Genomic DNA, 57,671 nt, shown 5'->3' with positions numbered 1-57,671 from the left:
GTCATCTTCACGTACCGGACGGGCGTCAAAGACCCGATCAACCGCTGTCACGTCGACACGCTCCCGGGCAAGTTCGCCAAATACGCCGGCATCGAGATCGACGAGTACGAGAGCCTGCAGGCGGTCCAGTCGAACCGAGTTAAACTTGGTGATTATGTGTCGGATGCGAACATCTGGTGTGACTTGATCACCCCGAAAGGAGCCGATGTGCTCGCGACGTATGAGCAGGCGTTCTATAAAGGGACGGCCGCCGTCACGCGCCACACGTATAAGGGTGATGTGACGTATATCGGCTCATCGGTCGACGATACGATGCTCGATGTGATTTACAACGAGGCGCTCACACGCGCCGGCATCGACGCCGACCGTCTTCCGGACGACGTCGAGAAGGTTGACCGTCACGGCGACGGCTACGTCATCCGCTTCTATTTGAACCATTCGACGGATGTGACGTCCTCGGTCGACGTATCAGGTGACTGGAAGACGCTCGACGGGGAAGTCGTCTCAGGCACGCTCACGTTGAACCCGCTCGACGTCGTCATCTTGAAGCAGGAGGTAGGGGTATGATCCATCAGTTCGATAATCGTTTTGTGATCGAAGGGACAAGCCTCGCCTACGTGTTCGATATCGACGCACGCGGACGGCTCGTCCATCAATATCTTGGCGGTCGGCTCCATGAGTCAGATTATGCCGAGTTGCCGGATGCACGGATTCTCCATTCGTCGTTCGAGACACCAGAAGGCGTCGCCGCCTACGAGTTCGCCTCGTTCGGCGACCTCGTCTACACGGAGCCGACGTTGAAGAGCCACACGGTGCGTGAACGGCTGCATGCCTTCACACTCCAAGATGCGCGCATCGATGGCGACACGCTCGAGCTCGACTTAGTCGACTCGATTCAACAGTTGACGGTGACGCTTCATTTCACGGTGTATGCGGCGTACGACATCATCGAACGCAAGATGACACTCAAAGCCGGGGAGACGGTGACGCTCGAGAGCGCGCAGTCGTTCAGCCTCGGCTTGACCGAGCGTAAGTTGCGTCTCAGTCATTTCAGCGGGGCGTGGACGAGCGAGTTCCAGCTCCAGCAAGGCGACTTGCTCCCGGGCAAGAAGACGATTGAGAGCCGCCGCGGCTTGACGAGCCATCAAAGCAATCCGTGGTTTGCGCTCGACCAGTCGGCGACGGAAGAAAACGGTGAGGTCATCTACGGTTTCCTCGGTCATTCCGGCAACTGGGCGATCCACTTCGAACGCGACCAGTTCGGCTTCACGCAAGTGACCGCCGGGCTCAACCCGTTCGACTTCGCGAAGACTCTCCAAGCGGGCGAGTCGTTCACGACACCGACCGGCTATATCGGTTACACCCAGCAAGGGTTCGGCGGCATGAGCCGGAACGCGCACGATTTCGAGCGCGACGTCATCATGCCGGAACGGACGCGCGAGACGCTCCGACCGGTCTTGTATAACTCATGGGAGGCGACGTACTTCGACGTCAGTGAGGAAGGCCAGAAACACCTCGTCGATGAGGCCGCCGCCATCGGCTGCGAGCTGTTCGTCGTCGACGATGGCTGGTTCGGGGAACGGAACTCGGACGCGGCCGGTCTCGGTGACTGGCACGTCAACAAAACAAAATTCCCGAACGGCCTCGAGCCGCTCATCCGCTACGTCGAGGACAAGGGTCTTCAGTTCGGCCTCTGGGTCGAGCCCGAGATGGTCAACCCGGATTCGGACTTGTACCGGATGCACCCTGATTGGATTTACCACACGGACGGCCGCCCGTCGACGACGTCGCGCAATCAGTTCGTGTTGAACTTGGCGCTCCCGGAAGTCGAGGCGCACGTGACCGGTCTGTTGGACGAACTGCTGTCGAAGCATGCGATCCGCTATATCAAGTGGGACATGAACCGCGCCTTCTCAGAGCCGGACAGTCCGCAATTACGCGACGCGAAAGAGCTGTGGCTCCGCCACACGGAAGCCGTCTATCGCATTCTCGATACGCTCCGGGCCAAACATCCGGACGTTGCCTTCGAGTCATGTGCCGGCGGCGGAGGACGGATCGACCTCGGTGTGCTCACACGCGTCGAACAGGTTTGGACGAGCGATAACACCGACGCGCTCGACCGGCTCGAGATTCAAGAAGGCTTCTCCTACGCCTATAACGCCAAGATGATGAGCTGCTGGGTGACGGACGCGCCGAACTGGCTGAACGGCCGCTCGCTCCCGCTCGGCTATCGCTTCGTCAGCGCCATGCAGGGCACGCTCGGCATCGGCGGCAACCTGCTCGAATGGAGCCAAGACGAATTGGCGGAAGCGAAACAGTGGATTGAGACGTACAAGGCCATCCGCCCGCTCGTCCAGCACGGCACGAGCTATCGCCTCGCCTCGCTCAAGACGGACGGCGTGCACGCGATGGGCTATACGGACGGTGAGGACTATGTCGTCCTCGTGAACGCCGACCGCCGCCATTACGGCAAGAATCGATTGCGCGTCAAACTCGCCGGGCTCGACCCGGAGCGCACTTATGTATATGAAGGAAGACGTTTGAGCGGACGCTATTTGATGGAACAAGGCCTCACACTCACACAACAACAGGACTATGACGCGTATTGCCTGGTCATCCGCCCGGCATGAGCAAAGAAAGGGATGGAGTCGTATGCTTTCATTTGATTCAGCACACCTGAACGAACAGTTCGAGACCGTGTTCTCGGCAAGCCCCGAGCGAAGCTTCTTTGCACCGGGCCGCATCAACTTGATCGGCGAACACACCGATTACAACGGAGGCCACGTCTTCCCATGTGCCATCACGTTCGGCACGTACGGGCTCGTCAAAAAACGTGAGGACGAGATGATTCGCGTCTACTCGCTCAACTTCAAGGACGTAGGTATCGTCACGTTCCCGGTGACGGAAGACACGTATGACGCGCAGCATGACTGGGCGAACTACGTCAAAGGCGTCGTCGCGCTCCTGCGCGCGGACGGACATGCGGTCGGAGGATTCGATTTCCTCCTCGCCGGCAATATCCCGAACGGCGCCGGCCTGTCGTCATCGGCCTCGCTCGAACTCGTGACGGCGCTCATGATCAATGACGTGTACGGCCTCAATCTCGACCGCATCGACCTCGTCAAACTCGGCCAACGCGTCGAGAACGACTTCATCGGTGTCAACTCCGGCATCATGGACCAGTTCGCCATCGGAATGGGGAAAGCGGACCACGCCATCCTGCTCGATTGCGACACGCTCCATCACGATTATGCGCCGATCAAACTCGACGGCTATGACATCTTGATTATGAACACGAACAAACGCCGCGAACTGGCCGACTCGAAATATAATGAGCGCCGCACCGAGTGCGATACGGCACTTGGCCTGTTGCAGCAACATTTCGATGTCGCCTCGCTCGGCCAACTGTCGGTCGCGACGTTCGAGACGGTCGCGGACGAACTCCCGGAGACGCTCCGCAAGCGGGCGCGCCACGCCATCTCGGAGAACGAGCGGACGAAGCTCGCATTCACCGCGCTAGAGGATGGACAGCTCGACGCGTTCGGTGAACTGATGAACGCCTCGCACGCCTCGCTCCGCGACGACTATGAAGTGACGGGCCGCGAGCTTGACACGCTCGTCGCCGCGACACAGAACTGTGACGGCGTCATCGGTGCCCGCATGACCGGGGCTGGCTTCGGAGGTTGCGCCATCGCCCTCGTCGACAAGGCGTCGACCGAAGAAGTGATGCGGACCGTCTCGCACGTATATGAGACAGAGATCGGCTATGCGCCGACATTTTATATCGCGTCCGTCGGGGACGGCGCACGTGAACTTGTAGAGGAGGAAGTGAAATGAGTGTACTCGTCGTCGGAGGGGCCGGTTATATCGGCTCCCATGCAGTCCGCGCCTTGCTTGCGCGCGGGGAAGACGTCATCGTGATCGACAACCTTCAGACCGGCCATATCGAGTCGGTACCGAACCAGGCCCGGTTCTATGAAGGGGATATCCGCGACCGTGCCTTCATGGACCAGACGTTCGCGAACGAGTCAATCACCGAGGTGCTCCATTTCGCCGCCAACTCGCTCGTCGGCGAGTCGATGGATGAGCCTTTGAAGTATTACGACAACAACGTCTTCGGGACACAAGTGTTGCTTGAGACGATGCGGAAACACTCCGTGAGCCGGATCGTGTTCTCCTCGACGGCCGCGACGTATGGCGACCAGGACGAAATGCCGATTCGCGAGACGGCCAAGACGAACCCGACGAACACGTACGGGGCGACGAAGCTCGCCATGGAGACGATGATGAAGTGGTGTGACCGCGCCTTCGGCATCCGTTTCGTCGCGCTCCGCTACTTCAACGTCGCAGGGGCCGACCCGACCGGTGAAATCGGTGAGGACCATATGCCGGAGACGCACCTCATCCCGCTCGTGCTCGAAGTTGCGAATGGGAAGCGGGACGCGATCACCGTGTTCGGTGACGATTATCCGACCGCGGACGGCACATGTATCCGCGATTACATCCACGTGCAAGACCTCGTCGACGCCCACGTGCGCGCGCTTGACTATTTGAAGCAAGGCGGCGAGAGCGATGTGTTCAATCTCGGCACAGAGACCGGATTGTCGGTGCTCGAAATCATCGAGGCGGCACGTCGCGTGACGAATCATGCCATCCCGGTTCAGATGGGTGTCCGTCGTGCCGGTGACCCGGCGATGTTGATTGCGTCACCGGACAAGGCGAAGGACGTGCTCGGCTGGAAACCATCACGGTCGACGGTCGATGTCATTCTCGCTGACGCCTGGAATTGGCACAAGCATCATCCAGAAGGCTATAAACATGTCGAAGGGGTGAGACGATGATCGAATCAACGATTGAAGCGCTCGTCGAGGCGGCGATTCGGGAGGAACTGATCACGGAGCAAGATCGCGTCTATTCTCGTAACCGTGTCCTCGCCCGAATCAATCAGCTCGATTTCACGAAACCGACGTTCGTCCCACAAGACTCGATCCCGAACTTGCTCGAGACGTTGACGGACCATGCGGTCGCAAACGGGCTCGTCGAGGATTTGTTGGAAGAGAAGGACCGGTTCATGGCCGAGGTCATGGACGTGTTCGTCTCGAAACCTTCCGAGGTGACGCGGACGTTCAATGCGCTTCGCGCCACGGACGTCGAAGCGGCGACCGATTTTTTCTATAAGATGAGCCAGGCGTCGAACTATATCCAGACGAAACGAATCGCTAACAACATCACGTACAAGGCGCCGACGCGTTACGGCACGCTCGACATCACGATCAACCTGTCGAAGCCGGAGAAGGACCCGCGCGAGATTGCGCGCGCCCGCCTGCAACCGGCTCCTGAGACGAACTATCCGAAAGGGTTGCTCGCGATCGAGAATGAAGGCTACGGCGGTCATTTGAAACACCCGGCCCGGGCCAACCATCGAATCATCCCGCTCACGCTCGGCGGACAGAACTGGTCGTTCCAATACTCGCCGTACCTGTACTACAACGAGCACTCGATTTTGTTATCGAATGAAGTGCGGGACATGGTCATCGACCGCGGTGCGTTCGAGCGTCTGCTCGATTTCGTGTCGCAGTTCCCGCATTACTTCGCTGGGTCGAACGCGGACTTGCCGATCGTCGGCGGCTCGATTTTGACGCACGACCATTATCAGGCCGGCCGCTACCGGTTTGCGATGGACGATGCCAAAGTCGTGTCGACGTATCGCTCGGACCGTTACGACCAAGTCGAGATTGAGACGCTCTATTGGCCGCTCTCGGTTGTCCGGCTTCGTTCCCGTCAGAAAGAGCAGCTCGTCATGTTGGCGAATCAGTTGCTCGGCCATTGGAAGCAGTATGAAGAAGGGGACATCGTCCCGTATACAGGGGACGTGCGCCATAACACGGTGACGCCAATCGCGCGCCGTCGTGACGGACGCTATGAGCTCGACCTCGTCCTCCGCAACAATCGGACGAGCGATGAGCATCCGGACGGCATCTTCCATCCTCACGCCGACGTCCATCACATCAAGCGCGAGAATATCGGTTTGATTGAAGTGATGGGACTCGCCGTCTTACCGGCCCGACTCAAGACCGAACTCGAACAAGTCGTCCGTTTTGTCGCGGGTGAGGATGTCGAAGTCGCGGATATGCACCGGGCTTGGGCGGACGAGTTAAAGGCGAAGCCAGGCGATGCGAAGTCAATCGTCGACCAGGCTGTCGTCGACAAGTTCGTCAAAGGGCTCGAGGACGCAGGCGTGTTCAAACAGACGGTGGAAGGACAGGAACGTTTCACCGCGTTCATGAACGGATTCCTGAGCTACGTCGATAAAGTGGAGTACGGGGCGACGACTACGGGAATGAACAGGTAAACGAATCGAAGTAGGTGAGCCAGTTGAGAGAAGCAACGATTGAAAACAAGAATGGCATGCGGCTGTCGGCCATTTCATACAGTTGTGCCATGACCGAATTGACGGCACCGGACCGTGACGGCAACATGGACTCTGTCATCTTGAAGTACGGCAGTCCCGAGCAATATCTCGAGAATCCGGTCTATCTCGGTTCCGTCGTCGGACGGATTGCCGGACGAATCCGCAACGCGGAGATTGATGGGGTGGCCTTGACCCCAAGCGAGGCCCCGCATCATATCCATGGCGGAGACGAAGGCATCACGGCCCGGCATTGGGACATGGATGTCGAAGGACAAGCGATCACGTTCACATATGTCAGTCCAGACGGGGAGGAAGGCTATCCCGGCAACGTCACGTTCAAAGTCTTGTATGAGCTGACGGACGACAATGAGCTCGTCGTCACGATGACGGCTGCGACGGATAAACGGACGTGGGTCAACTTGAACCATCACAACTATTTCAATCTCGGCGGACGGCCGACGATTCATGATCATGTGTTGACGTTGCCTGCAGAGCATGTCGCCAAGCTCGACGATGAGTCGTTGCCGACAGGCGAATTGCTTGAAGTGGAGGCGACACCGTTCGACTTCCGCGACGGGAAGCGAGTCGGGGAGGCAATTACGTCGAATGACGAAGCAATCTCCAAAGCTGGCGGATTGGATCATCCGTTCATCTTGAAGGATGGGACGACCCGATTGCATGATCCAGTGAGCGGACGCGTCATGGACGTCGAGACAAATCAACCGGTCATGGTTGTCTATACGGCCAACTTCCTCAGTGAAGAGACGCCGGTGACGCTCGAAGGACGGCAGAAGCATAGCGCCATCTGTCTAGAAGCTCAAGCGTTCCCGGACGCACCGAATCACCCAGACATCGCCACATCGATTGAACTGAAACCGGAGGAGTTGTATCACTCAAGGACGGTGTATCGGTTTGGGGTGGAGTAGAAAAAAAGCAGGCCTGACAGCGCATTAAGCGCCGTCAGGCCTTTGTTTACATCACATGCAGTTTTTAAAAGTGTCTTAATCCAAATGCTCTTACATATCCATTCGAGTCATAATCTACCCAAAATGTCGTCTTTTTTGTTGGTTTGTATTCAATGGTTCCAGCAAGTTCATAACTCATTACTGATTTGTTGTTTCTGGAATACACTTTATTGTACCGATCATAGATAGAATATTTATTGTGTGATTTTGGTTTACCAAGTGCACTCGTCACTTCCGTCCACTTTATTTTACGATTATCGATAGATGGCATCGTCATGATGTCACCGACATGATTCGGATACTTTTCATCGTATCCAATCGTTCCATAAAGAAAAGGTCCTTTTTCTTTTCCAAACACACAACAACCAGTGGCGTAGAATCCGTAAGATGCATTTTTCCCTGTTATTTTCATGCGATCATACAATTTCGCCTCTGCTTTATACATCGTACCTTTTTTAGCAGCTGCGTAATGTTGTTTCAAATAAGTAGCATTACTCGTTTTGAAGACAGTGACGGTAATTGTCTTTAGCTTGCTCTTATTTTTCGCAGCATCAACAGCATAGAGTGAAAACTTGGTCCCGCTTGTTTGTGTCTTGAATGTAAATTTGAAAAGACCTTTTGAGTCAGCTTTCGTACTAGCAACCTTTGTTTTTCCTTTATAGAGGTACACCAATGCCTTGGCTTCCGTTTTTCCGGTCAGGCTCGTGCTTTTCGTATTTACACTACTAGATGTTGGTGTAGGAGGTGCCGTTTTGTCTGTTACTTTAACAAGTACCGACTTACTCTTGTTTTTCGCGGCATCTACTGCATAAACCGTCAATGTGGATCCTGCTTTTTGTTTAGCTAGTTTCACTGAAAATTTTCCGGAAACAGATGTCGCTTGACCCACTTTTTTGCTTCCGTTCATAACGATGACCGTGCTTTTACTCTCAGCTGTTCCAGTAAGTACCGTCATCGCATCAGAGAACGCTGAGACTTTTGGCGCGATCGGAGCCGTTTTATCGATGACTTTAAACGTTGTCACGGAGCTTCTGTTCTTTTGGTTGTCTTCTACTGCTACATAGAGAGTGGAGCCGCCTGTTTGTTTTGGAACTGGAATTGTAAACTTACCTTTGAGACTTTGTTTGAGTTGGCCAATGACCTTATTTGAAGCATTGTATACGTAAATAGTGCCCCCTGGGACGTCGTATGGAAGTTGTCCCGTCACTTGCATCGCTTGATCTGTAAAAGTGTCCACGACAACTGGACCGTACATTGACGTATTGACGGCTGCTGACGCATTGACGCGACCGTATCCGTAATCGTCATCTTTTCCTCGTGCTCCGAGATCATCTGCCGTATCAATCAAGCGTTTAACGATTTGATCGCCTGTTAAAGAAGGGGAGTTCGCTTTAATTAGTGCTGCAACACCTGCGACGACAGGAGATGCCATGGAAGTTCCACTCATCACGCCGTAGCTATCATAGGGTAATGTCGAGTAAATAGAGCTACCTGGGGCTGAAATATCAATTGTCGATCCATAGTTTGAGAAATAAGACGGTGAATCCCATGATGTCGTTGAGGCAACGGATACCACATGTTCGTAAGCAGCAGGATACCATGGATCGTCTGTCGCATCGTTTCCTGCTGCTGCAATGATCACTACTCCAGCATCATGTGCGTATTCAATAGCTTCTTGATTTAACCAGCTGTAATAGTAACTACCTAAACTCATATTAATGATATCAGCGCCATTGTCTACAGCATGATAAATAGCTTTGATGACATCTGAAGAGTAAGCACCGTCCCCTTCAAATACATTGATAGGCATGATTTTTGTTTTTGGAGCAACTCCTGCTCCTCCTGTGTAGTTATCAATTTGACCAGCGATGATTCCCGCAACGTGTGTTCCGTGTTCGCCCACTGGAATTGTCTCATCCCAACCTTCAACCATGTCAAAGGGATGAATGATGTTATTTTCTAAATCCTCATGATATAAATCAATTCCATCATCAATCACAGCAACAATGACGTTTGCCGATCCCTTTGTTCTATTCCAAGCCTCTTGTGTCTCAATATTTTCGTGATGTGATTGAAGAAATAAATCCGAATCATTTGGTGTATAAGCATGTTGTAAAAGATAATCAGGTTCTACTCTTAAGACTTCTGGTTGGGACTTTAACTCACTAATATATTCACTCAACGTTTTCTCTGTCGGTACGTCTACTGTATAAATTGCTGAAGAATTACTTGTTTTCTTTACAAGCATTTCTTCTGATGTGTTTGTCACATTATTTCCTTTAACTTGAACAATGACTCGATCAATTTGTTCTTTAGTACCTTCCGCACTCGTTACATCTGACCAACCTAGAGCCCCGGATATAAAAACAAGACCAATTACCCATTTCGCCCACATCATTCCTCATCCTCCTACAATCATTGGTTCTTATAAAAATACCACAAAAAGGTAATATTTACTTTTTGAATAAATGATAATACTTTTAATTACATTTTTTATGGCGAATAGAGTGGTTTGGTATATCATGCTTTGATGATATACAAATTAGCGAACACGTCGGTCACCATTTTGCTGAACGAACGGAACGATGAGTCGTCAATCAGTGACGTCATTGCCTCTTTCACGACAACTGCGTTCGTCCAATCAGAAACCTCGATTGTCTCGGTATAAATGCGAGTGAACTTCTTGCCTTCTTGTTTGCCAGACTTCCAAAACGAGATGTTCTTCGCTTCGAGTGCTTCTAAAAGCGGGAGACGTTCGGCATAATCAATCGGTCCGACTTCCACATAAAGTTTGAGACGTTTGCTGCCTTTACGTTCGAACCAGATAATCAGTCCGTAGTTGAGCCAATAGCGGTTCAACCGGTCCATCTGTTCCAAGTACGGTAGCCAATCGTTCATAACGAAGTTTGGTACGCGAGTATGGGCGGAGTAGGTCGTCATCGCCTGCTCGTTTACAAACTCAAGAAAAGCTTGGTGGAGGATATTGCCACCTGTCTTGAAAATGTAGTTGATGGTTTGTCGCTTCCGGTTGTAGATGAGCAGTAGATGTCGTTTTGTCTCTGCGTCGAACGTCTCAAGTGTTTTGACCGCTTGCCGTAGCTCGATTTGTTTCTGCTTCGCCGGATTGGCGTTCGCATACAACAAATGAATCGCGGATGCATAATCTTGATATAGCTGAAGGCCCGTGTTCATTGTTTCTTCATCGTCGACCAAACGCTCTTCAAGGAGCGCGATGTAGTATGAAAGAAAATCATAAATATTGTCGGCAATCGTCGCGCGGTTCAACTCGAGTTCTTGCGTGATCATCAGACGGACGTCCTCGTAGTCGAGGAACCAATAGTCGTCGTGGGACGGTGCATCACTCGAGAGCGTCAAATAGACCGGCAAGATGTTCCGATTCGGGAACGTCTCATGGACGTGGTCAAAGTAATGACTGAGTTGACCTGCTGATTCACTCGAATGGAACTTGTTTTCGATAAGCAACATCAAGTTCAGTGATGGAATATCAATCAACAAGTCGATAGCGCCATTCCCGGTCCACCATTCGCGATGGACCGTGACGTCCGAGAGGGGGGCGTGAAGGAATGGTAAATAGTCGATGCCGACGATCTTTTCTTCATTTTCCGGCTTCGTGATTAAGTTCATCAGTACTTTCCGTAAAAAGAAGCTACCGAGCCGATGGTTTTCGTTCGGGTCGAACAGCCAGGCGAGAACGTTCGAGTGACGGATCTCGTACTGATCGACGCGGAGTACTTTGAGCGGATTGAATTGATGAAACTGTTGGTGAAGACGGTTGAATTCGGTCGAATTTTCGAGTTGTAAGATGGTGTCGAGTGAGTAGGTCATATGTTCCTCCTAAAAACATTAGTAAGATTAGTAAAACACAATTATATATAGGGAGCGGTACATATATTAAACGTGGTCCCCAAAAAATATAGGTAGTTATACAAATGAAATTGATGGAAGTATGTCTTTGAATAAATAAAGTATTTAATCAAAAAAATGAATATTCTTAGATTAAAATTGTCGAATAAATGTCGAACGATTCAAAGCAGAAATTGGTAATATCATCTACCTTTTTTATAGAAAAGAGAGATATTTATCCTATATTTTTTGTAATATCAACAACGAAGGTATGATATTGAGTAATTCTAACTAATAAAGTCTATATTTAGTTCCTCATACCTAAAAATCCCTATTGAAGTTAATTGCAGAAATCTATTTATGTAGGGTGATTGGAATTTAATTTATAGTGTCAAAAAGATAATCAATAGAAAATTTGCATAAAAAGGTGATTAAATTTGGAAAAATTAACTCAATATAAAAATTCAATTAACAATCTTGTAAGTACAGCAAATTCTCTTCAAAAAATAGCAGTGGAGATAGAAGAAGATGATCTTTTTGAACAATTAAAAATGGTTAAACTATGGGCCGAAGAGCAAGATTTGTTATTAGCCACTGTTGGAGAGGTTTCCGTTGGGAAGTCGTCTTTTTTAAACGCATTATTAAAACAACCCGTGTTACCTGTTTCTATGAAAGAATCTACGGCCCTTGTTACTCATGTGCGTAGAGGAGAGAACTTAAAAGCGTCGCTATACATTGAAGGAGAGCAGATTTTTTCTTCAAAAGATTTAGAGTCATTCAATGACTCCTACACCGTTCATTCTAAGCGATGGAAAGACGAAAGCGTCGGACGGTTAGCGCGCTTCAAGAAAATTATGACAACAAAGAACGAAGTGAATGAGGATACATACATTGAAATTCAACTCAATCATCCATTACTACAAAACCGAGTTCGCATCATCGATACACCTGGACTCAATGATTCAGGCGGCATACGTTCTGTAATTACAAAACGGTTTGTCAGAAAAGCGGACGCTGCGATCGTATTGATGCGAGCTGATAAGTTGTTATCGAATTCAGAAATGATGTTCTTCGAAGAATATATTCTCAAAAAACATGTGGATCATATCTTTATTCTAGTCAATCGATTCGATAAATTAGCAGAAGGCGATCAACTTACAGTAAAAGAAGCAGCCTACAAAAAGTTCGGGGAGTTAAATATCCCTGAAAAAAACATCTTCTTCATTTCTGCTAAACAGGCAGTTCAAGCGAACAGTTTAGAAAAAATTATTGAAAAAGGAGAAGGCGACTTTCCTACGAAAGCTCTTCAGCGTCAGGCCGCGTCACTAACTCCAAGTGAGAAGGTGTCACTCGCGCAGAGCGAAATGACTCGTTTGAGAGAGACAAGTGCACTGAATGACTTCTTTGATGTTTTACAAGAATTTCTTGTTTCGAATAAAGGAGAAGGAAGAAAAAAGAAAATCGAAAATCAGTTACAAGAAATTGGAAAGCGTCTTCTTAATCAATTGGACGAAGCCAATAAAGATTTACTTCGAACAAATGATGAAGTGAAGAGTGAACTCGAAAGAAATCAAAATGAACATAAACAATCAATTAAAGTCATGGAGTCGACTCGTCAGAAGTTCAATGAAAAGACAAGAACAGAAAAACATGATTTTATAAAGCGGTTTGAAAAGGTTTTTGAGTCGATTAAAAAAGAAGTTGAAGCGGAAACGAAGTTGACACATATAAATTCCAGCGAAGCAGCCAATGCTTTATTAAAAGCTCGAGCTGATGAATTGATGGATCGGATTCAATCTTGGATTGTTGAAGAGCTTCCGCGAATCGAACAAAACGTCAGACAAATATACCTCAATGAGTATTCGTCACAATTGCCAGCTGTTCAAAACATGTTTGTTATGCCGACGATACGCAGTGAGTTTATTCCGGCAGAGATTAAGTCTTCTTCTAGTAATACCGATGCAGCTGCTTTGACTGGAGCTGCGGTAGGTTTTGGAGCGGCAGCTTTATTAGGGATTGGAATATTCGGGGCCCTTTTATTGATTCCTGCAGCGGCTATGGGGGCAGCTTTTCTCTCTGAGGAAAGCTCATCTAGTACAGATAGCCGTAAACTGAAGGAAAGAGTTAAAAAAGAAATTGAAAAATTGTATGTGCGTGTCGAGAAAGAGTCTAAAAAGACTATTCAAGCTGGATTCGATAGCTCGGTTGAAGCGTGGATGAAAGACATGGAAGAGAGTATTCAGAAATCATTCAAACGAACTGAAAAACGTTTAAAGAAAATAGAGCAGTCGTTTAAGGATGAAGAAACGAACGTTACGAAAGAAATTGAGTACGTGAATTCATTAAAAACGGAAGTTCATGCTCAATTAGACCGAATTTAACATCCTGTATATTTTTGATGAGGTGAGAAGATGTATTTAGATACAGTTAAAAAAATCAAACGAGTGAAGGATGTTATCGAGCAAGAAGAAATTTTTATTGTGGTGGTGGGTGAGTTTAATCACGGTAAAAGTACTTTTGTGAACAGCTTACTACAGCAGGATTTGCTTCCTACTGGTATATTGCCAACAACAGCCACTGTAAATATCATCGGACAAGGTACTGAAAAGATACAAGTTCATAAACAAGAACAAACCGTCACGGTAAAAAGCGAAGAGTTACGGAGCTATATTGGTGATTCTGATGTAAGTGATATTGAATGGATTGGCATTAGACATCCGAACGTTCCGTTTGCTCCTCCAGTATATATTGTGGACACGCCAGGACTGAATGACGTAAACAAGAAGCGCAGCGATGTAGCATACAAATTTATTCCTAAGGCGGACATCGTATTCTTCTTGTTGAAAGCAGATCAGCCCATCACAGAGACCGAGTTATCGTTTTTACGCGATACACTTTTAAAAGATGGCTTGCATCGTATAATTTTTGTGATGAATTTTGCTGATGCCTTTGAAGATGAGGAAGAAGAATTGGAAGAAATGATTGAGTCATTAGAAGAAACGTTACGTACGATTGAAGGGATCGACAAACCGATCATCGTCCCATTTGATGCGAAGCGAGCTTTGCAGAACTCGATTCAAGGGGAGACTTCAGAAGTCGAAGAGGTAATTGCGCATATTGAAAATTTCCAAAAAAATGGTCTTGAATCGTTGAGGCTCCCTCGCTATGATGCAATGTTTAAAGAGGTAACACATACTTTCCAACATGAAAAAGATACGTATCATCAATTGGATTCGATGCGAATTGAAGAACTTGAAGTCATTCACACATGGTTTGATTCAGTTAAAGAAGCGAACAAAGTACATATTAATGAAATTAACAGTTATTTAGAAGTTAGACAGAATGATGTGTTATTAATGATTGATAAATCAGTTGAACGACTCTCTGAAGAATGGCTTCGAGAATGTAATCGTGTAGTGAAACGTTATCAAGGACCTTCTGCTCAGTTTTTAGAAGTGATTCAACAAGATATCGAACACATACTGTCAACTGAAAGAAAACGTTGGATTGAACGTTATACGCCACAAGTTGATTTATACATTCGAAAAGTACAACAGGAAATTTTGCAGTCCGTAACCCATATGACAAAACAGCAAAGCGTTGTGTTATGGAAACAAATCGAGCAAAACAACGTGTCAGAAGTAGTATTCCATCCTCCGTTCTCAGATGGAAAACCGGACCCCACAATTACTGCCGGTTTAGTGGCAGGGGGGGCAGCAGCCATTATGTTAGGTATAGGCGGTAGTCTGTTTTTACCGTTCATTGGTTTAGCAGCCTATCCAATTATTAGGAAAAAGCTTGAAACGCAAGCTTTGACAGAAGCCAAAAATTTAATGCTTTTGGACTTGGATAAAATCGTTGATGCGGTCTTGAAAGATATGAAACAGATGCTTGAAGAATATGTGAGAAAGTCTTTTATCACAATTTCTGAAATGACAGTGAATCAAATGGATGGCCATTATCAAAGTCAGCAGGAAAAGATTCAAACACAATTGAATCGTCAAAAAAACGATAAAAATGATTGGTCTGAGCAAAAGAATGCGAAAGAAAAAGAGCTTGAACAGGAAATCGAAAAAATCAAAGAAGCATTATTCAAATGAAAGCGAGAAAAAATATGGGCCAGTATAAAATGATGCTTCCTCTGCTTGAAGCCTTCGAAATGGATGCATGGAATGATCATCTGCATTTTTTAGAATACTATTCTCAAGCCACCGAAAAACCGACCATGGCATTATTAGGCGAATTCAGTGCCGGAAAAACTAGTTTAATCGAAGCCTTATTAGAGACAAAGGCAGGCGTCGTCGACATTCTCGAGTCAACAAAATGCCCCGTATACTTTGTATATGGGGATGAAGCTCGAATTTATCCGTTTAGTAAACAAGTGCCTACTATTCAGAGTTTTGATATAGCATCCATCTCTTTATTAACAGCTTCAGCTAAAGAGGCGGACTGGTTGTTAGTGACGTTACCAAACGAAAACTTGAAGAAAGTAAGTCTTCTGGATACTCCCGGATCGAATGCGAGCACGACGTTCGATTTAGGGTTTATTCCTTGTATTACATACGCATGGTGTATGCCTTATGGTGATGTGTTAAGTGAGACACAAATGACGACACTTAATGAGCTTGGAGCTACGCATCTAATCGCTACTAAGGCGGACCTTATCGATGAAGACGAGGAAGAAGAAGTGGAAGAATTATTTTCCGAAATTCAAGATACTGGCCTGTTTAAATGGGTCACCCAACAGTCTAGCTTATGGTTGAATCACGAACCGTCATTGCGTAAGTCCTTATGGGAGCAATTGTTCACGCAGTCTAGAGTTCCTGCTAGGAATATACAAGTTCCAATCATTGACCAAGTGTCAGAGGAGTTGTCGTCAGCAATCAGTCGAACTGCAAATATGAAATATACATCAATTGAGAGAAAGACCCGTGATGTTTGTAGAGACTATGATTCTTGGGAAAGCACGTATAGAAGCAGTTTAATCAATCTAGACACGAAAATTGATGAGCTTCAACAAGAGTGGTACATCCTATTCTTTAATATGATTTGGAAGAACGGTGAATCCTCTAACTCGACGTTGGTTGAAAAAACAGTTAACTCGTTTAAACAAACTTGGAAAGAATATAACAACTTCTCTCTGAAAAAAGTTAGTCGCGAGTCGATTGTGAATCAAAAAGAGCAAATGATTTCATTACTATATGCCATGGAAAAAAGGTTGTTTAGCAATCTGTCATGGCCCAAAACCGAACAAAATGAATTCCATGACATGATAGAACGTGCACAAAAATTAGATCAACGCTTAAATCTAATTCTCGAGAAAGATAAAGGGAAAATGAAAGACCAACAACTTCAAGAAGGTTATGAGCGATTCAGCGAATTTGGTACTCAACACTTAAAAAATATTAAGAAGACTGTTAAAAAGAATATAAAAAAGAACTACTTGAATGATTTTGGAGAAATCGTTTATGAGAGGCTTTATGGATCAAATGGATACATTGAGATTTCATCTGGTTTAAAAGATCAAATCGAGAGAGACAATAAGTTAATCTTAATCCGTGAAATGGAAGTCGCATTGACATCGATTAAACGAGGAAATTTGTATTTGGTAGAAGAAATTTTAAAAAATTCACCTCGTAAAATTTGGGGATTACCGAAAGAAAAACAAGTACTAGAGAATCCGTGGAAAGCAATTACGGATTCTTTGTACAAACTTGAAGAAAAACGGGATCGGATTTTAAACCATTCTGCCGATTGGCAAACGAAAATGGATCAAGCAGAACATTCCCTTGACGAGTTAAATCAAAAGATTGATGCCATTGGCAAAAAACTAAGCGACTATCCGATCCCGCAAGACAATGAATGGAATTTTATTAACACTGTTGCCGAACGAGTGATTTCGGATTCGAGAACGCTGTTGAAGCAAGTTTCTGATACACATGCGTTTACTTATCAGCCTGTGTACATGCAACATGAAAATTCAGAAAAACATGCTACAAAACACAATAACCTAAACCATCTTCAATGGAACTATTCACTCTTTAAATTCGACACACTGTCTATGATGGTTCTATTTTCTTTGTTGCTTTTAATTGGACCATTTATCTCTTGGTCAACGGTAGGAATGAGTTATGGAAGTGGGTTTTTAATGTCCTTACTCAACGACTCAAAATTCTTGTGGATAATCGCTTTCAGTCTAATTGGCTCATTAACATGGAGTTACTTGGCACATAGACATGTAGAGAAGACACTGATGAAATCAAAGGTAGTCGGGGTACGTTTTACAACAGATGTTCAAAAAACAGCAAAGTTAGATTTTCCTTGGCATTTGATTCTCATCGGGATAGCATTACTTTTCGTAGAGATTGGTAATTATATATTTGGTACGGATCGCGCTGTCGCTAGTTATGTAGTAGGAGCCATCTTACCGTTTATGCTGTTTAGAAACTATTAGAATTAAAGTAAGGATGACAGTCAGTTCCTACTAACTGTCATCCCTTATTCTCATGTATCAGCTTTTTCTGTAGTATCCATCGCCATCAAACACATTCGTATTTCCGTCGCCATCACGGAAATATCCTTGTACGTATGTGCCGTCTGCGCGTAAATAACCATTTACCCAATGAGGTTCTACGTAAGTTAATTTGATGGGTTCGATGTTTACGTGTTGAATGTGTGCTAAAGGATCATGTTTTAATAAACAATCATCCACACTAATCGCGTGTGAAGAATGAACCATAGCATTAGACAAGATAAACGGATCGTTCATGACATCGGCAGGTGATATTTCACTCAATGATTGGTGATCATAGGAATCAAAATCGTTTTCCATAATAAATCCTCCTAAAAAATAATTTGTAAGATACTTATAGCTTATTACAAAAAATATGAATAATCATTCTTTCGTGTATAGATTCTTCAAAATAAAACGCACTTATTTTCTGCGAGGAGAAAAATAATGAATCCTTACAAAATTTTAAACGTAACTCCTTTACATTCAATAGAGGAAATTGAAAAGAACTATTTGAATCTTCGTGAAGGAGAATCGAAAAACTCTGATGAGATTGAAGAAGCTTATCAAATTATCATCAGATCGTTAAAAAAAACCGACGGAGAAAGAAGTTACATTCCCAACGCTGAGAGTGAATTGATCAACCAAGCTGTGCCGAAACTGTTGAAAACATCGAAAAAGACTTCAAGCAAACGTAAGGTACAGCAGAAAGTCTTCATAGGAGATCCAAACTACTACCAGCAGTTTACCTACCCATCACTTGCTTCTAAGATTTCACATTATCGTTCAGATATCAGTAGAGCATCTATAAATAACAGTAAGTACTACATTTTACCTATGGCTTTCCTACTCGCAACAGGTGGTGCTTTCACATCGAATGCTACGCATCAATACTATATAAATAATGAGATGGACTTTAGCTTATTACCCACAGATGATGAAGAAGACTGGGATGGAGAGTACGATGACGGTTATTATTCCGACGATGAATCTTATGCTGATGAAGTCTCAGAAGACGAAGAGCAAAATGAAGACGATGAACAAGCATATTTAGATGAAATGGCAGTAGGGTTAGTGAATGATATGTCACCGGTGTTTTTTACAGATTTGCAGAACTCATTAAAAGGAAGAACAGATAATTTCTCGGGAATTGTCACAGATAAATTCCGAAATGATTTTCGTCCTATTGTAGAAAGAATGGATGAGAACAACGTAATCTTTGAGGGTGAAATTCAATCATATCCAATCAGTTCTTCTAATATTGTTCAAGCGACCGAGGATAAGGTAATCGCGATTGTTGGGACGGACTATTCTTCTCTATCTTATGTTCCTTATTTGAGAGGGGAACCAGAAGGTAGCGAAATGGAATGGCAACTGACAATACTAAAAGAAGGTGGGTATTGGAAGGTAGATGAGCGAAAACTGATTTCAGATTCATCGAGTGATCGAATTGATCCAGTTCGCCCAGAAGTGAAACAGGATGTTGTGGATACAATTTATACGAATGCACGGGATTGGGAAAAAGCTTATCGAAATAAAGATTCTAGTTACTTTACTCGTATTCGTTCGTCAGACTATATCGATCGACAAGAATCATATTACCGAGCACTGGATCAAAATGATTGGTATTGGCAAGGTGAATATGTCGGGTTAGAGTTCAGTAGTGATTCAATCAGCATTGAAGAATCTAATCCAATCAAAGCCACGATTGAAGCTAGAATTCAATACAAGGGTGAATACTTAGATGAAGATACGATGGAGTTTGCTGAGGAAGACGATTCTAAACCAAGTACTTTCCGATACAATTTAGAATTCGACTACGATGCACAGACGTGGTACATCGTAGATACTACACTTTTGAAACAGTTCTCAGAAGGTGACATACAGTCATATTCAAGATATTAAATTTTTAGACTGTGTTCAGTTGGATGAGAAAAAGAAGTTAGAGACAGATATGTATATATGAAGACCATCTAACTCATCTCTAACAAGTTAGATGGTCTTTTGCGTTACGCTTTGACGGTATACAAATCACCCAATACATCGGTCACTATCTCGCTGAACGAGTGGAACGACGCGTCGCCGATGAGTGACGTCATCGCGTCTTTTACGACTGCTGCGTTCGTCCAATCGGAAACCTCGGTCGTCTCGGTATAAATGCGAGTGAACTTCTTGCCTTCCTGTTTCCCCGATTTCCAAAACGAGATGTTCTTCGCTTCGAGTGCCTCAAGGAGTGGGAGACGTTCGGCGTAGTCAATCGGTCCGACTTCTACATATAGTTTGAGACGTTTGCTACCTTTCCGTTCAAACCAGATAATCAGTCCGTAGTTGAGCCAATAGCGATTCAACCGGTCCATCTGTTCTAAGTGAGGCAACCAATCGTTCATGACGAAGTTCGGTACGCGAGTGTGCGCGGAGTAGGTTGTAATCGCCTGCTCGTTCACAAATTCGAGAAACGCTTGGTGGACGATGTTGCCGCCGGTCTTAAAGATGTAGTCGATGGTTTGTCGCTTGCGATTATAGATGAGCAGGAGATGTCGTTTCGTCTCCGCATCGAACGTCTCGAGTGTTTTGACCGCTTGCCGCAACTCTATTTGTTTATGCTTCGCCGGATTGGCGTTCGCATACAACAAATGGATCGCGGAGGCGTAGTCTTGATACAGCTCGAGCGCCGTGTTCATCGTGTCCTCGTCATCGACGAGGCGTTCCTCGAGGAGCGCGATATAATACGTTAAAAAATCGTAAATGTTGTCGGCAATCGTCGCGCGGTTCAACTCGAGTTCTTGCGTGATCATCAGACGGACGTCCTCATAGTCGAGGAACCAATAGTCGTCGTGGGACGGTGCATCACTCGACAGCGTCAAATAGACCGGTAAGATGCTTCGATTCGGGAATGTCTTATGGACGTGGTCAAAATAATGACTCAGTTGGCCGGCCGACTCGCTCGAATGAAACTTGTTTTCGATGAGTAGCATCAAGTTCAGTGATGGAATATCAATCAACAAGTCGATAGCGCCATTCCCGGTCCACCATTCGCGATGGACCGTGACGTCCGAGAGGGGGGCGTGAAGGAATGGTAAATAGTCGATGCCGACGATCTTTTCTTCATTTTCCGGCTTCGTGATTAAGTTCATCAGTACTTTCCGTAAAAAGAAGCTACCGAGCCGATGGTTTTCGTTCGGGTCGAACAGCCAGGCGAGAACGTTCGAGTGACGGATCTCGTACTGATCGACGCGGAGTACTTTGAGCGGATTGAATTGATGAAACTGTTGGTGGAGACGGTTGAATTCGGTCGAATTTTCGAGTTATAAGATGGTGTCGAGTGAGTAAGTCATAAAAACTCCTTTATCATCAATATTCACCGCTAAGCTTCTTCCATTCTTGCTCAAGGTGGGCATCAACTGCTTTCCAGTCGTACACGTCTTTCCCGAGCACATGCTTCAGTTCTTGCATTGAGGCGAACGCGAAGCGGCTCCAGGCGACGTAGTTCAAACGCGTCGCAAATAAAATCGGGACGTTGCCACTTCGGATGTAGGCATCCATTCCATCAGTCAGGCATAGCGCACCGTGGCCGACGAGCAACATCTTCCGGAGCGGCGGTTTATTGCCGACGGGAATCGAGGCGAGCCAGCCGTTCTTGTGATAAAACAGGCTCTTCAATCCCCAAAGTAGGCGGATGACGAGTTCGTTGAAGACGACCGGTACCGCCATCGCCACACCGTGACGTGCATCATAGCCACTCTCGAACACTTTCGTCGAGAAGTCGGCAAACGAGAGTGTCTGTCCTTTATGCGAAACTTGTCCAAAGTCGGCGAATTGAAACAGCTCGAAAAATGGGAGCGGGATTCCGGCGCCGCGACGACCGTTGTCGTGACCGCGCACACCACTCGACCCTGATACGTCAGATAAGAGGTGACCGAACCAGTTGGCAAACCCAGCGAACAGTTTGGCTAATAGATTTCCACCTTGTAACCGCTGCGAACCGTCTTCTTTTGGTTCGAGACGAAGCAGTCGGCCGTCCGAGACGAAGCTCGCCTTGCCCGTGAACTGATCCAAAATCGAGAAGAATAAGCCGATGATGTCCGGTGCGTGGGCGAGCGATTTCAAATGGTGGTCCGACGGACGCATATTCAGTGTCGCTTCGCCCATCGTCAAATCCTGTGCGTAACGCGCGTCATAGTTCACTTTAAAACGGCGCTCCAAAAAACCGATGGCGCTCGCAATCGAATCCGGTTGCTTGCGGAGGCGGGCGCCGTTCTTTTTGTCTTGTTTCCAGACGAGATTCGCAAACTTGATGACGACGTTGTCGACTTTCTCATCCGACCAACTCCGGAGTTTGCTGTCCGTTGGGGAACCGACGAAGAAACTATCAATCAATCCAGCGACAAGACCGCTGAAGGACGCGATCATGTAATCGTAGCGGTCACATTCCGCTTCCTTCAGCAAGAACTCTTCTTTGAATGTTGTCGCCAAATCATGTCGCTGTCGTGCCGTCAACAGATGGGCGAACGGGTCGTCGAGTCCTGTCACGTCATGCCGTGTTGCGTATGACTCGAGCTTCGTTAAATAGAGCTCCCACGATACGTCCGAGACTTGGACTGGTTCGAGATCGTCAAACGTCGGGACGGTTAACGGCGCCAGCTGAGGTGCTTCTGTCTGTGGGGCCTGTCCATTCATGAGCCGCATCATGTCCTCGAATAAGTTGTCGAGCGCTACCGATTGAGCGTCCTGCGTGTCTTCAAGTCGATTCAAGTGTGAATTGATGTCACCTAAACGTTGCTCAGCCTGTGCGGCTTGATGTTGCTGGACGAGTAACGCCTTTGCCTTATCAATGATGTCTTGATCGGATCGTTTCATTTGTCACCGAAGACGTTTTTGACAAGACGCTTCGCCCCACCCGTCACTTCAGCCAGACCGCCGCCGGACATTTCGAAGTAGCCGATTGCTTGGAACGATTCATGTAACTGTTCCAATTCCTCTAGGGTGAGCGTCTCTTTCAAGACGAGCTCTTCCTCGGAACTGAACGTCAAATCATCGAGCTGAATCGGTTGCGGCGAATAACACGCATACACATAGTCGCGTAGTTTTTGATACGTCGGTTTCGACGTCAACTCGTCTAAGCGAACGGTACTCAGTTTCGGAGGCAGTTGCGTGATGATTTGTTCTTTTTGAGAGTGGACTTGTTTGTCGGCACTGAACTGGGCACTCTGACTGAGCATCTGCAACATGTTCGATAGCTGGTTGATTTTCTCCGAGTTGACGTTTCCTTGTTGAATCGCGACAACGAGTCGATTCGAGATTTCATTGATGTCCTCGAGCAGACAGTTGAGCGTTTGCTGGGTGTTGCGGATGATGGCCTGCAACATGAACTCGCGTTGTTTGTTGTTCTCGATGTCTTTCATGCCCGTGATTTTTTTCAGACCTTGGTACGTGCCGACTCCGATGACGACCAACACTCCGATGCCCGTGAACATGCTCGAGAAGCCGAGCAGCCCACCCATACCGAGCGAGGCCAGACCAGACGTCAATCCGGCCGCACTCAAGCCGACGACCGAACCGGATAAGTAAATGGCTGTGAGTGGTACACCGACCGCGGCGGCTTTTGCCGCCAAGTCTTTCATCGATTTGGCGATCTCTGAGTCGTTTTTGCGGAACGTCAAAATATCCTCGTCGCTTTGGATGGCGCTTGAGATGAGTTCGATTTCTTCGCGCGAGATGTAGAGAACTTCTTTCAACTCTTCAAGAAACTTGTTCTCGAACCAAGCCGAAAGTGGACGCTTCAGTTTGAAGAGGTAAAGTAGGTCTTTAAATAACGATTTCTCGACGATGGAAAAATCGATGGTCGTCGACAAATCGCGTAACTCGTCAATCAACGCGATTGTCGGTGTATGTTCGTCTGGATTGCTCAAGTAGCCGCGAAGTTGCAACCGATAGTCTGAACTGAGATGGATGCGGGTGACGAGCGACATCAGTTCGCTATACTCTTGGGCGTCAACCTGTTGATCATCGACGAACGTGAAGTTAGCCAAGACCTTTAAATAGGTGAGCTTATACGTTTCCGGCAAGTCGGCGAGCGGTGTCACTTGCGAGACGTTGACGAGTTCGTCTTCTTTATCTTTTAACGCTGCAATCCCGTTCAATAGTTCGACGACGCCTTCGACGTTATACGTTGCGAGTTTGTCGGACAGGCTGTAGTCATATTGCTCGGTGTGCATGACGATGTGAAGTTTCTCTTTTCGCTTATCATTTTTATACGTGACTTCGCGGTCCAAATCGACGCGCTGTAGATCTTTGTAGTAGACGCAAATCGGTTTTTCGAGCAACGGTTTGAAATAGAAGCGGTCACCCAAAAACAGCATGCCTTCTTTGCCGCTTTTGAAGAGCGTTGAATCATACAAGACGACGACGTGTTCCGGGAGCGCATCTTCTGCATAATTTTTAATGGCCCCGTTCAGTTTTTTATCGGGTACGTTCGGTGCGATATGCGTACCATCACCAAGTAAGGTGTGGGCGTATTCTTTCAAATATGTATTAATGTTCATCAAATATCACCTTCCATATATTGTTTATAAAGTTATTATATACTTATAGAGAATGGCAGGTAGGGAAAATATTCTAGCTGGTAAACAACGATGCGAGGAGCGGCTATGGTGAAGATGATGATGTATCTGTTGATTGTTGGATTAAGCGGAGGAGTGGCCGTACTCTTGTTCAGGACCGGACGTGCTACAAGACTCGTTCATCGGGCTTTGCGGCGAGAACTTCAAACGATTCACTACGAATTGAAACAGGCGGAGCATCATCCAGGCCGACAGTTTCAGCTCCTCGACCCGGTGTATCGAAAAGTCGTGTTTCAAGTCCACCCGAAAGTGAAGATGAAGCGGACCGAATTGGAGCAAATGGTAAGCGATGAGTTAAATCGGTTGATTAAAAACAAACGCTCGGCCATCTTGTCTTCGGTGACGGTGATAGGGCGAAGCGCGTTGGGGTTGATGATGTTGAGCATCAGTTTGGTAGGCGGATATGCGGCCTATCATGAGGCGCAAATGTTGAATTGGCCTGGTTCAACGCAAGTGGCGAGTTCATCGGCCACTATTCTCGACGAGACGTTCGAGCTGCCGACGCAAGTCGCATCACCAGAGGAGCTTGGTCAGGCCCTCGCCTATCATATGAGTCAATTCGATGAAACGTTCAGCATCCGCTATATTGGCAAAAGTCGAGACTTTGAACACACGATGGAAGAAGCGTGGGACTGGCTTGAAGCGAATCATATTTACGTGTTCCGCTTATCACGCGGCGGTGAGACCGAGTATCGCGATTATGGTGGTTATGTCGATTTGGACGTCGGGTTGGCTTACGATATGAACATCGAGGAAGCAAAACAGATTGAAGCGAGAGTCGACCAAGTCGTCGCGGAGATGCCGGTCGGGTTGAGCGACTATGAAAAAGTGAAATACATAAACGATTATGTCGTCCTAAACACGGCCTACAATTTAGACAGCCAAGCGAGTCCATATACGCCGTACTCCATCTTGTTTAATGGGGAAGGTGTGTGTGAAGGATACGCGTTGACGACGCTCTTGTTGTTAGAAGCCGCGGGGGTGGAAGCGAAGTATATCTCTGGCGAGGTCCAGACCGGATTACACGCATGGAATCTCGTGAAGCTTGACGACGCTTGGTATCACTTGGACACGACGTGGAACGATCCCGTCCCGAATCGAGTGGGTGAGGTCGGCTACGATTATTTTTTAGTGTCCGATGAGACGCTTCAGAAAGACCATACGTGGGAGATTGGAGAGTATCCAGCTACTGCAATAGCTGATTACTAATAAAAAGACCGTAATTTTCATCCTCCAATACCGGATGAAAATTACGGTCTTTCTTAAGGGATACTGGGTAACGAGATATGGCTTCAATCGGGCCAGTTAAAGCGACTCTTGCCACTATTAAAATCTTTTTCAATTAACTTTAAAATTTCAGTGTCAGATTCATACATACTTTTTGTGGTTATATTATTAGAGTCCAAATTTTTGATTTTAACAATTTTGAAGTCTAAGAAGTCACTGTCTTGCATAGCATATCCTTCATTAGTTCTACTTACAGATCTATAAAATACTTTGTAAGGTAAAAAGATTTTATAGTTTCCAATTTTATAAATCTCCGAGCTTTTTGTGTCTTTTTGAAATTTCAATTCGTACATTTAAATCTCCTCCTCACGAAATAAATTGATAATTATTGTTGATGCCTTTAGTCGTATATTAGGGTCGGCTTCGTCTAATAAGTTAATCAGAGTTTGTTTAGCTTTTTGGAGATCTGTAATTGTAAAATTTAAAGTAGTATCTCTACTGTCACCGTTTTGTCCTTCGTGCATGTCGTCAAGTTCATCATCTTCTTTATAATCTTTATAGATAAATTGCTCAAGTTCAGATTCCTCAAATGTCCCTCGGAATTTTGATATGACTTTTTTGTTATTAATAAAATTCCTCATGACCTCATTTAATCGGTTTGCTGGAATCATTGAAGTCCATAAAATTTTTCTTTGATGGCATAATCCGATTTTAGGAATTGAATCACCAATATTTTCTTCACCCACAACGTCATCATATTCTCCAATGTACTTATAGGGTCCTACAACACCAATACAAACTAAAATGCCGAGTTTTATTAGTACAATATCTTGTTCTTGAACATCGTTCACAAAAATATTAATCGATCCGGCATGCGAACCTAAAGGTTGCCCTTCATACCCATAAGCTTTATGAAGTCTATTACGAATATCTTCTCTTGTACAAGTTGATAAATCACCTAAATTAGGCCAGCCAATTGATATAAAGTCATCTGTGTGAAATAAATATCCTCTTTCGATTCCTTGAGGTCGAGTTTTTAATTGAAAGATGTTTGGCATCAATACCCCCCTAACAATCATTTATTTAATGCAAGTGTATCAAGTGTATATCGATGATTAATGCTAGTATATATGGACGCTACTAAGAGTGTCAATTTTACAGTTTAAACTGATGTTTTTATAGTCTTTTTGGATGTGGTATATTTTTTGAAAGGAGATGAGAAATGAAATGAAGAAAATCAAATTGTATACAGATACTACTAATGTTCTGGCGTATGAGTTAGGGGCACCTGTTCATGCGTGGGAAGTAGAAAGATTTGAAAATGAACATGAGTTTGTAATTGCTTCACAAGATTATGAATTAACGAATCACAAAGGCATATTTTTAATTCGTGATACCAGTAAAATACAATGGGAAATATCTCGAAAAGCAGAAAAATGAGAAAAACAGCTCCAGCCAATTCGGCCGAAGCTGCTTTTCTCATTTCTCTACAGACGCCTTTAGCGTCACTTCTTCACCATTCGTCTCAATGACTTGTTTATACCAGTCAAAGCTCTTTTTCTTCGAGCGGACGAGCGTTCCATTTCCGGCATTATCCTTGTCGACGTAGATGAAGCCGTAACGTTTTTTCATCTCGCCGGTCGAGGCGCTGACCAAGTCGATCGGGCCCCAGCTCGTATAGCCGAGAATCTCGACGCCGTCTTTGATCGCCTCATGCATCTGTTCGATATGTTTCGCCATATAGTCGATGCGGTAATCGTCCTCGACGTAGCCGTTCGCGTCTGGCGTATCGACGGCACCGAGTCCGTTCTCGACGACGAACAACGGTTTCTGATAGCGGTCGTACAGTTGGTTCGCGGTGATACGGAAGCCAGTCGGATCGATCGTCCAGCCCCATTCCGACTTCTCGAGGAACGGGTTTTCGAGTGAGCTGAAGATATTGCCTTCGGTCGATGCGTTGATTTCCGGGTCCGTGCTCGTCGTTCGGCTCGCGTAATAGCTGAAGCCGATATAGTCGACGGTGTGCTGTTTCAACAGCTCGAGGTCGCCGTCTTCCATCTCGAGCGTGATGCCGTTTTCGTCGAGGTAACGTTTGGCATAGCCCGGGTACTCGCCGCGTGACTGCACATCGATGAAGAAGAACGATTCACGGTCCTTGTCCATCGCGTCCAAGACGTCGTCCGGGTTGCACGAGTAGGCGTACGTCTGACCGGCCGCGAGCATGCATCCGACCTGCATGTCCGGGTTGATGGCGTGTGCCGCCTTGACCGCTTTCGCGCTCGCGACGAGCTGATGGTGCGCCGCTTGATATTTCACTTGCTGTTTGTCCTCACCGTCCTCGAAGACGAGACCGGCGCCGATGAACGGCAAATGCAACAGCATATTGATCTCGTTGAACGTCATCCAATACTTCACTTTGCCGTTATAGCGGGTGAACAGCGTCTTTGCGTACGTCTCGAAGAAATCGACGACACGACGGTCACGCCAACTGCCATAGTTTTGGATCAAGCTGACCGGCACGTCGAAGTGGGCGATCGTGACGACCGGTTCGATACCGTACTTCAACAGCTCGTCGAAGACGTCGTCATAAAACTGTAGTCCGACCTCGTTCGGCTCGGCGTCGTCACCGTTCGGGAAGATGCGGGCCCATGAGATCGACAGGCGGAGCGCCTTGAAGCCCATCTCGGCGAACAGGGCGATGTCTTCTTTATAGCGGTGATAGAAGTCGATCGCCTCGTGTGACGGATAAAACTCGCCCGGTACTGGCTCGAGTGACGGCAAGTCGCCGAACATGACGTCGAACCGCTTCTTCCCGGTCGGCAACAAGTCGACCGTCGTCAAGCCTTTCCCGCCTTCTAAGTACGCACCTTCAGCTTGGTTCGCGGCGATGGCGCCGCCCCATAAAAATCCGTTTGGAAAACTCATCAAATCCATCCTTTCTAAGATAGGGGAGGGACGAACCATCCCACATTTATTCGTTGATGACGAAAATCGGTTCGCCCGTTTGGACGTGTGATGCTTTGTTCGGTGAAATCACTTTTCGGTTCGTGACGATGACCGGTGTTGTTAGCGCTCGGCCTGAACGTTTGATCGCGTCGAGGTCGAACTCGATCAACAGCTGTCCTTTCTCGACGAACTCACCTTGCGTGACGTGGGCTTTAAAGTGTTTGCCTTCGAGTTGAACCGTGTCCATACCGATATGGATGAGCACCTCAGCACCCGTCTCGGTCGTGATGCCGATGGCGTGATGCGTCGGGAAGAGGGCGGACACCGTACCTGATACCGGGGCGACGAGCTTTCCTTCCGTCGGTTCGATGGCGACGCCTTGACCGAGTGAACCAGATGAGAAGGCGACGTCCGAGATGTCTTTCAAGTTGACGACGTTGCCGGCGAGCGGGCTGAGGATCTGCTCCTGACCGACTTTTGTCGCTGATACTTCTTGTGAGACCGGTGTGATGTCTGGCTGTGGCGTCGCGGCGACCGCTTTATTGACGCCACCGAACAAGTACGTCAAGACGAAACCGACGACGAAGGCGACGGCCGTCCCGATGAGTGATCCGTAGAAGCCGGTCGTGAGCCCTTCCGGTGAGATGTTCGACGGGTATCCGAAGACGCCGAGTCCACCGATCATATACACTTGTGTACCCATGATGCCCATGATTCCACCACCGACGGCACCACCGATACAGCTCATGATGAACGGTTTCTTGAGCGGAAGCGTGACCCCGTAAATGGCCGGCTCGGTGACACCGAAGATTCCTGAGATGAAGGCCGGGATAGAGAGCGTTTTGATCTTTTGATTTTTGATGCGAAGGAAGACCGCGAGCACGGCACCGATTTGCGCGAATGAGGCCGCGAAGACGAGTGCGAGGACAGGGTCCGAGCCAAGTGACGTCAAGTTGTTGATGGCGACCGGGACGAGTCCCCAGTGCAGGCCAAAGATGACGAACACTTGCCATAAGCCACCGAGAAAGAGACCGGCGACGAGCGGGCTCAAGTTGTAGACGGCGACCGTAGCGCTACCGAGTAGCATACCGGCCCACGTCGCAATCGGTCCGATCAAGATGAACGTGAGCGGGACGATGATGAGCAACGTCAACAATGGGACAATGAACATTTTGATGACGTCCGGGATGACCGTCTTCAAGAACTTCTCAAGCTTCGCTGCGAAGAACGCCGCGACGATGATTGGGATGACCGATGTCGAGTACGTCATCAAGATGACCGGGACACCGAGGAACGTGATATGAATCGGCGACTCGAACATCGTGCCGGCGAAGACGGTGTAGAGCGGGTCACCGGCCGTGAGCGTCGATAGCGTCGGATAGACGAGCGCCGCCCCGATGGCCATCCCGATGAACGGACTGCCGCCAAACTTCTTGATGGCCGTATAGCCGAGGAAAATCGGGAAGAAGTAGAACAGCGAGTCGCCGATGGCGTTCAACAGTTGATACGTACCGGATGTGGCATCGAGCCAACCGACGGCGACGAAGAGGGCGTTGAACCCTTTGATCATCCCGGTCGCGGCCAAGACGCCAAGGACAGGGGTGAAGATGCTAGAGATGATATCGATGAACCGACTGAACAATGAGCCTTTCGGGCCGTCCTCTTCTTCGACCGGTGACTGGTTTTGGAAACCTCCGACTTCGACGACCGCTTTATACACGTCCGGGACGTGGTTGCCGATGACGACCTGGTATTGACCGCCGCTCTTCATGACGGTGACGACACCGTCCATGTTTTTGATGACTTCCGTGTTGGCCTTGCTTTCGTCTTTTAATTTGAAGCGCAAACGGGTGATACAGTGGACGACGCTGTTGACGTTCTCTTTGCCGCCGACGTGTTGGATAATGTCGCGTGCGAGCTGTTCGTATTTCATGTCCGTTCCCTTCCTTTACGTTGGATTTTTAAGTTTGCGTCAAATAAAAAACCTGACCCGTGTCAGATGAGGGACGCATGGTTACGTCTATCATCTGACTCGAGTCAGGTTATGCCCACTAAAGGTAACATTCCTGCGCAGGAGACCGTTCAGTTGTTATTTGATACTTGAAATGTAGCACCCGCCAAAACAAATGTCAACGCTTACATTTATCGTTTTTTATTTTTTTAATGGATTGTAGGGTCTGTGTATGCACGAATCAATTGAACGATGATATGAAACGCCTCATCACGACAGAAAGCTAATGCTTGTCGTGATGAGGCGTTTAGATTAATGAATTTATACTTTTTTCCGGCGCATCATAAATAAAATGACAAGGATGGCGACTAATAGTGTGATGAAGCCTGCAAAATACCAAACGGAAGAAATTGATTGTCGTTCGTTCGATTGGGTTCCAGCCGTCTCGGTGTCCTGCTCTGAAATCGACTGACTGTTTGTGAACACAGAGCCGTTACTATTCTTCACAGCTAGACTAAATGTCTCGTTTGGGAAGACGATGGTCTGCATCAATGAAGGGTCGACCGTATCGTCCGTCGCGATGACGATCATCGCTAATTCGTCGTTCCACAGTGATGGTTGAATCCATGCGTACTCCTCAGACGTCTCGGGAACGAATCCGTACTGTGCCAAATCGATCGCGTCATTGCGAGTGACGAGCCACTTCTCTTTTTGGTCTTGAAGCAAAGGTGTCGTCTCGGGGTTACCGATAAAGATGATGGATCGGGTTGTTAGTAAATCTTCGGTCACATCCTGTGCACGCACGACTTCGATTTGACCACTAAGCGGTGTTATGGGAAGACCACTCATCACGTTCGCAACGCTGGATAGCTCCATTGTGCTGTTACCGTCTGGCACAACTAACACAATGCCTTCACCGGTCGTAAAGAGGCTCGCCATGTTTAAAAACGCATCTTGACTAGACGTACTAGCACTTGAAGGCAATGTGACACGGCTGTCGTCTGATACATAAATCCAACGGTCGGTGTCGCTGCTCGTGCAAGGGCCCTCGGATCGAAGTCCGTTCGCTTCAAACGAAACATCAAGAAACGTCGACCGCTTAAGCGTGTCTGTATCGACTTGAATGGCGTGTTGCTGCCACTCCGAATCCTTTTGAATGTCGTTTAACGGAATCGAGTACGGTACGCCATTGATCCAAGCAGTGAAATCAGTCATGACTTGTTCTTCTGTATTCACGCGAAGGTTGTCGGATAACTTGAACATAACATCGAGTGTTACATTCGAGTCGTCGCCAAGTGCAGGGAGGGGGTAGAAATAGTTTGGGCTGACCGCTGCACTTCCGCTCAATAACAAGTTTGATGCCCCAAGTGAACGGAGGGGCACGACAGCTGATGTATCTTGTTTCACGGGACTACTCGTCAAGACTAGCGATTCCCCATTCAATTGCTGTCGTTGTCGCTCAATGAGCAGATGATCAAGCGTTCCTTCAAACGATGCAGCCTCTTCCGCAAGGATGAACATCGCATCAGTCGAAGCTTTACCTTCAATCAAAGATGCCCGTTTCAGTAGTAGTCCTTCAGATGGCACGGGAGTATCGAGTCGTTTAATTAACGCACCAACGACATCTGTGAAACCGCCGGCCTCTCCAATGAACACGTAGCGCCCGTCAAATGTCTCGAGCTGTCGTTCATATTGAATCGAGACATTATCGGAATCTGTGGCATCTCCTTTTAATTGGCGATATAGCAACAAACCGGCTTCAAGCGTTTGTGCATTCGGTTCGTTTGGTACGACAATCGTCAATTGATCGTTAAACGTCTGTGTGAAAGGATTTGGATAATCGTTTAGCGTCAGACTCGCTTTGTTGCCGAGAGAGACAAAACTAGACGGACGTACAGTGAACCAGCTGCCTGTCGTGTTGCCAGTATCGCACATCCGTCCTCGGAGGATACCGGTATACCGAACGGTTACCTCATGTGTCCCTTTTGTCAACTGTTCACGTTTGAGTTTAATTTGAAGATTTCCTTCTGATGTATCATTTGTCAAAGCGATTGATTCAACAGGCTCGCCATCGATTTCGACTGTTAGGGCCGAAGGTGGAATCAATAGTTCCGAGTGTGACCAATCAAGTGATAATTTTTTTGAGGGATCGGGTGACTCGTCTGTCAATATTGTATACGTATAAGTACGTGATGATGTCTCGCCGGGCAAGACATCATCGGTCGTCGTCAACATCCTTTCACTCGTTGCTCCCGTAGAAATGATTGGGATTGGCGAAGGAAGGTCGCTTTTGGCTTGGACTGGGATTGCGGTCATGAGCAGCGCTGTACTGACTAAAGATGGGAGTAATGGTTTCATAGGTTCGTCCTTTCAACCGAATCGGTCTGTTTTGTACCATTTTACTTCTTGATTAAATAACACACGTTTTAATTCTAAATACAGAGAGTAAATCACGAGTACAATCCATAATTGGCTGTACGTGAAGTACATAAAGATAACCGTAAAGAAGTTTTGCGTATTGAACTCAGATCGTTCGATGCTGAGCGTCACGAACACTTCGGTGACAAATAACAAAAAGGCGAGGATCCAGAGCACGAGCGTAATATTTCCAACCTCTAACCCGATGTCGACAAAAAGATTGATGACGAACAGACTGTTTGATAGGATGACGCCGAAGAAAAATAAAAAATACGTAAAGAAGAAATAAAAGATATCAAAAATAATCTTTTTTCGTTTCAGTGTAAAGAGTTGTTTCATGAACTTTAGCACGACGTATTGATTACCTCGAGCCCACCGCGTGCGTTGCTTCCACCAAACGGATAATGTCTGCGGTTCTTGTTCCCACGTGATAGCAGCAGGGAAGAAACGGATATGCCAACCTAACTCATAGACACGAATCGTCAGCTCGGTGTCCTCGGCTAACGCTTGTTCATCCCATCCACCGAGTTCCTCGATGATGGAGCGTCGAATCGCAAAATTTGTTCCTGGGATTGTGGCGATGTTAAACCACTTCCACCGGCCGGCTTGCGCCATCCACTGAAAACAGATGGTTTCGATATTGATAAGTCGGGTCAATAACGTCTCGTACGCGTTGATGACCCGAAATTTGCCAACAACTGCACCGGCTTTCGGGTCATTCAAGAGTCCCATGACGAGATGATAGACCCCGTCTTTTTCGGGTGTGTTGTCCGCGTCATAGACGACAAGTACATCTCCGGTCGACTTGGATAAACCGAAGTTTAGTGCGGATGACTTGCCTTTACCAGCAAACTCCGGGGTCGTTTTGACGACATGAATGAAGGCATGTTCATCGGCAAAACGTTGAGCGATTTCTCCGGTTCGATCCGAGGAGTTGTCGTTAATCAAGATGACCTCTAGTTTATCTTTTGGATATTCAATCCGGGCCATGGCGCGAAGTGTCGCAGCAACTACAACTTCCTCGTTGTGGGCCGGAATGAGGACAGAAACTTTTGGTAGATCTTGCATGCGTGCCGACCATTCTGGGATGGGATTGCGATACGTCATGAAGTGCCAAAATCCACCTTGCATCAAAAACATATGATAGAGGAGCATGGTCCAAATCATAATGAGCGAAAAGATAAATAAACCGTTCGCCATATTTAATCACGCTCCTTGAACAGTCGTTGCTTACGTTGAGAGCGTAAGTATAAGGTGTACGTCAAAAATGCCATCACAGCGAAAAACGTGATGAGTGCAAGACCCATCAACATCCTCTCAAAAAAGGAGGTGGGTAGGAACGTATGGAATTGTTTCATGAAGAAATTACGTTCATCCTGTAGTATGAATCTCGCATCGTTAGTACGGATGGAGACATCTTCTGTCATGACACGCTCGTTTTGGGCTCGTAAATCGAGCCACTTGAAACCAGGCACCGATTCCATCAAATCGACGACGTCATCGACATATTCCATACCGATATACGGATGATAAAACGCACCGAGCACCGACTCGCGGACGAGAAGCATCTCATTCATCGCACGTCGCATCTCGTCAATCGGTCGTTGGATATCGGTCCGGACGTAGCCAATCGTCTCCGGGTAAAGTGTCATCCCGTTCAACAGGGCGGGTCGAGACACGTATGGGGTTGAACCCATCACCTGCCAATTTGTATTGCTCCATTGCACTTGGCCGAAGACGTTCGTGAATTGTTCCGCCGTCACGGCATATCCGGAGTGAGACATCGTATAATGTGGTGCCTCAAAGCCTAGGGGGTGAAGCCCTAGTGATACGAGCTCATGAATCGAACGCGTCAATTTGGTACGAATATAGTTCGCTTCATCTTCAAGTAATGGCTCTAAATAAGTAAGGTAGGCCTCTTCGCTTGGAAAAGCCTCGCGGCCGAGTAATTGAGGCGGATTCTCTGTTGATGGGACGAAAACAGGTTGATTGTTCTCAACATCCCAAAACTCAAACCCTTCACCTGTTTCCGAAGAACGATATTGATGGGTATATCCATGCGCGAGAACGGACGCGCCACGCGCTTCGAGTTGTCGTAAGACGTCGACGAGTTCTTTGCGATCACTTAGTTGAATTCGTTGACCACTTTCCTCATCGGTATAGACTGGAATGACGGCAAGTAAAATAGGTACGCCCCGGTCCAATAAACGATTTCCGACCGCTTCTACAAGTGCGGGGTCAGAGCTCGGATTAATGTCTTCAAGACGCAAGTATCCGGTGTGTCCGTCGTTCGCCTCGACAGAGAAGAAATCGAATAATGTGTCTGCAAGCAAGATTGAAGAAGGGCTGAGCAGGTTGTCAATCCCGGCATAGAAGTGAGGACCAGTCTGAACGATGACCGCCGTGGCCTTACCGTTGCGCATAAGACTCGCGTGAACAGATAATGCGTCACCCTCGACAGTCGTGATGACATCGGCCAGTGGGAACGTCACAGTCTCGTCTGTACGGGATTGATAAAATTGAGATGCGCCAGCGACACGAGACATATCGAGTTGTGCGAACATCGTCAACTGAGTCGCATTGTGACCGATAGCGTAAACCGGCACGTCAGCCGCCTCAATTTCCTCGCGTACTATATCTGGGATAGATGTGGTCGACAGTCCGTAGTAGAGGACGGAGTCGACTTGTGCGAGAGTCTCCGTGTCTACGTCAATATCACGGACCATCATGATTTCGTTTGAGAATCGGGAGACAAGCGCCTCGAGCTTATACACTTCCGGCGGGATTTCTATACTGGTCGAGCTGTAGACGATGGCGACGGTCGGTGTAGCCGCGTGTACCGTGCTGGGGAGTAGAAGCAACAAAAGGCTGAAAAACCAAATTTTATAACGCATAGCTCTTCAACTCGTTTCCAATCAGTCCGAGGATATCATCTGGAGATTCGATGTCCGAGTTCTTCTTGACCGTATAGTAGGCGATATGATTGGTGAACGTCACCGTTTTATTGGAATCTGTTCGATAGTCACCAATCATGTTGCGAAACCGTTCCGTCAAAATCGACATGTGTTCTTCGGACGCATACGGCAAGATGACTGCGAATTCCTCGTTAGACAATCGGAACTTTTTATCGGTTGTTCGTGTCGAGTAGTGTAACTGTTTACTAAAGTGCAACAAGAATCGTTCGTACTCTCGATCACCATATAGCTTTTTGAATTCGGTAAGATAATCAATTTTGTACAAAAATACGGTGAATGCTTCGCCATGGCGCTTTGTACGATCAATTTCTAATTGTAACTCAAGCATAAATCGCTCTTTGTTGTCGAGCCCTGTCTCGGCATCGATGGCGACAAGCTGGCGGACTTGATCTTGTAATTCTTGATTTTTCAGGCTCATTCTGTGTACGTTTTCATAGAGCGTTCCACTCAAGATGACAAGTCCGATGAGACAAACCCCATAATAAAGCAAAGTCACTTCCGAAAAGAGCAAGACTTGATCATTCGGTCGAAAGAACATATTCCAAAAATAGAGGCTGCCGAAACAAAAAAGGATAGCGAGCGACGTCACGAGCCCTGCCCGTATCCCTATGAACAGGCTCACCGTAGCGGCGAACATCATTAACAGCATGCTTTCAAGATGAACACTCCCCATATTTGGTGCATAAAACGCGAGAAGCGTCACGGCGATTAAAAGTAAGAAAACCTGCATACTGATTAGACTCGCTTTACGGAACGAGGTATCCATCAAGTAGTCCTCCTTCGGCTAATAATGGTAATAAATTATCAAACGCGTGTGTCTCGTTTGTCATTATATCAATTTGTCCTCCAATGTATTTTGAAGATGTGTCTGATACCGCGAGCGTCTGAAGGCGGTCCATCACACGAGTCGCAAACTCCCGTTCCCCTCGCTCGAGTAAATAAAAGACAGCGAGTGCGTAGACTGCCTGAGACTCATATTCGACCGTTTTGGTAGCTGTCTGTCGGTCATAGCGACCGTAGACCGGACCGTCATCAAATTGATTTTGGAAGAATGCGTAAAATGAATCTGTCGGCAGACCGAACTGTTCATAGCGGAGCGCGACATACGCTTGATCGATAAGGTTGATTTCTTCATCAAATGCATATGTACTCGTAGACATGTCATAAGATTTTGCAAAAAATGGACCGCTGAGCGGAGCTTCGGCTAACAGATTACGACTATTCGTGTAGAGCGATGAGGAAGGTCCCATCCATCTTAGGGCAGCTTCATCTAAATAGCTTAACGTGATGACATTGCCCGCTTCGTTTGTGTTCATGTCCACGAAATCGACGGGCAATCCATCTTTAGTGGCGATAGTTGTCAATGGGCGGGCAATCGCATCGGCGAGCTCGGCGTAGGCGGGTTCACCAAACGCATCTGACCCTTCGTACAGGGCATGTACGATGCGGGCATCGTCAATCCATGCGTTGACCGTACTCCGTTCCATCTTTCCGTCCTTGTCTTCAATGCGCCAAGCGATTAAATTCGACTTATCGAGAAAATAAGTGGATAACACATTAACTTGTTCAGCAAATTCCTCTTTTCGCTCCTGCTCGACGAGAAACAGAAGATACAGCCCAATCGACTCTGATAAAAACTCGGTTTGACGATCAGTGATATTCGTCCGAATCAATCCATCTTCTGTCATGAGAAATTCACGGATAAACGATTCAATAGGAAATTCGCTATCGTAAGGTTGAGGCGGGACAATCATTTTTTCTTCTTTTGAGCAAGAAGAAAGAAAGAGGGAAAATACAAGAAATGAAAGAATATAATAGCGCATACGACACTCCTTACTTCGATTCGACTAGAATAAATGATATGCGTTGTTCACCTTGTTTATCGGAAGCAATCGATTGATTATTAGTCAAAGAAATGAAAAGCTTACATTTTTATAGTAAGCCAGCTGTAAGTATATTTCTATAATGGATGTTTAAGTGAATCAAGTAAGTATAAACTCAACAAATATGACGGGACACAAAAGTATTTTATTATAAAAATAAATAGATTGGGGAGAAGTATATGAGACGTGAACAACATATCCGCCGCCTTGTCGACTATGCGCGGCAAGGGAACACAAGGACCTTTATTATTGGCGCCGCCTCAGCCATTGTGACAGGAACGCTCGTCCAGTACGTCTCTACATACGAGCTCGTCGTTCTCGGCATCGGGTTTCTCGGTGTCATTCCGCTGTCCATTCGTGAATGGAAACTCGGGTCAATCCGGGCCTCGTTCAATGACAATCCGACGTATCAACGGCTCGTCCGGTTGCCATTTTGGCTGACGTTATGCGGATTGGCCATGTTGTATGCGCTCTTCGGCTCGTATGATTCCGGTTCACCGGGACCATCCTTCTTCCTACTGTTCGCGGTACTCTGCCTCGTCATGTTTGGTCTCCAGCGCGCCTTCGACCGAGTCATCTTGAAACTTGAGCCGGACTATATCACCGACCGTGAGCTGCATCGCGAGTTGAAATGAAAAATGAGGTCGCCCATGATCAGGGTGACCTCATTTTTGTGTTCACAAGTATCGTTCGTTCATGACCCGGCCACGCATGGGTTTGGCGGGAGACCCGTAGGCGACGACATGGTTCGGAATGTCTTTCACGACCGTGGCCCCGGCCCCGATGACCGTGTCGTGACCGATGTGAATACCATGGATGACTGTCGCACTCATCCCGATGAACGTGCGGGCACCGATGTGGACGTTGCCACCGAGGTGGGCGCCCGGTGCAATCGATGCGAACGGTTCAAGTACGCAGTCGTGATCGACCGATGCCATCGTGTTGATGATGCTGTGCGGACCGGTGACGGCGTTCGGGTTGATGACGCTCCCTGCCATGACGGCCGTCCCTTCACCGAGCGTCACATTCTTGCCGATGACGGCGCTCGGGTGGATGGCGTTGATGAATTCAAAGTCTGGATGATGCAGTTTTATATGTTCAGCAATCCGCTCGCGCTGGACATTGTCGCCGATACCAATGATGCCTTTTTTGATAACTGTCTTCGAATCAACAAACCCCAACACTGGATATCCTGCAATGAACTTCCCTAACAGAGCTGGGCTGTCGTCATAGATTCCAGCAATTCGATAAACACCCATCACTTCGAGAATATCAATCAACACTTGTGCGTGACCGCCTGCACCAAAGATCACAATCCATTCCATGATTGGCCACCCCTTTTGCCGAAAACTGTCGAATTTTTGTCTTGTACGTTAGTTATTTCCGATTCCTCATATTTAAAACAAAACCTGAAAGAAGTTTCGAGCATAGTTTGATATCAAAGCATATTCGAGAAGCGGGTGTATCACTTCGGATCAACATGCAGCTTTATATAAATAAGAAGCAGTTGGATTTGGATTGCAAAAGCATTATCCGCATTTCCGTTTTGTTGTTTTTCGGACGGGCTATTTTCCTAACGTAATCTATATACGGAAGGAGTGCTCGCCATGCCTTTAAAACTGATGTATATCACGAACCAGCCGGAGATCGCGCTGCTCGCCGAACAGAACGGGGTCGACTGGGTGTTTGTCGATTTGGAATTGAACGGGAAAGAAGAACGGCAAGGACATCTAGATACGGTCATCTCACGCCACGCCATTCGTGACGTCAGTCGATTGCGCGCGGTCTTGAAGCATGCCGAGCTGCTCGTCCGCGTCAATCCAATCTTCCAAGGCTCGCGCTATGAGATCAATGAGGTCATCAACCGCGGCGCGGACGTCGTCATGTTGCCATACTACAAGACGGTCGACGAAGTCACGACGTTCATCGAGCTCGTCGACAAGCGGGCCAAAGTCTGCCTGTTGTGTGAGACGAGAGAAGCTGTCACCTGTATGCCGGACGTGCTCACATTAAAAGGCATCGACTACATCCATATCGGCCTGAACGACCTGCATTTGAGTTACGGACAACGTTTCCTGTTCGAGCCGCTCGCCGACGGGACAATCGAGGCGATTGTTCGACAAATGCAGGCGACGGGCATCCCGTATGGATTCGGTGGCATCGCCCGGATCGGGGAAGGGAAGCTCCCAGCCGAGAAGGTGCTTGGGGAGCATGTCCGTCTCGGTTCGTCACTCGCGATTCTTTCGCGCAGCTTTTGCAATATCGGATCGACCGGAAAATTTGACGCGAGACAGGCACAACTATTCCAAGAAGGGGTATGGAAAATTAGAGCGTACGAGCAACAGCTCGAACACGCGACACCGGAGTGGTTGGAAATGAACCGGTTGAGCCTCGTCTCGACCGTGCATGCCGTCACAACGGAAATCCAGAACCAGAAGGGGATCTTGTCATGAATTTGCTGTCTACAGGAGTGCGCTTGACTCCTGAACAACTCGCAACACTCGAACAACTCGGCTATACGGTGACGACACTCCGCGAAGAGGCGGACGTGACGGACATCGATGTCTCAGAGGTCGAGGGATTGATTTGTAACAACGTGTTCCAATATTGCCACGTCGACGATTTTGAACGACTACGGTTCGTCCAAGCCGTCAGTGCCGGACTCGATCGACTCCCGCTCGAGGAGCTCGAGGCGCGAGACATCCGTGTGTATAACGCTGGCGATACGTATGCCGTGCCGATGGCCGAATGGGTCGTCTGGCAGTTGCTCGACTTTATGAAACACGGTGCGGCGTTTCGCGAGAAGCAGGCGAATCGACATTGGGAGAAGGAACGTCGTTTACGTGAACTAACCGGCAAGACCGTCGCGTTGCTTGGGCTCGGTCATGTCGGAGAAGCAGTGGCGACTCGGCTCCGGGCGTTCGATATGACGATTATCGGCGTCGGTCATCGTGAGAAACAAGTGCCGTTCGTCGACCGTTACGTGCTGATGGATGAATTGCATGACGTGTTGGCGGAGAGCGACGTCGTCGTGATCGCCTTACCGCTTAAAGACGACACGTATCATGTGATTGACGAAGGGGCGATTGCGTCGATGAAAGAAGATGCCGTCCTATTGAATGTCGCACGCGGTTCAATCATCGATGAAGAGGCGCTGATCGCGGCGCTCGAAGACGGTAAGTTCTTCGGGGTCGCCTTGGACGTCTTTGAGACCGAGCCGCTTCCATCGGATCACGCACTCTATAACTTCGAATGGGTGTCGCTCACCCCGCACAACTCGTACGTGTCGGATCGGGTGAATGTACGTTTGTTTGAAAACATCTTCCGTAACTTGCGGCAAGAACAACTTCAGTGACATGCGAAGCTGACCGAAGGGTCGGCTTTTTTCATTTTTTATACTTCACGAAAAGATTATCCGCGGCTCATTCCGTTTGTGAGTTACCGAAAACAGCTTACGGGAACAACGAGGATAGAATCATCCCCATTTATCACTCACACCATGAAGCGACAACCTAGAAGGAGTGACCTACATGCCAACCCTTACCCCGCTCGTCAGCCTAGTCGTGCCCATTTATAACACAAGCGCCTATTTGCGGCAGTGTCTCGACAGCCTTGTCCATCAAACGTATCCTCATCTCGAAATCATTTGTATCGATGATGGCAGTACGGATCATAGTCTCGAGATTGTCCTGACCTATGACAAAGATCCAAGGGTTCGTGTCATCAGCCAGACAAATCGAGGATGCTCATTTTGCCGAAATCGTGGCCTGCAATTGGCGACGGGCGAATACATCATGTTCATCGACAGCGATGACTGGCTAGATGTCGATGCGATTCGATTATTGGTCGAACATGCGGAGGCTGAACGCGCCGACGCCGTCATGGGGACATATGTCCGTGAATACGATGGACGTTCACTCCCGAAACGGATCTTCGAAGCGGACTTTTTGTCGTATAACGCCGAAGAAACGAGACGTTATGTCCATCGTCGTCTGTTCGGACTTGTTGGTGAAGAACTTGCTCACCCGGAAACGGTGGATGCGCTCAATTCAAACTGCATCACGCTCTATCACCGTGACCTCATCAAACATTTGTCATTTGGCGGTCCGTACGGGACGTTCGTCGATTTGTATTTTCAAATCCAAGCGTTGGAGCATTGCCAGCGCTTCATTTACATCGATTATCCGGTCTACCATTACCGAAAAACAAACGCCGAGTCGGAGACGAGTGTATACAACAATAACCTCATCGCCTCACGCTTGCAGTTCTTTCATATTTTAATGCGTTACATCGAGACCCACCAGCTTGGAGAAGAGTATAATCACGCACTCTATAATCGAATCGCCCTCAGCATGATCGGTATCGGCTTGAACGAGATCGGGGCACCGAAGTCACTCTTCGCCCAGGCCGAGTCGTTGAAGCAAGTACTTCGACAAGAAGAGTATAAACGCGCCTACTCGCAGATGGATATGGGTCATTTCGATATGAAATGGCGGACGTTCTTCCAACTGTGCAAACACGAGCAGACCGTTCCGCTCGTCTTGATGTTGCGTGGTGTCGACTACTTACGGAAACGCGTGTGAGGAGGAGGAACGATGAAACGAGTGCTCATGGTCGCCTCGGTCGTCTCGATGATCGAGAGCTTCAATCGCGACAATATCCGTATGCTCCAAGAGATGGGGTATCAAGTCGATGTCGCCACCAATTTTGAGTGGGGCAGCATGTATTCGCCTGATAAGATTGCCCGTATCAAACAGGATTTACAAGACAGTGGCGTCACGTGGTACCAAATCGACTTTGAGCGCGATATTAAGAAGATGAATGGACATGTCCGCGCCTATCAACAGCTGAAGGCTGTCATGACGGCAAACCGCTATCACTTCATCCACTGTCATTCGCCAATCGGCGGGGTCGTCGGTCGGCTCGTCGCGCGCCAGACGCACACACCGTGCATGTATACGGCGCATGGCTTTCATTTCTTCAAAGGCAGCCCGTCGCTCAATTGGATGCTGTACTATCCGGTCGAACGGACGCTCGCCCGTCTGACGGACACGATTGTGACAATCAACGAAGAGGACTTCTCACGAGCGCAGACGTTCAAGACGTCGCACACGTTCCGTATCCCCGGCATTGGCGTCGACACGAAACGAATCGAGGCGGTCACGATTGACCGACCGAAGAAACGTCGCGAACTCGGTATCAGTAGTGATAGCGACTTTGTCTTGTTGTCCGTCGGCGAGTTGAACGAGAACAAGAACCACGAGACGATCATCCGCGCCATCGCCTCGCTCAAGGAACCAACACTACGTTATTTAATTGCCGGGACGGGTGACAATAAGGAAAACCTCGAGCGACTCATCCGTGAGCTCGGACTCGAGCGACAAATGATCTTACTCGGCTTCCGGGACGATGTCATTGAAGTGATGAAGGCATCTGATTGCTTCGTCTTCCCATCGAAACGGGAAGGGCTCGGCATGGCTGCGCTCGAAGCGATGGCCGCCGGGCTTCCGCTCATCACGTCGAACGTGCACGGCATCAATGACTATTCGATCGATGGGGTCACCGGGTATAAGTGTTCGCCGGAAGACGCTTCAGGGTTCGCTCGGGCGATCCGGACGATGCAACTCGATTTCGATCTTTCCCACCAGATGGGGCTCCATAATAGCGAGTCGGTCAAGGCGTTCGACGTCGACCGCTCGAAGACGGAGATGCGACGCATTTATTCGCAATTCACGCAAGATAAGCCGACATGATAGTTCATGAAAAGATGGTAACCATTTCTTTTCGATTTGCACAGAACGGCGGGTAAGAAGGTAAGACAGAGAACGACCTCATCCTCACGTCTAGATTTTTGTATAGGTAACTTTGTCTGAAGGAGGGCTTACGTGTGAAAAGTCAAACGATGCTACTTTCCGAAATATTCGGTGTGTTAAAGAAAAACATTCTAATCCTTTTGTTGATGATGCTCATGGGTGGAGGGGCAGCCTATTATTTAAGCCAATATGTGATCGCACCGACCTATGAGGCGTCGACCCAGGTATTGATCGTCCCGAAAGAAGAGGCTGGTACGAATGTGATCGACAGTGCACAAGTTTCCTCATCACTATCGCTTGTGAACACGTATCGAGTCATCATGCGCAGTCCTGCTATTTTGAATGAAGTACAAGATCGAGTAGGGGAAGCACCGGCGGACATCAGTGAGATTTTGTTGGTGGAAAGCGAAGAGGACTCACAAGTCATCAATATTGTCGTTCAATACGTCGACCCGGTCGTGGCCACTGAAATCGCCAATGTCATCACACGTGTGTTCGCGAGTGAAATTCCAGATTTAATGAATATCGACAACGTTCGTATCCTCTCGGAAGCCGTCGTACCAGGCGAACCGATTGCACCAAATGTCGTTATGAATACCGCGGTTGGTCTACTTGTTGGCTTTGTGGTCGGAGGCGTACTCGCGCTCATCCGTCATACGTTTGACAAACGGATTCATAATGAGCGAGAGGCTGAACAGATTTTGTCCATGCCAGTGATTGGATCCATCCCGGTCATTGAAAAGCGTGATATGAACCCAAAGGTAGTTAAACCAAAAGCTGATGCCGGCAACAAGCCGAAAGGAGACGATCCGCATGTTCCACCTGTCAAAGAAACAAGACAAACATCGTGATTCCGGGCGTAGCCTCATCACGTTAGCCAATCCTAAATCTCCGATCGCCGAACAATATCGAACGATACGGACGAACTTGCAATTCACGGCGCTCGGGGCCACGTTACAGTCAATCGTTGTCACATCAGCATCACCGGGCGAAGGGAAATCGACGACGGCTTCGAATTTGGCCATCGTCTATGCGCAGCTCGGTAAGCGCGTGTTGCTCATGGACTGTGATATGCGCAAGCCGACGGTCCATTTCACGTTTCAACTTGCAGGTCAAATGGGTTTGTCTACGGTCCTCGCCAAACGGTCGACGTTTGAACGATCGGTTCAAATGACGAAAGTTCCGAAACTTCATTTGTTGGCGGCGGGCCCGATCCCGCCGAATCCGTCGGAGCTGCTTGCGTCACCAATGATGAAACAGCTATTGGATGAGGTAAAGGAGAAGTACGATTTGATCATCTTGGATGCGCCGCCGCTCATGCATGTGGCCGACAGCCGACTTCTCGCAAGTGAGACCGATGGGACGATTCTCGTCATAGGGTGTGACAATTCAAATCGAGATCTTGTACTCAAAGCGAAAGAACAGCTCGTCTTGTCTGGTGCCCATATGCTTGGGATCGTCATGAACAAACGAGAACGAGGTGGCAAGGACGCTTATTACGCCTATACGTACGAGTAAGGAGGGAGAACGATGCGGATTTTACACATCAATGCCATTCATGAAGAAAAAAGCACGGGACGGATTTGTAAAGAGATTTCGTCTGTGGCGGTTGCCCATGGCCATGAGAGTGTCGTCGCTTATGCGACAGGTCCAGATACGGGAAGTGGGTTCCGCATCGGTTCATCCTTCGATCAAAAACGACATGCGCTCTTGTCTCGCTTGAGTGGGAAACAAGGCTATTTTTCAAAAGGGGCGACGGCTGAACTGATCGATTATATCGAATCGTACAAGCCTGACATCGTTCATTTGCATAACCTTCACGCCAACTACATCCATCTCGAGACATTATTTAATTGGCTCAGCCAAACCGACACACCGACCGTATTGACGCTACACGATTGTTGGTTTTATACGGGAAAGTGCACGCACTATACGCGAACCGGTTGTGCACGTTGGCGAGATGGCTGCGGGAGTTGTCCTCGACTGGCCCTTGATAACCCAAGTTGGGGTCTGGATCGGACTGCTGACATGTGGACGGACAAAAAGCGATGGTTCGAAAATATCCAGTGGCTTGCCGTCATCGGTGTCTCGGATTGGATCACGATGGAAGCGCGATTTTCTTTTCTCGGCAATGCGAAGCTGATTCGTCGCATCTATAACTGGGTCGACCTCAATATTTTCTACCCACGGGATACATCCGGATTACGTGCGGCGCTCGGATTAGAACATCGCTTCGTGCTGTTAGGCGTCGCTAGTTCCTGGGACGATTCAAAAGGACTGTCTGATTTCTTACAAGTGGCACAAGCGTTGCCGGAAGATCGCTTTCTGTTAGTCGGTGACCTCCCAGAGCTCACGTTGCCGGTGAATGTGATCCATATTCCATCGACGAATCGTATCGAAGAGTTGGCTGACTATTATGCGCTCGCAGATGCGTTCCTCAACTTATCGGTCGAAGAATCGTTCGGGAAAGTGACGGCGGAAGCGATGGCCTCAGGAACGCCGGTCGTTGTGCTCGATGCGACAGCCAATCCAGAACTTGTCCCCATCACCTGTGGCGAAGTCGTTCAGCCTCATCAGTTAGAGGCTGTCATCGACGCAATCGAAAAAATGAGACGACGCGGTAAGGAGTATTATGAGGACGCCTGTATCGAACACGCGCGCGCCTCGTTTTCGATGGAAGAGCGAGTCATGGATTATCTACACGTTTATGAAAGCCTTGTTCACGATAAAAGGAGGAATTCAGCATGGAACGTCCCCTCGTCTCAATCGTCATCCCCGTCTACAATGGAGCGGACTATTTAAAAGAAACGATCGAGAGCGCCCTTGCTCAAACGTATGAGCGGATCGAGGTGCTAGTGATTAACGACGGGTCGACCGATGGCGGGGCGACCGCTGAAATCGCCCGAAGCTTTGGGAGTCGGATCAGATATTATGAAAAGCCGAACGGTGGAGTATCGACCGCGCTCAATCTCGGTATCGATAAAATGCGAGGCGAGTGGTTCTCATGGCTGAGTCATGATGACCTTTATGAACCGGAAAAAGTGAATGATCAAGTCGAAGAACTCCTAAAGCTTGGTGATCAAGCCGAGCGTTACATCTTGTCTTGTGGGACGACGCTGATTGATGAGGCCGGAGCCCCAATCCACCGTCCGAGAAGACAATTGAAAGGCGCGTATACGAATGAGGCCATGTTTGATTATCTTTTACTGAAAGCCTGTTTGAGCGGTTGTGCGCTGCTCATTCCGAAACGAGCGCTTGAACAGGTGGGTGGATTCCCGACGACGTATCGATACATTCAAGACTGGGTATGTTGGGTCGACTTGGCGCTTTCGGGCTATCAATTCAAAGTGACGACGGCACCGCATTCGAAGACGCGTATCCATGCGAAGCAACAGACGAAAAAAATCGCAGACCTCGCGCCAATCGAGACAGCCCGCTTTTTCGAACAGTTATTCGTTCGACTCGATGCAACGAATAGCGTCACCACACCACAGATTAAAACGGTATTCAAGGCGGTATACCGCTCGACTGATCCAGAAGTGAGGGAGGATTTGCTGCAGCGCTTTGATGGGCCACGTCATTTAAGTCGGATGGAACAGCAACGACTGAATGTTTCAGCCGCCATATATCAACGGCTGTTGACGTTTTACCGCGGAATGATGAACCTTCGCTATCGATAAGTGCGAAAAGGAGGAGTTGAAATGTGGATCTATCTGATTAATATGTTACTCCTGATCGCATGGGCGGCCCTCCTTTTGCGTGATGACGGAATCAAACACGGGAAGTTGTTGTTTGTGACGATTGCGACGTGCCAATGGATTCTCTTGTCTGGATTTCGTCACTTTAGCGTCGGTGCCGATACGATGCAATACAAATGGATGTTTGATGAGACGAAACGAATCTCCTGGGAACGGCTAGGTGACAATTTTATCAACGTTTTGTTCGGCGGAGAGGACGGACGCGATCCAGGATACTACTTACTACAAAAAACGATTCAACTGGTGACAGACAACTATCAATGGTACTTATTAACGGTCGCACTTCTGTTTTTGATTCCATTTGGTATTTGGATTTACCGAAACTCGACAGAACCGTTGCTCAGCTTCTTGATTTTTTCTACCTTGTTTTACGCGTTCTTTGCCATCACCGGGATTCGTCAGACGATTGCGACGGCAATCGCCGTGTTAATCGGCTACTACTTCATACAAACGAGACGATTTTGGCCATTTCTCGGGGTCGTATTGCTCGCGGCGACGATTCATCAATCCGCTCTCGTCTTTCTTCCGTTTTATTTCTTGGCCACGAAGACGATCACGACACGCTATTTGCTGTTCATGGGGGCATTGATTCCATTCCTGTTCGTCTTTCGAGTCCAACTGTTCGAATTTTTCCGTACCATCAGTGGCTACGACGAATATGATTACTACACCGGGGCCGGGACGCTCAACTTCTCACTGATTTTAGTGCTAATCACCGTCGTGTCGCTCTGGCGGCGTGAACAGATGATTGCGGCCAACCCAAACGTGACTCATTATTTGAACGCCTTGCTGCTCGCCCTTTGCTTTCTTCCGCTCACGTTCATCAACCCTTCGATGATGCGGGTCGTTCAATATTTCTCAGTATTCGTCATGCTATTGATCCCGGAACTGCTCCGTTCCTTCGAGCGTAGGGAGCGCCTGCTCGTCTACTATGTGGCTATCACGATGCTACTGCTCTTGTTCGTCCGGAACGAACCGCTTTATATGTTCTTTTGGCAACAGAAATAAGGGGAGGTGAATCTGATGACGACGAAAGTGGAATTTGATGAACAAAAAAGTTCGCGTCAAATTAAGATTGGCGTCCTCATGTCTTACGCCGCCATCGGATTCAATATTCTCGCCGGTTTGTTTTATACGCCATGGATGATTGCGGAAATCGGGAAGGCGAACTACGGACTCTATATGCTCTCGCTGTCACTCGTCAGTATCTTCGCCATGGATTTTGGCTTAGAGGCGGCGGTGTCACGGTTCTTGTCAAAATATCACGCGCTCGGAGATTCAGAAGGGGCGTCCCGTTTCCTCGGTGTCGCCTTCAAACTGTTTATCGGGATCGCGGTGTTGATCGGCCTCGTTCTGATCGGGGTCTATATGATGATCGACACGATTTACGCCAGTCTATCGCCTGCTGAAGTGGAGACGCTCCAAGTGTTGTACATCATGGTCGGCTTTTACATCGTCGTCTTGTTCCCGACGAAACCGTTCAACGGCATTTTTATCGCGAACGAACGGTTCGTCGTCCTCAACTGGTTCAACTTGATGGAAAAAGTGTCGACCGTCATCCTGATGGTCGGGGCGCTCCTGTTCGGGTTCGGCTTATATGCACTCGTCTTTGTCAACGCCATCGTCGGGTTATCCATCATCATCGGGAAAGGAATTTATCTACTTCGAAAAACGGAGACGGCCATCGATTTTTTGCATAACAGTCGTTCGATGTATCGAGACATCTTTACCTTCTCGTCTTGGACTACCGTCATCGCCATCGCTCAACGCTTCATCCTCAACATCACCCCGACCATTCTCGGTGCGTTGGCGAGCAGTGCCTCAATTGCTTTGTTCTCAATCGGGATGGTGATTGAAGGGTACGTCTGGACGATCTCATCAGCGATTGGATCGCTGTTCTTACCGAAAGTTACACGCATGACGACCTATAATCGCCAGTCGGAACTAAATCATCTGTTGATTCGTGTCGGACGCATCCAATTGTTCATCGTCGGCTTGATTATCGTCAGTTTTGCGACGATGGGTCGAGAGTTTATCGGACTTTGGGTCGGTCCAGACTTCTTCCCATCCTATACGGTCGCCCTGTTGTTGATCCTCCCGGGAATCATCACGCTGACGCAAGAAATCGCCTATACGACGTTGATTGCGGTCAATCAAATCAAATACCGGGCGTTCGCGTCGCTCATCGTCGCAACGGTCAGTGTGGTGTTGTCACTGCTCTTGTCACCGCATTACGGGGCGATTGGTGCTGCGAGTGCCATATTGGTCGGTAACTTGATTGGCACCGTGATTTTCATGAACGTCGTGTATGTCCGCGTTTTAAAGTTGAGTATGTGGACATTTTTCTATGAATGTCATGTGAAGATTGCGCCGGCTTTGCTTTTTCTTGGAACTCTCGGTTTCTTGCTTCAACGATACCTGCCTGTCGAGTCGCTCGTGCATTTCCTGTTTAAAGCGGTTGTACTCGGTGGCGCCTACTTTCTCTTCTTATGGATCTTCACGTTCCGGGATGATGAAAAAGCGTTGTTGCGTGGGTTTGTCCGTCATGCATCGAAGACATCCTGAACGGGGTGTCTTTTTTCGTGGAGTACAAACATTCGACATGTCATCTTTCAAAAAAATGATAGACATTTCTTTCCTATTCTCATAATGAGACGGGTAACACGATAGTATCAACCTCATTGCAATTGTTTCCAACTCAACTTTCCCATCACCTTTAGAAGCACCTGACATCATGACAAAGGAGAGGATTCGCAATGTTTAAAGATAAAACATTATTGATCACTGGAGGTACCGGCTCATTCGGAAACGCCGTCATGCAGCGATTCCTGAAAACGGATATTAAAGAGATTCGAATCTTTTCACGAGATGAAAAGAAACAGGACGACATGCGCAAGCTCTATCATGACGACAAACTCAAATTTTATATCGGCGATGTGCGGGATGTGAACAGTGTGCGCAACGCGATGTATGGAGTCGATTATGTATTCCACGCGGCGGCGTTGAAACAAGTCCCGTCATGTGAATTCTTTCCTTTAGAAGCAGTGAAGACGAACGTACTCGGAACGGATAACGTCTTGAACGCGGCCATCGAGCAAAAAGTCCAAAAGGTCATTTGTCTATCGACCGACAAGGCGGCCTATCCGATCAACGCGATGGGCATCTCCAAGGCGATGATGGAAAAAGTGTTCGTCGCCAAAGCAAAAGCCGTCGGACCGGAGCAAACATTGATTTGTGGCACACGTTATGGAAACGTCATGGCATCACGGGGATCTGTGATTCCACTATTCGTGGATCAAATCAAACGAGGGGAGCCGTTGACCGTGACGGACCCGTTCATGACAAGGTTCTTGATGAGTCTAGAAGATGCGGTCGAACTCGTCGTCTTCGCGTTCAAGCATGCACGTGCAGGAGACATCATGGTTCAAAAATCACCTGCGTCCACAATCGAGGTGTTGGCGCAAGCATTGCTCGAACTGTTCCATGCGAACAACCCGATCAAAATCATCGGCACACGGCATGGCGAGAAGTCGTACGAGACGCTGTTGACACGCGAAGAAAATGTCGTCGCGGAAGACATGGGCGGCTTCTACCGGGTGCCGGCTGACACGCGCGACTTGAACTACGATAAATATTTTAATGAAGGCAGCAAACGTTTGACGGTCGAGGGCGAATACAACTCGGCCAACACAGAACAGTTGAACGTCGAGCAAGTGAAGCAACTGTTGTTGACCCTACCTTATATCCAACAAGAACTCGCGAGCTGGGTGAAAGTATCATGAAGATTCTCGTCACCGGGGCAGCTGGATTCATCGGCAAGAATTTAGTCGCCGAGTTAACGGCGCGGGGCCATGAGGTTTTCTCGTCCACGCGCGATACGTCGGAAATCGAGTTTCAACGATTTTGCCAACACGCTGAGTTCGTCTATCACTTGGCTGGGGTGAACCGTTCGGAAACGGAAACTGACTTTGTGGAAGGGAACACCGGATCCACCAAACGACTGGTCGCATCATTGGCTGCTCATGCGAATGACGCGCCGATCATGTTCGCCTCTTCGATTCAAGCGACACAGGACAATCCCTACGGACGAAGCAAACTCGAGGCGGAAAATGTCTTGAGACGAGATCATGAGCAAACAGGACGCACCATCCATCTGTTCCGCTTCCCGAACCTGTTTGGAAAGTGGGGTCGACCGAACTATAACAGTGTCGTCGCGACGTTTTGTTATCGTGCGGCGCGCGACTTGCCGTTAGAAATTCATGATCCGGCGCGGCCCGTACAATTGGCGTATATCGATGACGTGCTCGAGACGTTGGTCAACTTGCTCGATACGAGAGGGCGAACGGCGGCCGTGTATGAGGAAGAAGTTACAGTCCACCCACCAATCGAGCTCGGCTACATCGCCGATTTGTTACAGACGTTCAAAGACAGTCGCCAGAACTTGACCGTTCCGCAACTCGACGATTCGTTTACGAAACAGCTATACAGTACGTATCTCAGTTACTTGCCTGTCGACCGCTTCGCCTATGATTTAAAACTGAATGAAGATGCGCGCGGTTCGTTCACGGAGTTCATTCGGACGCCGGAACGGGGACAAGTGTCGATTAACGTCGCCAAGCCCGGCATCACGAAAGGGAATCACTGGCACCACACGAAAAATGAGAAGTTCCTCGTGGTCAGTGGCGAAGCGTTGATTCGTTTTCGCAAGGTTGGAGAGAATGAGGTCCATACGTATCACGTCACAGGAGAGATGATGCGTGTGCTCGACATCCCGACCGGCTATACGCACAACATTGAGAACATCGGAACGACCGACTTGGTGACCGTCATGTGGGTGAATGAGGCCTATGACCCGAACAACCCGGACACATACTTTATGGAGGTGCAAGATGAAACGACTCAAAGTGATGACGATCGTCGGGACTCGTCCCGAAATCATACGCCTGTCGGCCGTTATTCAGAAGCTCGAACACGCTGAGGCCATCGAGCACGTCCTCGTGCACACGGGACAAAATTACGACTATGAATTGAACGAAGTGTTCTTCGAGGATTTCGCTTTGCGAAAACCTGATTACTTCCTAAATTCCGCGACGGGAAGCCCGATTGAGACGATTGGCAACATACTCATCCAAGTCGACCCTGTGCTCGAGCTCGAGCGTCCGGACGCGGTATTGATTCTCGGAGATACGAACTCTTGTCTCGCGGCAATCGCAGCCAAACGCCGGAAAATCCCGATTTTCCATATGGAAGCAGGAAACCGTTGCTTCGATCAGCGTGTCCCGGAAGAAATCAATCGGAAAATCGTCGATCATACGGCGGACGTGAATTTGACGTATAGCGATATCGCCCGGGAATACCTTCTCCGCGAAGGAATTCCGGCGGAACGGATCATCAAGACGGGAAGTCCGATGTTTGAGGTGTTGATGTCCAAACGAGAGGCGATTGAACAGTCGGACGTCCTGAGCCGACTCGAGTTGACTAACGACCACTACTTCATCGTCTCGGCGCATCGCGAAGAGAACGTCAACTCCGACGCACACTTTTTGGCACTCGTTGACAGTTTGAACGCGATCGCGGGGCAATATGAATTACCTGTCATCGTCAGCACGCATCCGCGGACGATGAAGCGAATCCATGAATTGAACGTCTCGTTTCATCCGCTAGTGCGGCTACTCAAGCCGCTCGGATTTGTCGACTATAACCACCTGCAACTGCATGCCAAAGCGGTGCTCAGTGATAGTGGAACGATTAGCGAGGAGTCGTCTATCCTCGGGTTGAGAGGATTGAATATCCGAGAGACGCACGAGCGGCCAGAAGCGATGGAAGAAGGGGCCGTCTTGATGGTCGGACTTGAGAAAGAGCGAATCTTGCAAGGGTTGTCGGTCGTCATGGAGCAGGAGCGGCCACGCATCGTCAGCGATTACAGCATGCCGAACGTTTCGGACAAAGTGGTCCGGATCTTGATCTCGTACACGGATTACGTCCGACGCGAAGTGTGGAAAGGCACGATCGACCCCCGCCAAACTGTAAAGGAGGGTGAACGATGAAACAAAAACTCGTTTTTATCGGGAACATCGCGTCCCCTTACCAAGTGAAATTATGTTACGCGCTAGAAGAATATTTCGATGCTGAGTTTTGGTTTTATGAACATCTCGACCAAAACCGACCGGACTGGTGGAAAATCCCACTCGGTGACAAATGTCAGGTACTGACGTATTCGAAGTGGTTCCCTAAAATCGGGTATCTCTCACTCGGTCTGATTCCGGAGCTGATTCGGTTCAAACCGGACGTCATCTTACTCGGCGGATTCATGGCTGGCCATGCCGTGATCGTGAGACTGGCAAAACTGTTCGGAATTAAAACCGTCATCATGAGCGAACCGCTTCGCCCGTTGCAAAACGACGACGATCCTTCCGCGCGGCTGACAAATCCTCAGGATAATCCATACAAAACGAGACTGTTGCACTGGATGTTCAAGGATGCCGATTTATTTTTCGGGATGGGTACGGTCGCGGTCGAGCAATTCAAGGAACATCTCGGATTTGATCCTGACAAAGTGGTGCATGCGACGTACGCCCAGGACATCGATGCGTACTTCGATCACGGATTGAGACGGAAACAGCCGGGCGACACGTTCAAACTTCTGTTTGCGAATCGACTCGTCGAACGCTATCAGCCGCTGCTCGTGTTAGAGGCATATCGGAATTTATCAACCCGCTATTCGCTCGAACTTTACTTGAACAATTCAGGGCAACAGCTCGAAGCGTGCAAAGCCTACATCGCTGAGCACGAGGTGAAGAACGTCCACTTCTTAGATGAGATTCGGGCGTGGGACGAGATGCCAAAAGTGTATGAACAAGCGGACATCTTGGTGCTGCCGGCCACGTATTCGAACGGGAATGGGACGATCATCGAGGCGAGAGCGTCAGGGATGGGAGTCGTCATCAGCGATCAAATCAATAATGTCTCTCATCACTCCGTCGACGGGGAAAACTGCTATATGTGTGACGTCACGGTCGAGTCGATTGAACAAGGGATTGAACAGTACCTCGAACATCCGGAGCGACTCATCGAACATGGCATGTTATCGCGGGAACTCGTCAAATTCCATCGAAACGATGTCACGGCCAAAGGATATTATGACACGTTGCGTGCGAAACAAATCATTTCGTAAAGGAGAGACGTCATGAACGTGGCCATCATGCAACCTTATTTTTTCCCTTATATCGGGTACTTCCAGTTGATCCATGCGGTCGATACATTCGTTGTGTATGACGACGTTCATTTTATCAAAAAAGGGTGGATTCACCGAAATCGAATCCTGCTTGACGGAAACCCTCACCCGTTCACGTTATCGATTCAAAAGATGAGCCAAAATCGTTTGATTTGCGACCATGAGCGGGCGCAACCAAATGAGATTGTCGAGCAACAGTTGAAGTTGTTGCGACATGCCTATCACAAAGCCCCTCAGTTTGAACACGTCTTCCCGTTGCTCGAGCGTGTGATTCGTGCCCCTGAACGAAACGTCGGTAAGTATTTGGCATACGGCATCGAGGAAATCGCTCGGTATCTCGGCATTTCGACGACATTCATGCTTTCATCAGAGTTGAGCGCTGGGGTTGAATTGAAGGGCCAAGCGAGAATCCTCAAGATGTGTCAGCAGTTAGGGGCGACGCATTACGTGAATGCGATCAACGGGATGGCCTTGTACGATACCGATGTGTTCGAACAGGCGGGAATCGACTTGTCGTTCGTCGTGACCGAGCCAGTCACGTATCATCAAGGACCATTCCCGTTCCAAGCGAATTTGTCCATCATCGACGTGATGATGTATTGTTCCAAATCGGATATCCAACTCATGCTGAAACGTTACGCACGCGTCTCGAATCGCCAAGTGACCTAGGAGGTGCTTTATGCTACACATCGTCGATATCCAATCCGCCGCATTCCCGTCCCATCCCGCATCAAATAAGCCTGAATCTATCCTAAAAGCGATTCCCGTCACCAAATCCGCGCTCCCATCGTTTGAAGAGTATACGGATGAGATTCGTGAATTGTGGACGTCGGGATGGTTGACGAACAACGGCACCAAACATCAACAACTCGAGCACGAGCTGATTGATTATTTAGGAGTCGAGCAACTTTCCCTATTCACGAACGGACACTTGGCGCTCGAGGCAGCAATCGAGGCGCTCGGATTGACAGGTGAAGTCATCACAACCCCGTTCACCTTTGCTTCGACGAGCCACGCCTTAATTCGCAAAGGATTGACACCCGTATACGGAGATATCCGTCCAGACGATTTTACGCTCGATGCCACAAAAATAGAGCGACTGATCACGACAAAAACCTCGGCCATCCTTCCCGTCCATGTGTACGGAAATGTATGTGACGTCGAACTGATCGAGGCGATTGCCAAGCGTCACAACCTGAAAGTGATTTATGATGCGGCCCACACGTTCGGCGTCAACGTGAACGGGCGAGGAATCGGTACGTTCGGTGACATCTCGATGTTCAGTTTCCACGCCACGAAAGTATTTCATACGATTGAAGGAGGCGCCTTGACGTACAATGAACCGGCGTTGAAAGCCCGTTTCGACCAGTTGAAGAACTTTGGCATCACTGGTCCGGAAACGGTGGAAGTACCGGGGGGCAACGCCAAGATGAATGAGTTTCAGGCAGCGATGGGGTTGTGTAACTTGCGTCATATCGATGAGACGATCAGACGACGGAAACGCGTACGTGAGCAATATGATGCGTTGCTCAACAACGTTCAAGGGATTCGAATCCTGACACCTCAATCCGGGGTCGAAACAAACCATTCGTATTATCCCGTCATCTTGACAGCGGAAGAGAATCGACGGGATGAGTTGTATGACGCCTTGGCGAAGGAAGGCATCTTCACCCGGAAGTATTTCTATCCGCTCGTGACGGATTATGCGTGGAATCAGAACCGGTTTGCGAGCCGTCGTACTCCCGTCGCCCGTGAGATTGCCGAGCGGGTGCTGACACTCCCGCTTTATCCAGACCTGGCCTTAGAAGACGTGACACGGATTTGTATGGTGATTCAAGAAAGGATGATGAAACGATGAAAGGCATTATATTAGCAGGTGGGAACGGAACGCGCCTCTATCCGATGACAAAGGCCGTCTCCAAACAACTGTTACCAATCTACGATAAGCCGTTGATTTACTATCCGATGTCCGTCTTGATGCTTGCCGGCATTCGGGAAATCTTACTCATTTCGACCCCGCAAGACATCGGTGGGTACGAGCGACTGTTCGGAGACGGACATCAACTCGGCATCGACATCTCCTATAAAGTGCAGACGAAGCCGGTCGGACTGGCCGATGCCTTTATCCTAGGGGCGGACTTCATCGGTGATGACTCGGTCTGTCTCATCTTAGGGGATAACGTGTTTTATGGACCGGATTTGACGCGTTTCTTGAAGCACGCGCAAGCGAAAAAGCAAGGGGCGACCGTCTTCGGTTATCCGGTAAAAGATCCGCGCGCCTTTGGCGTCGTCGAGTTCGATGGTCAAAATCGGGTCGTCTCGATCGAAGAAAAACCAGCGGTCCCCAAATCGAATTATGCGGTTCCGGGCCTTTACTTCTACGACAATCAGGTCGTCGAATTCGCTAAACGGGTCGAGCCTTCCACCAGAGGTGAACTTGAAATCACATCAATCAACAACATGTATCTCGAGCGCGGCGAGTTGAACGTTGTCCTGTTCGGCCGAGGGATGGCATGGCTCGATACCGGGACGCCAGAAGGCATGATTAAAGCGTCCGTGTTCGTCCAGACGGTCCAAGAGCGTCAAGGTTATTACATTGCTTGCCTCGAGGAGATTGCTTGGCGACGCGGATTCATCACACGAGACGAGTTGAAAGATATCGGTTTGACGCTCAAGATGACCGATTATGGACAATATCTCTTATCACTCGTCGAGGAAGGAGAGAAAACGGATGCGAACAATTCTAGTGACTGGCGGAGCCGGGTTCATCGGTTCAAATTTCATAAAACACTTTCGGGCAAAACATCCGACATACCGCATTCTTAACGTCGATGCGCTCACGTATGCAGGGAATCTGGAGAACCTGCAGGAGTTCGAATCGGATGCCCTTTACCATTTCGAGAAAGCCGATATTTGTGACCGAGAAGTGATGGAGCGGTTGTTCACGACGTATGAAGTCGACGAAGTCGTTCATTTCGCAGCAGAATCCCACGTGGATCGGAGCATCACCGAACCCGAACTGTTTTTGACGACAAACGTTCTCGGGACACAAGTGCTGCTCGATACGGCGCTGCGTCATTGGAAAGTTTCCCCT

General features: G+C 48.3%; 48 protein-coding genes (2 of these 48 running past the window's edge). 32 read left to right on the top strand and 16 right to left on the bottom strand.

Features of this window, described 5'->3' with window-relative positions:
• The 6 genes in view from EVJ34_RS08475 to EVJ34_RS08450 are tightly spaced (at most 23 nt apart) and all read left to right on the top strand, a layout consistent with a single transcriptional unit that may run on beyond the window.
• Positions 1-567 carry the 3' portion of a beta-galactosidase gene (locus tag EVJ34_RS08475; protein ID WP_131485271.1) on the top strand. Its footprint begins 1,422 nt before the window's first position, so the window shows 567 of its 1,989 coding nt (coding positions 1,423-1,989); the start codon falls outside the window, past its left edge; it ends in the stop codon at positions 565-567.
• Positions 564-2,630, top strand: a complete 2,067-nt coding sequence (locus tag EVJ34_RS08470; RefSeq protein WP_131485270.1) for an alpha-galactosidase — start codon at positions 564-566, stop codon at positions 2,628-2,630. The genes EVJ34_RS08475 and EVJ34_RS08470 overlap by 4 nt, the downstream gene beginning before the upstream one ends.
• A gap of 22 nt (positions 2,631-2,652) precedes the next feature.
• Positions 2,653-3,837, top strand: coding sequence for a galactokinase (locus EVJ34_RS08465; protein WP_131485269.1), 1,185 nt, complete (start codon positions 2,653-2,655; stop codon positions 3,835-3,837).
• The gene (galE, locus tag EVJ34_RS08460; protein WP_131485268.1) at positions 3,834-4,841 is read left to right on the top strand and encodes a UDP-glucose 4-epimerase GalE; all 1,008 of its coding nucleotides are present in this window, start codon (positions 3,834-3,836) and stop codon (positions 4,839-4,841) included. The genes EVJ34_RS08465 and galE overlap by 4 nt, the downstream gene beginning before the upstream one ends.
• Positions 4,838-6,352: a UDP-glucose--hexose-1-phosphate uridylyltransferase gene (locus EVJ34_RS08455; protein ID WP_131485267.1), complete on the top strand. Its 1,515-nt coding sequence runs from the start codon at positions 4,838-4,840 to the stop codon at positions 6,350-6,352. The genes galE and EVJ34_RS08455 overlap by 4 nt, the downstream gene beginning before the upstream one ends.
• Before the next feature lie 23 nt (positions 6,353-6,375).
• Positions 6,376-7,338: an aldose epimerase family protein gene (locus tag EVJ34_RS08450; protein WP_131485266.1), complete on the top strand. Its 963-nt coding sequence runs from the start codon at positions 6,376-6,378 to the stop codon at positions 7,336-7,338.
• 64 nt (positions 7,339-7,402) lie between these two features.
• On the opposite strand, the gene EVJ34_RS08445 is transcribed toward EVJ34_RS08450, so the two are convergent.
• A complete protein-coding gene (locus tag EVJ34_RS08445; protein WP_131485265.1) occupies positions 7,403-9,775 on the bottom strand; it encodes a S8 family peptidase in 2,373 nt (790 codons plus the stop codon).
• Positions 9,776-9,897: 122 nt separating this feature from the next.
• Complete coding sequence (locus EVJ34_RS08440; protein ID WP_131485264.1) at positions 9,898-11,223, bottom strand: PDDEXK-like family protein; 1,326 nt, start codon at positions 11,221-11,223, stop codon at positions 9,898-9,900.
• 455 nt (positions 11,224-11,678) lie between these two features.
• Here EVJ34_RS08440 and EVJ34_RS08435 point away from each other — a divergent pair, with 455 nt between their 5' ends.
• The 3 genes from EVJ34_RS08435 to EVJ34_RS08425 are packed head-to-tail and all read left to right on the top strand — an operon-like array spanning position 11,679 to position 17,695.
• Complete coding sequence (locus tag EVJ34_RS08435; protein WP_131485263.1) at positions 11,679-13,622, top strand: dynamin family protein; 1,944 nt, start codon at positions 11,679-11,681, stop codon at positions 13,620-13,622.
• 30 nt (positions 13,623-13,652) lie between these two features.
• Positions 13,653-15,341 carry a dynamin family protein gene (locus EVJ34_RS08430; RefSeq protein WP_131485262.1) on the top strand — a complete coding sequence of 563 codons (1,689 nt, stop codon included), beginning with the start codon at positions 13,653-13,655 and terminating at the stop codon, positions 15,339-15,341.
• A gap of 14 nt (positions 15,342-15,355) precedes the next feature.
• A complete protein-coding gene (locus tag EVJ34_RS08425; protein ID WP_161568895.1) occupies positions 15,356-17,695 on the top strand; it encodes a dynamin family protein in 2,340 nt (779 codons plus the stop codon).
• A 57-nt stretch (positions 17,696-17,752) separates the two neighbouring features.
• Here EVJ34_RS08425 and EVJ34_RS08420 read toward each other — a convergent pair whose 3' ends face one another.
• Positions 17,753-18,073: a hypothetical protein gene (locus tag EVJ34_RS08420; protein ID WP_131485260.1), complete on the bottom strand. Its 321-nt coding sequence runs from the start codon at positions 18,071-18,073 to the stop codon at positions 17,753-17,755.
• Positions 18,074-18,199: 126 nt separating this feature from the next.
• Here EVJ34_RS08420 and EVJ34_RS08415 point away from each other — a divergent pair, with 126 nt between their 5' ends.
• Positions 18,200-19,657 carry a J domain-containing protein gene (locus tag EVJ34_RS08415; RefSeq protein ID WP_131485259.1) on the top strand — a complete coding sequence of 486 codons (1,458 nt, stop codon included), beginning with the start codon at positions 18,200-18,202 and terminating at the stop codon, positions 19,655-19,657.
• Positions 19,658-19,761: 104 nt separating this feature from the next.
• Here the strand turns inward: EVJ34_RS08415 and EVJ34_RS08410 are convergent, their stop codons facing one another.
• A complete protein-coding gene (locus EVJ34_RS08410; RefSeq protein ID WP_131485258.1) occupies positions 19,762-20,970 on the bottom strand; it encodes a PDDEXK-like family protein in 1,209 nt (402 codons plus the stop codon).
• Between EVJ34_RS08410 and EVJ34_RS15720 the strand changes: the two genes are divergently transcribed.
• Positions 20,920-21,063, top strand: coding sequence for a hypothetical protein (locus EVJ34_RS15720; protein WP_161568894.1), 144 nt, complete (start codon positions 20,920-20,922; stop codon positions 21,061-21,063). The genes EVJ34_RS08410 and EVJ34_RS15720 overlap by 51 nt on opposite strands.
• A 40-nt stretch (positions 21,064-21,103) precedes the next feature.
• On the opposite strand, the gene EVJ34_RS08405 is transcribed toward EVJ34_RS15720, so the two are convergent.
• Together EVJ34_RS08405 and EVJ34_RS08400 are read right to left on the bottom strand one after the other, a co-directional pair.
• The gene (locus EVJ34_RS08405; RefSeq protein WP_131485257.1) at positions 21,104-22,609 is read right to left on the bottom strand and encodes a hypothetical protein; all 1,506 of its coding nucleotides are present in this window, start codon (positions 22,607-22,609) and stop codon (positions 21,104-21,106) included.
• Positions 22,606-24,294, bottom strand: coding sequence for a hypothetical protein (locus EVJ34_RS08400; protein WP_131485256.1), 1,689 nt, complete (start codon positions 24,292-24,294; stop codon positions 22,606-22,608). Before EVJ34_RS08400 ends, EVJ34_RS08405 begins: the two co-directional genes overlap by 4 nt.
• A 114-nt stretch (positions 24,295-24,408) precedes the next feature.
• Here EVJ34_RS08400 and EVJ34_RS08395 point away from each other — a divergent pair, with 114 nt between their 5' ends.
• Positions 24,409-25,581, top strand: coding sequence for a transglutaminase domain-containing protein (locus EVJ34_RS08395; protein ID WP_236636677.1), 1,173 nt, complete (start codon positions 24,409-24,411; stop codon positions 25,579-25,581).
• A gap of 83 nt (positions 25,582-25,664) precedes the next feature.
• Here the strand turns inward: EVJ34_RS08395 and EVJ34_RS08390 are convergent, their stop codons facing one another.
• Both EVJ34_RS08390 and EVJ34_RS08385 read right to left on the bottom strand, forming a co-directional pair.
• Positions 25,665-25,952 (bottom strand): hypothetical protein, encoded by a 288-nt coding sequence (locus EVJ34_RS08390; RefSeq protein WP_131485254.1) that lies wholly within the window; start codon positions 25,950-25,952, stop codon positions 25,665-25,667.
• The gene (locus tag EVJ34_RS08385) at positions 25,953-26,657 is read right to left on the bottom strand and encodes a hypothetical protein (RefSeq protein WP_131485253.1); all 705 of its coding nucleotides are present in this window, start codon (positions 26,655-26,657) and stop codon (positions 25,953-25,955) included. It lies immediately after the preceding gene.
• 169 nt (positions 26,658-26,826) lie between these two features.
• Between EVJ34_RS08385 and EVJ34_RS08380 the strand changes: the two genes are divergently transcribed.
• Positions 26,827-27,039, top strand: a complete 213-nt coding sequence (locus EVJ34_RS08380) for a hypothetical protein (RefSeq protein WP_131485252.1) — start codon at positions 26,827-26,829, stop codon at positions 27,037-27,039.
• A gap of 39 nt (positions 27,040-27,078) precedes the next feature.
• On the opposite strand, the gene EVJ34_RS08375 is transcribed toward EVJ34_RS08380, so the two are convergent.
• The 7 genes from EVJ34_RS08375 to EVJ34_RS08345 form a co-directional block, all read right to left on the bottom strand.
• Positions 27,079-28,533 (bottom strand): 6-phospho-beta-glucosidase, encoded by a 1,455-nt coding sequence (locus EVJ34_RS08375; protein WP_131485251.1) that lies wholly within the window; start codon positions 28,531-28,533, stop codon positions 27,079-27,081.
• A 37-nt stretch (positions 28,534-28,570) separates the two neighbouring features.
• Entirely contained in the window at positions 28,571-30,478 is a 1,908-nt protein-coding gene (locus tag EVJ34_RS08370; RefSeq protein WP_131435739.1) for a beta-glucoside-specific PTS transporter subunit IIABC, read from the bottom strand.
• Positions 30,479-30,817: 339 nt separating this feature from the next.
• Positions 30,818-32,854 carry a cellulose biosynthesis cyclic di-GMP-binding regulatory protein BcsB gene (locus EVJ34_RS08365; protein ID WP_131435737.1) on the bottom strand — a complete coding sequence of 679 codons (2,037 nt, stop codon included), beginning with the start codon at positions 32,852-32,854 and terminating at the stop codon, positions 30,818-30,820.
• Positions 32,855-32,866: 12 nt separating this feature from the next.
• Complete coding sequence (locus tag EVJ34_RS08360) at positions 32,867-34,114, bottom strand: glycosyltransferase family 2 protein (RefSeq protein WP_131485250.1); 1,248 nt, start codon at positions 34,112-34,114, stop codon at positions 32,867-32,869.
• Positions 34,115-34,116: 2 nt separating this feature from the next.
• Complete coding sequence (locus EVJ34_RS08355) at positions 34,117-35,808, bottom strand: DUF2334 domain-containing protein (RefSeq protein ID WP_131485249.1); 1,692 nt, start codon at positions 35,806-35,808, stop codon at positions 34,117-34,119.
• On the bottom strand, positions 35,798-36,655 hold the full coding sequence (locus EVJ34_RS08350) for a GGDEF domain-containing protein (RefSeq protein ID WP_131435731.1): 858 nt from the start codon (positions 36,653-36,655) through the stop codon (positions 35,798-35,800). Before EVJ34_RS08350 ends, EVJ34_RS08355 begins: the two co-directional genes overlap by 11 nt.
• On the bottom strand, positions 36,636-37,577 hold the full coding sequence (locus EVJ34_RS08345) for a hypothetical protein (protein WP_131485248.1): 942 nt from the start codon (positions 37,575-37,577) through the stop codon (positions 36,636-36,638). Before EVJ34_RS08345 ends, EVJ34_RS08350 begins: the two co-directional genes overlap by 20 nt.
• A gap of 374 nt (positions 37,578-37,951) precedes the next feature.
• On the opposite strand from EVJ34_RS08345, the gene EVJ34_RS08340 reads away from it, so the two are divergent.
• Positions 37,952-38,407 (top strand): hypothetical protein, encoded by a 456-nt coding sequence (locus EVJ34_RS08340; protein ID WP_131485247.1) that lies wholly within the window; start codon positions 37,952-37,954, stop codon positions 38,405-38,407.
• Positions 38,408-38,449: 42 nt separating this feature from the next.
• Here EVJ34_RS08340 and EVJ34_RS08335 read toward each other — a convergent pair whose 3' ends face one another.
• Complete coding sequence (locus EVJ34_RS08335) at positions 38,450-39,097, bottom strand: acetyltransferase (protein WP_131485246.1); 648 nt, start codon at positions 39,095-39,097, stop codon at positions 38,450-38,452.
• Between the two features lie 282 nt (positions 39,098-39,379).
• On the opposite strand from EVJ34_RS08335, the gene EVJ34_RS08330 reads away from it, so the two are divergent.
• From EVJ34_RS08330 to rfbB, 18 genes are all read left to right on the top strand, one after another.
• Entirely contained in the window at positions 39,380-40,225 is an 846-nt protein-coding gene (locus tag EVJ34_RS08330; protein ID WP_131485245.1) for an aldolase/citrate lyase family protein, read from the top strand.
• On the top strand, positions 40,222-41,127 hold the full coding sequence (locus EVJ34_RS08325; RefSeq protein WP_131485244.1) for an NAD(P)-dependent oxidoreductase: 906 nt from the start codon (positions 40,222-40,224) through the stop codon (positions 41,125-41,127). Before EVJ34_RS08330 ends, EVJ34_RS08325 begins: the two co-directional genes overlap by 4 nt.
• A gap of 175 nt (positions 41,128-41,302) precedes the next feature.
• Entirely contained in the window at positions 41,303-42,355 is a 1,053-nt protein-coding gene (locus EVJ34_RS08320) for a glycosyltransferase family 2 protein (protein ID WP_131435719.1), read from the top strand.
• A gap of 12 nt (positions 42,356-42,367) precedes the next feature.
• A complete protein-coding gene (locus tag EVJ34_RS08315) occupies positions 42,368-43,525 on the top strand; it encodes a glycosyltransferase family 4 protein (protein WP_131485243.1) in 1,158 nt (385 codons plus the stop codon).
• Positions 43,526-43,659: 134 nt separating this feature from the next.
• A complete protein-coding gene (locus EVJ34_RS08310; protein WP_131435716.1) occupies positions 43,660-44,436 on the top strand; it encodes a YveK family protein in 777 nt (258 codons plus the stop codon).
• Positions 44,399-45,103 (top strand): CpsD/CapB family tyrosine-protein kinase, encoded by a 705-nt coding sequence (locus tag EVJ34_RS08305; protein ID WP_201739674.1) that lies wholly within the window; start codon positions 44,399-44,401, stop codon positions 45,101-45,103. Before EVJ34_RS08310 ends, EVJ34_RS08305 begins: the two co-directional genes overlap by 38 nt.
• Before the next feature lie 12 nt (positions 45,104-45,115).
• Positions 45,116-46,387 carry a glycosyltransferase gene (locus EVJ34_RS08300; protein WP_131485242.1) on the top strand — a complete coding sequence of 424 codons (1,272 nt, stop codon included), beginning with the start codon at positions 45,116-45,118 and terminating at the stop codon, positions 46,385-46,387.
• Positions 46,330-47,265 (top strand): glycosyltransferase family 2 protein, encoded by a 936-nt coding sequence (locus tag EVJ34_RS08295; protein ID WP_131485241.1) that lies wholly within the window; start codon positions 46,330-46,332, stop codon positions 47,263-47,265. Before EVJ34_RS08300 ends, EVJ34_RS08295 begins: the two co-directional genes overlap by 58 nt.
• A gap of 21 nt (positions 47,266-47,286) precedes the next feature.
• Positions 47,287-48,351, top strand: coding sequence for an EpsG family protein (locus EVJ34_RS08290; protein ID WP_131435710.1), 1,065 nt, complete (start codon positions 47,287-47,289; stop codon positions 48,349-48,351).
• A gap of 15 nt (positions 48,352-48,366) precedes the next feature.
• Entirely contained in the window at positions 48,367-49,908 is a 1,542-nt protein-coding gene (locus tag EVJ34_RS08285; protein WP_131485240.1) for an oligosaccharide flippase family protein, read from the top strand.
• A 191-nt stretch (positions 49,909-50,099) separates the two neighbouring features.
• Positions 50,100-51,125 carry a polysaccharide biosynthesis protein gene (locus EVJ34_RS08280; protein WP_131435706.1) on the top strand — a complete coding sequence of 342 codons (1,026 nt, stop codon included), beginning with the start codon at positions 50,100-50,102 and terminating at the stop codon, positions 51,123-51,125.
• Positions 51,122-52,321, top strand: coding sequence for a polysaccharide biosynthesis C-terminal domain-containing protein (locus EVJ34_RS08275; RefSeq protein WP_131485239.1), 1,200 nt, complete (start codon positions 51,122-51,124; stop codon positions 52,319-52,321). The genes EVJ34_RS08280 and EVJ34_RS08275 overlap by 4 nt, the downstream gene beginning before the upstream one ends.
• Positions 52,233-53,390 carry a non-hydrolyzing UDP-N-acetylglucosamine 2-epimerase gene (gene wecB, locus EVJ34_RS08270; protein WP_131485238.1) on the top strand — a complete coding sequence of 386 codons (1,158 nt, stop codon included), beginning with the start codon at positions 52,233-52,235 and terminating at the stop codon, positions 53,388-53,390. Before EVJ34_RS08275 ends, wecB begins: the two co-directional genes overlap by 89 nt.
• A complete protein-coding gene (locus EVJ34_RS08265) occupies positions 53,387-54,517 on the top strand; it encodes a glycosyltransferase family 4 protein (protein WP_131435701.1) in 1,131 nt (376 codons plus the stop codon). The genes wecB and EVJ34_RS08265 overlap by 4 nt, the downstream gene beginning before the upstream one ends.
• A gap of 12 nt (positions 54,518-54,529) precedes the next feature.
• Positions 54,530-55,246: a WbqC family protein gene (locus EVJ34_RS08260; protein ID WP_131435699.1), complete on the top strand. Its 717-nt coding sequence runs from the start codon at positions 54,530-54,532 to the stop codon at positions 55,244-55,246.
• A gap of 10 nt (positions 55,247-55,256) precedes the next feature.
• Positions 55,257-56,435, top strand: a complete 1,179-nt coding sequence (locus EVJ34_RS08255) for a DegT/DnrJ/EryC1/StrS family aminotransferase (RefSeq protein ID WP_131485237.1) — start codon at positions 55,257-55,259, stop codon at positions 56,433-56,435.
• Entirely contained in the window at positions 56,432-57,403 is a 972-nt protein-coding gene (gene rfbA, locus EVJ34_RS08250; RefSeq protein WP_131485236.1) for a glucose-1-phosphate thymidylyltransferase RfbA, read from the top strand. The genes EVJ34_RS08255 and rfbA overlap by 4 nt, the downstream gene beginning before the upstream one ends.
• A protein-coding gene (gene rfbB / locus EVJ34_RS08245; RefSeq protein ID WP_131485235.1) for a dTDP-glucose 4,6-dehydratase crosses the window boundary here: on the top strand, positions 57,309-57,671 show its start. The gene runs 696 nt beyond the window's last position; the window shows 363 of its 1,059 coding nt (coding positions 1-363); its start codon is at positions 57,309-57,311; the stop codon falls past the right edge of the window. The genes rfbA and rfbB overlap by 95 nt, the downstream gene beginning before the upstream one ends.

This window comes from Exiguobacterium sp. SL-9 (assembly GCF_004336985.1).
GTDB lineage: Bacteria > Bacillota > Bacilli > Exiguobacteriales > Exiguobacteriaceae > Exiguobacterium.
The sequence above is the reverse complement of the archived record's forward strand: the minus strand, read 5'-3'. Positions and strand labels throughout refer to the sequence as shown.

What these genes read in the sequence shown, in the direction of transcription:
- EVJ34_RS08385 (WP_131485253.1), bottom strand. Translation starts at nt 26,657, where the DNA reads ATGCCAAACATCTTTCAATTAAAAACTCGACCTCAAGGAATCGAAAGA.
- EVJ34_RS08420 (WP_131485260.1), bottom strand. Translation starts at nt 18,073, where the DNA reads ATGGAAAACGATTTTGATTCCTATGATCACCAATCATTGAGTGAAATA.
- EVJ34_RS08330 (WP_131485245.1), top strand. Translation starts at nt 39,380, where the DNA reads ATGCCTTTAAAACTGATGTATATCACGAACCAGCCGGAGATCGCGCTG.
- EVJ34_RS08455 (WP_131485267.1), top strand. Translation starts at nt 4,838, where the DNA reads ATGATCGAATCAACGATTGAAGCGCTCGTCGAGGCGGCGATTCGGGAG.
- EVJ34_RS08440 (WP_131485264.1), bottom strand. Translation starts at nt 11,223, where the DNA reads ATGACCTACTCACTCGACACCATCTTACAACTCGAAAATTCGACCGAA.
- wecB (WP_131485238.1), top strand. Translation starts at nt 52,233, where the DNA reads ATGAAACGACTCAAAGTGATGACGATCGTCGGGACTCGTCCCGAAATC.
- EVJ34_RS08315 (WP_131485243.1), top strand. Translation starts at nt 42,368, where the DNA reads ATGAAACGAGTGCTCATGGTCGCCTCGGTCGTCTCGATGATCGAGAGC.
- EVJ34_RS08290 (WP_131435710.1), top strand. Translation starts at nt 47,287, where the DNA reads ATGTGGATCTATCTGATTAATATGTTACTCCTGATCGCATGGGCGGCC.
- EVJ34_RS08430 (WP_131485262.1), top strand. Translation starts at nt 13,653, where the DNA reads ATGTATTTAGATACAGTTAAAAAAATCAAACGAGTGAAGGATGTTATC.
- EVJ34_RS08425 (WP_161568895.1), top strand. Translation starts at nt 15,356, where the DNA reads ATGGGCCAGTATAAAATGATGCTTCCTCTGCTTGAAGCCTTCGAAATG.
- EVJ34_RS08380 (WP_131485252.1), top strand. Translation starts at nt 26,827, where the DNA reads ATGAAGAAAATCAAATTGTATACAGATACTACTAATGTTCTGGCGTAT.
- EVJ34_RS08445 (WP_131485265.1), bottom strand. Translation starts at nt 9,775, where the DNA reads ATGATGTGGGCGAAATGGGTAATTGGTCTTGTTTTTATATCCGGGGCT.
- rfbA (WP_131485236.1), top strand. Translation starts at nt 56,432, where the DNA reads ATGAAAGGCATTATATTAGCAGGTGGGAACGGAACGCGCCTCTATCCG.
- EVJ34_RS08395 (WP_236636677.1), top strand. Translation starts at nt 24,409, where the DNA reads ATGATGATGTATCTGTTGATTGTTGGATTAAGCGGAGGAGTGGCCGTA.
- EVJ34_RS08390 (WP_131485254.1), bottom strand. Translation starts at nt 25,952, where the DNA reads ATGTACGAATTGAAATTTCAAAAAGACACAAAAAGCTCGGAGATTTAT.
- EVJ34_RS08275 (WP_131485239.1), top strand. Translation starts at nt 51,122, where the DNA reads ATGAAGATTCTCGTCACCGGGGCAGCTGGATTCATCGGCAAGAATTTA.
- EVJ34_RS08365 (WP_131435737.1), bottom strand. Translation starts at nt 32,854, where the DNA reads ATGAAACCATTACTCCCATCTTTAGTCAGTACAGCGCTGCTCATGACC.
- EVJ34_RS08300 (WP_131485242.1), top strand. Translation starts at nt 45,116, where the DNA reads ATGCGGATTTTACACATCAATGCCATTCATGAAGAAAAAAGCACGGGA.
- EVJ34_RS08405 (WP_131485257.1), bottom strand. Translation starts at nt 22,609, where the DNA reads ATGAAACGATCCGATCAAGACATCATTGATAAGGCAAAGGCGTTACTC.
- EVJ34_RS15720 (WP_161568894.1), top strand. Translation starts at nt 20,920, where the DNA reads ATGGTTTTCGTTCGGGTCGAACAGCCAGGCGAGAACGTTCGAGTGACG.
- EVJ34_RS08415 (WP_131485259.1), top strand. Translation starts at nt 18,200, where the DNA reads ATGAATCCTTACAAAATTTTAAACGTAACTCCTTTACATTCAATAGAG.
- EVJ34_RS08255 (WP_131485237.1), top strand. Translation starts at nt 55,257, where the DNA reads ATGCTACACATCGTCGATATCCAATCCGCCGCATTCCCGTCCCATCCC.
- galE (WP_131485268.1), top strand. Translation starts at nt 3,834, where the DNA reads ATGAGTGTACTCGTCGTCGGAGGGGCCGGTTATATCGGCTCCCATGCA.
- EVJ34_RS08465 (WP_131485269.1), top strand. Translation starts at nt 2,653, where the DNA reads ATGCTTTCATTTGATTCAGCACACCTGAACGAACAGTTCGAGACCGTG.
- EVJ34_RS08400 (WP_131485256.1), bottom strand. Translation starts at nt 24,294, where the DNA reads ATGAACATTAATACATATTTGAAAGAATACGCCCACACCTTACTTGGT.
- EVJ34_RS08340 (WP_131485247.1), top strand. Translation starts at nt 37,952, where the DNA reads ATGAGACGTGAACAACATATCCGCCGCCTTGTCGACTATGCGCGGCAA.
- EVJ34_RS08345 (WP_131485248.1), bottom strand. Translation starts at nt 37,577, where the DNA reads ATGACAGAAGATGGATTGATTCGGACGAATATCACTGATCGTCAAACC.
- EVJ34_RS08355 (WP_131485249.1), bottom strand. Translation starts at nt 35,808, where the DNA reads ATGCGTTATAAAATTTGGTTTTTCAGCCTTTTGTTGCTTCTACTCCCC.
- EVJ34_RS08285 (WP_131485240.1), top strand. Translation starts at nt 48,367, where the DNA reads ATGACGACGAAAGTGGAATTTGATGAACAAAAAAGTTCGCGTCAAATT.
- EVJ34_RS08325 (WP_131485244.1), top strand. Translation starts at nt 40,222, where the DNA reads ATGAATTTGCTGTCTACAGGAGTGCGCTTGACTCCTGAACAACTCGCA.
- EVJ34_RS08320 (WP_131435719.1), top strand. Translation starts at nt 41,303, where the DNA reads ATGCCAACCCTTACCCCGCTCGTCAGCCTAGTCGTGCCCATTTATAAC.
- EVJ34_RS08295 (WP_131485241.1), top strand. Translation starts at nt 46,330, where the DNA reads ATGGAACGTCCCCTCGTCTCAATCGTCATCCCCGTCTACAATGGAGCG.
- EVJ34_RS08305 (WP_201739674.1), top strand. Translation starts at nt 44,399, where the DNA reads ATGTTCCACCTGTCAAAGAAACAAGACAAACATCGTGATTCCGGGCGT.
- EVJ34_RS08470 (WP_131485270.1), top strand. Translation starts at nt 564, where the DNA reads ATGATCCATCAGTTCGATAATCGTTTTGTGATCGAAGGGACAAGCCTC.
- EVJ34_RS08260 (WP_131435699.1), top strand. Translation starts at nt 54,530, where the DNA reads ATGAACGTGGCCATCATGCAACCTTATTTTTTCCCTTATATCGGGTAC.
- EVJ34_RS08360 (WP_131485250.1), bottom strand. Translation starts at nt 34,114, where the DNA reads ATGGCGAACGGTTTATTTATCTTTTCGCTCATTATGATTTGGACCATG.
- EVJ34_RS08280 (WP_131435706.1), top strand. Translation starts at nt 50,100, where the DNA reads ATGTTTAAAGATAAAACATTATTGATCACTGGAGGTACCGGCTCATTC.
- EVJ34_RS08375 (WP_131485251.1), bottom strand. Translation starts at nt 28,533, where the DNA reads ATGGATTTGATGAGTTTTCCAAACGGATTTTTATGGGGCGGCGCCATC.
- EVJ34_RS08350 (WP_131435731.1), bottom strand. Translation starts at nt 36,655, where the DNA reads ATGGATACCTCGTTCCGTAAAGCGAGTCTAATCAGTATGCAGGTTTTC.
- EVJ34_RS08370 (WP_131435739.1), bottom strand. Translation starts at nt 30,478, where the DNA reads ATGAAATACGAACAGCTCGCACGCGACATTATCCAACACGTCGGCGGC.
- EVJ34_RS08335 (WP_131485246.1), bottom strand. Translation starts at nt 39,097, where the DNA reads ATGGAATGGATTGTGATCTTTGGTGCAGGCGGTCACGCACAAGTGTTG.
- EVJ34_RS08265 (WP_131435701.1), top strand. Translation starts at nt 53,387, where the DNA reads ATGAAACAAAAACTCGTTTTTATCGGGAACATCGCGTCCCCTTACCAA.